This is a genomic window from Arthrobacter sp. NPDC080086 (assembly GCF_040702285.1).
Map to the genome: position 1 here is coordinate 1 of NZ_JBFBKP010000028.1, position 46,688 is coordinate 46,688.

General features: G+C 68.0%; 48 protein-coding genes, 5 tRNA genes and 1 other RNA gene. 26 read left to right on the forward strand and 28 right to left on the reverse strand.

What is annotated here, in order from left to right:
* Positions 1–60 precede the first annotated feature (60 nt).
* The 6 genes from AB0305_RS11330 to AB0305_RS11355 form a co-directional block, all read right to left on the reverse strand.
* Positions 61–681 carry a DsbA family protein gene (locus AB0305_RS11330; protein WP_364135170.1) on the reverse strand — a complete coding sequence of 207 codons (621 nt, stop codon included), beginning with the start codon at positions 679–681 and terminating at the stop codon, positions 61–63.
* A gap of 94 nt (positions 682–775) precedes the next feature.
* Positions 776–2,056, reverse strand: coding sequence for an ATP-dependent Clp protease ATP-binding subunit ClpX (gene clpX / locus AB0305_RS11335; RefSeq protein WP_290257608.1), 1,281 nt, complete (start codon positions 2,054–2,056; stop codon positions 776–778).
* A gap of 208 nt (positions 2,057–2,264) precedes the next feature.
* The gene (locus AB0305_RS11340; RefSeq protein WP_056738346.1) at positions 2,265–2,924 is read right to left on the reverse strand and encodes an ATP-dependent Clp protease proteolytic subunit; all 660 of its coding nucleotides are present in this window, start codon (positions 2,922–2,924) and stop codon (positions 2,265–2,267) included.
* Between the two features lie 38 nt (positions 2,925–2,962).
* Positions 2,963–3,568 (reverse strand): ATP-dependent Clp protease proteolytic subunit, encoded by a 606-nt coding sequence (locus tag AB0305_RS11345; protein ID WP_290257881.1) that lies wholly within the window; start codon positions 3,566–3,568, stop codon positions 2,963–2,965.
* A gap of 245 nt (positions 3,569–3,813) precedes the next feature.
* Complete coding sequence (gene tig, locus AB0305_RS11350) at positions 3,814–5,205, reverse strand: trigger factor (protein WP_290257607.1); 1,392 nt, start codon at positions 5,203–5,205, stop codon at positions 3,814–3,816.
* Between the two features lie 68 nt (positions 5,206–5,273).
* Positions 5,274–5,348: transfer RNA gene (locus tag AB0305_RS11355), tRNA-Pro, on the reverse strand.
* 131 nt (positions 5,349–5,479) lie between these two features.
* Between AB0305_RS11355 and AB0305_RS11360 the strand changes: the two genes are divergently transcribed.
* Positions 5,480–5,550, forward strand: a tRNA-Gly gene (locus AB0305_RS11360).
* A 69-nt stretch (positions 5,551–5,619) separates the two neighbouring features.
* Here the strand turns inward: AB0305_RS11360 and AB0305_RS11365 are convergent.
* From AB0305_RS11365 to AB0305_RS11375, 3 genes are all read right to left on the reverse strand, one after another.
* Positions 5,620–6,549 (reverse strand): DNA-formamidopyrimidine glycosylase family protein, encoded by a 930-nt coding sequence (locus AB0305_RS11365; RefSeq protein ID WP_364135165.1) that lies wholly within the window; start codon positions 6,547–6,549, stop codon positions 5,620–5,622.
* Complete coding sequence (locus AB0305_RS11370; protein ID WP_366172981.1) at positions 6,549–7,043, reverse strand: ribose-5-phosphate isomerase; 495 nt, start codon at positions 7,041–7,043, stop codon at positions 6,549–6,551. The genes AB0305_RS11365 and AB0305_RS11370 overlap by 1 nt, the downstream gene beginning before the upstream one ends.
* Before the next feature lie 64 nt (positions 7,044–7,107).
* Complete coding sequence (locus tag AB0305_RS11375; RefSeq protein WP_364135158.1) at positions 7,108–8,109, reverse strand: hypothetical protein; 1,002 nt, start codon at positions 8,107–8,109, stop codon at positions 7,108–7,110.
* A gap of 142 nt (positions 8,110–8,251) precedes the next feature.
* On the opposite strand from AB0305_RS11375, the gene pepN reads away from it, so the two are divergent.
* Both pepN and AB0305_RS11385 read left to right on the forward strand, forming a co-directional pair.
* Positions 8,252–10,807: an aminopeptidase N gene (pepN, locus tag AB0305_RS11380; protein ID WP_364135155.1), complete on the forward strand. Its 2,556-nt coding sequence runs from the start codon at positions 8,252–8,254 to the stop codon at positions 10,805–10,807.
* 110 nt (positions 10,808–10,917) lie between these two features.
* Positions 10,918–11,385 (forward strand): OsmC family protein, encoded by a 468-nt coding sequence (locus AB0305_RS11385; RefSeq protein WP_364135152.1) that lies wholly within the window; start codon positions 10,918–10,920, stop codon positions 11,383–11,385.
* Positions 11,386–11,416: 31 nt separating this feature from the next.
* Here the strand turns inward: AB0305_RS11385 and AB0305_RS11390 are convergent, their stop codons facing one another.
* A complete protein-coding gene (locus AB0305_RS11390; protein WP_364135149.1) occupies positions 11,417–12,436 on the reverse strand; it encodes an NAD-dependent epimerase/dehydratase family protein in 1,020 nt (339 codons plus the stop codon).
* Positions 12,437–12,524: 88 nt separating this feature from the next.
* On the opposite strand from AB0305_RS11390, the gene AB0305_RS11395 reads away from it, so the two are divergent.
* From AB0305_RS11395 to AB0305_RS11410, 4 genes are all read left to right on the forward strand, one after another.
* Complete coding sequence (locus tag AB0305_RS11395) at positions 12,525–13,190, forward strand: mechanosensitive ion channel domain-containing protein (RefSeq protein ID WP_290257880.1); 666 nt, start codon at positions 12,525–12,527, stop codon at positions 13,188–13,190.
* The gene (locus AB0305_RS11400) at positions 13,190–13,648 is read left to right on the forward strand and encodes a globin (RefSeq protein ID WP_364135146.1); all 459 of its coding nucleotides are present in this window, start codon (positions 13,190–13,192) and stop codon (positions 13,646–13,648) included. The genes AB0305_RS11395 and AB0305_RS11400 overlap by 1 nt, the downstream gene beginning before the upstream one ends.
* Before the next feature lie 141 nt (positions 13,649–13,789).
* Positions 13,790–14,245, forward strand: coding sequence for a GNAT family N-acetyltransferase (locus AB0305_RS11405; protein ID WP_364135143.1), 456 nt, complete (start codon positions 13,790–13,792; stop codon positions 14,243–14,245).
* 70 nt (positions 14,246–14,315) lie between these two features.
* Positions 14,316–14,942 (forward strand): hypothetical protein, encoded by a 627-nt coding sequence (locus AB0305_RS11410; protein ID WP_364135140.1) that lies wholly within the window; start codon positions 14,316–14,318, stop codon positions 14,940–14,942.
* A 19-nt stretch (positions 14,943–14,961) separates the two neighbouring features.
* Here the strand turns inward: AB0305_RS11410 and AB0305_RS11415 are convergent, their stop codons facing one another.
* Positions 14,962–15,621, reverse strand: coding sequence for a hypothetical protein (locus AB0305_RS11415; protein ID WP_364135137.1), 660 nt, complete (start codon positions 15,619–15,621; stop codon positions 14,962–14,964).
* Positions 15,622–15,684: 63 nt separating this feature from the next.
* Between AB0305_RS11415 and tesB the strand changes: the two genes are divergently transcribed.
* On the forward strand, positions 15,685–16,605 hold the full coding sequence (tesB, locus tag AB0305_RS11420) for an acyl-CoA thioesterase II (RefSeq protein ID WP_290257596.1): 921 nt from the start codon (positions 15,685–15,687) through the stop codon (positions 16,603–16,605).
* A gap of 84 nt (positions 16,606–16,689) precedes the next feature.
* On the opposite strand, the gene ettA is transcribed toward tesB, so the two are convergent.
* The 3 genes from ettA to AB0305_RS11435 form a co-directional block, all read right to left on the reverse strand.
* On the reverse strand, positions 16,690–18,372 hold the full coding sequence (ettA, locus tag AB0305_RS11425; RefSeq protein ID WP_290257595.1) for an energy-dependent translational throttle protein EttA: 1,683 nt from the start codon (positions 18,370–18,372) through the stop codon (positions 16,690–16,692).
* 80 nt (positions 18,373–18,452) lie between these two features.
* Positions 18,453–18,968: a hypothetical protein gene (locus tag AB0305_RS11430; protein ID WP_364135132.1), complete on the reverse strand. Its 516-nt coding sequence runs from the start codon at positions 18,966–18,968 to the stop codon at positions 18,453–18,455.
* A gap of 121 nt (positions 18,969–19,089) precedes the next feature.
* Positions 19,090–19,596, reverse strand: coding sequence for a single-stranded DNA-binding protein (locus tag AB0305_RS11435; protein ID WP_364135129.1), 507 nt, complete (start codon positions 19,594–19,596; stop codon positions 19,090–19,092).
* Between the two features lie 158 nt (positions 19,597–19,754).
* On the opposite strand from AB0305_RS11435, the gene AB0305_RS11440 reads away from it, so the two are divergent.
* From AB0305_RS11440 to AB0305_RS11450, 3 genes are all read left to right on the forward strand, one after another.
* Positions 19,755–19,827, forward strand: a tRNA-Arg gene (locus tag AB0305_RS11440).
* Positions 19,828–20,009: 182 nt separating this feature from the next.
* The gene (locus AB0305_RS11445) at positions 20,010–20,483 is read left to right on the forward strand and encodes a lipopolysaccharide assembly protein LapA domain-containing protein (protein ID WP_364135126.1); all 474 of its coding nucleotides are present in this window, start codon (positions 20,010–20,012) and stop codon (positions 20,481–20,483) included.
* 69 nt (positions 20,484–20,552) lie between these two features.
* A complete protein-coding gene (locus AB0305_RS11450; protein ID WP_364135123.1) occupies positions 20,553–21,275 on the forward strand; it encodes a DNA alkylation repair protein in 723 nt (240 codons plus the stop codon).
* On the opposite strand, the gene mptB is transcribed toward AB0305_RS11450, so the two are convergent.
* A complete protein-coding gene (gene mptB, locus AB0305_RS11455) occupies positions 21,268–22,845 on the reverse strand; it encodes a polyprenol phosphomannose-dependent alpha 1,6 mannosyltransferase MptB (protein ID WP_364135120.1) in 1,578 nt (525 codons plus the stop codon). The genes AB0305_RS11450 and mptB overlap by 8 nt on opposite strands.
* A gap of 155 nt (positions 22,846–23,000) precedes the next feature.
* On the opposite strand from mptB, the gene orn reads away from it, so the two are divergent.
* The 5 genes from orn to AB0305_RS11480 all read left to right on the forward strand — a co-directional run bounded on the left by orn (position 23,001) and on the right by AB0305_RS11480 (position 26,812).
* Positions 23,001–23,705, forward strand: coding sequence for an oligoribonuclease (gene orn, locus AB0305_RS11460; RefSeq protein ID WP_364135117.1), 705 nt, complete (start codon positions 23,001–23,003; stop codon positions 23,703–23,705).
* A gap of 130 nt (positions 23,706–23,835) precedes the next feature.
* A tRNA-His gene (locus AB0305_RS11465) sits at positions 23,836–23,908 on the forward strand.
* Positions 23,909–24,009: 101 nt separating this feature from the next.
* Positions 24,010–25,164 carry an acyl-CoA dehydrogenase family protein gene (locus tag AB0305_RS11470; protein WP_364135114.1) on the forward strand — a complete coding sequence of 385 codons (1,155 nt, stop codon included), beginning with the start codon at positions 24,010–24,012 and terminating at the stop codon, positions 25,162–25,164.
* Positions 25,165–25,218: 54 nt separating this feature from the next.
* Positions 25,219–25,791, forward strand: coding sequence for a peptide deformylase (gene def, locus AB0305_RS11475; RefSeq protein WP_364135111.1), 573 nt, complete (start codon positions 25,219–25,221; stop codon positions 25,789–25,791).
* Between the two features lie 49 nt (positions 25,792–25,840).
* Positions 25,841–26,812 (forward strand): 1-phosphofructokinase family hexose kinase, encoded by a 972-nt coding sequence (locus AB0305_RS11480; RefSeq protein ID WP_364135108.1) that lies wholly within the window; start codon positions 25,841–25,843, stop codon positions 26,810–26,812.
* Here AB0305_RS11480 and AB0305_RS11485 read toward each other — a convergent pair.
* From AB0305_RS11485 to AB0305_RS11495, 3 genes are all read right to left on the reverse strand, one after another.
* Positions 26,799–27,593: an HNH endonuclease family protein gene (locus AB0305_RS11485; protein ID WP_364135105.1), complete on the reverse strand. Its 795-nt coding sequence runs from the start codon at positions 27,591–27,593 to the stop codon at positions 26,799–26,801. The two genes, AB0305_RS11480 and AB0305_RS11485, sit on opposite strands and share 14 nt — an antisense overlap.
* Positions 27,594–27,730: 137 nt before the next feature.
* Complete coding sequence (locus AB0305_RS11490) at positions 27,731–27,940, reverse strand: hypothetical protein (protein ID WP_290257583.1); 210 nt, start codon at positions 27,938–27,940, stop codon at positions 27,731–27,733.
* A 71-nt stretch (positions 27,941–28,011) separates the two neighbouring features.
* Complete coding sequence (locus AB0305_RS11495) at positions 28,012–29,505, reverse strand: glyceraldehyde-3-phosphate dehydrogenase (RefSeq protein ID WP_364135102.1); 1,494 nt, start codon at positions 29,503–29,505, stop codon at positions 28,012–28,014.
* 279 nt (positions 29,506–29,784) lie between these two features.
* On the opposite strand from AB0305_RS11495, the gene AB0305_RS11500 reads away from it, so the two are divergent.
* The 3 genes from AB0305_RS11500 (at position 29,785) to AB0305_RS11510 (ending at position 31,390) form a co-directional block, all read left to right on the forward strand.
* Positions 29,785–29,931 (forward strand): hypothetical protein, encoded by a 147-nt coding sequence (locus tag AB0305_RS11500; RefSeq protein WP_290257580.1) that lies wholly within the window; start codon positions 29,785–29,787, stop codon positions 29,929–29,931.
* Positions 29,932–30,188: 257 nt separating this feature from the next.
* On the forward strand, positions 30,189–30,515 hold the full coding sequence (locus AB0305_RS11505; protein WP_364135099.1) for a helix-turn-helix domain-containing protein: 327 nt from the start codon (positions 30,189–30,191) through the stop codon (positions 30,513–30,515).
* An 11-nt stretch (positions 30,516–30,526) separates the two neighbouring features.
* Entirely contained in the window at positions 30,527–31,390 is an 864-nt protein-coding gene (locus AB0305_RS11510) for an IS3 family transposase (protein WP_364135097.1), read from the forward strand.
* 62 nt (positions 31,391–31,452) lie between these two features.
* Here AB0305_RS11510 and AB0305_RS11515 read toward each other — a convergent pair whose 3' ends face one another.
* Positions 31,453–31,695: a hypothetical protein gene (locus tag AB0305_RS11515; protein ID WP_364135094.1), complete on the reverse strand. Its 243-nt coding sequence runs from the start codon at positions 31,693–31,695 to the stop codon at positions 31,453–31,455.
* A gap of 360 nt (positions 31,696–32,055) precedes the next feature.
* Positions 32,056–32,449, reverse strand: an RNA gene (gene rnpB, locus AB0305_RS11520) — RNase P RNA component class A.
* 110 nt (positions 32,450–32,559) lie between these two features.
* Here rnpB and AB0305_RS11525 point away from each other — a divergent pair.
* Both AB0305_RS11525 and AB0305_RS11530 read left to right on the forward strand, forming a co-directional pair.
* Positions 32,560–33,390, forward strand: a complete 831-nt coding sequence (locus AB0305_RS11525; RefSeq protein WP_290257879.1) for a slipin family protein — start codon at positions 32,560–32,562, stop codon at positions 33,388–33,390.
* Positions 33,391–33,472: 82 nt separating this feature from the next.
* The gene (locus tag AB0305_RS11530) at positions 33,473–34,237 is read left to right on the forward strand and encodes a peroxide stress protein YaaA (RefSeq protein WP_364135091.1); all 765 of its coding nucleotides are present in this window, start codon (positions 33,473–33,475) and stop codon (positions 34,235–34,237) included.
* Positions 34,238–34,244: 7 nt separating this feature from the next.
* Here the strand turns inward: AB0305_RS11530 and AB0305_RS11535 are convergent, their stop codons facing one another.
* Positions 34,245–34,982, reverse strand: a complete 738-nt coding sequence (locus AB0305_RS11535) for a C4-type zinc ribbon domain-containing protein (RefSeq protein ID WP_364135088.1) — start codon at positions 34,980–34,982, stop codon at positions 34,245–34,247.
* Positions 34,983–35,114: 132 nt separating this feature from the next.
* Positions 35,115–36,113: a Nif3-like dinuclear metal center hexameric protein gene (locus tag AB0305_RS11540; RefSeq protein WP_364135085.1), complete on the reverse strand. Its 999-nt coding sequence runs from the start codon at positions 36,111–36,113 to the stop codon at positions 35,115–35,117.
* Positions 36,114–36,232: 119 nt separating this feature from the next.
* Here AB0305_RS11540 and msrA point away from each other — a divergent pair, with 119 nt between their 5' ends.
* From msrA to epsC, 3 genes are all read left to right on the forward strand, one after another.
* The gene (gene msrA, locus AB0305_RS11545) at positions 36,233–36,814 is read left to right on the forward strand and encodes a peptide-methionine (S)-S-oxide reductase MsrA (protein WP_290257574.1); all 582 of its coding nucleotides are present in this window, start codon (positions 36,233–36,235) and stop codon (positions 36,812–36,814) included.
* A 67-nt stretch (positions 36,815–36,881) separates the two neighbouring features.
* Positions 36,882–37,817 (forward strand): cysteine synthase A, encoded by a 936-nt coding sequence (gene cysK, locus AB0305_RS11550; RefSeq protein WP_364135082.1) that lies wholly within the window; start codon positions 36,882–36,884, stop codon positions 37,815–37,817.
* 33 nt (positions 37,818–37,850) lie between these two features.
* Positions 37,851–38,435: a serine O-acetyltransferase EpsC gene (gene epsC / locus AB0305_RS11555; RefSeq protein ID WP_290257571.1), complete on the forward strand. Its 585-nt coding sequence runs from the start codon at positions 37,851–37,853 to the stop codon at positions 38,433–38,435.
* Between the two features lie 61 nt (positions 38,436–38,496).
* Here epsC and gndA read toward each other — a convergent pair whose 3' ends face one another.
* Positions 38,497–39,933 carry an NADP-dependent phosphogluconate dehydrogenase gene (gene gndA, locus AB0305_RS11560; RefSeq protein WP_364135078.1) on the reverse strand — a complete coding sequence of 479 codons (1,437 nt, stop codon included), beginning with the start codon at positions 39,931–39,933 and terminating at the stop codon, positions 38,497–38,499.
* A 136-nt stretch (positions 39,934–40,069) separates the two neighbouring features.
* Between gndA and AB0305_RS11565 the strand changes: the two genes are divergently transcribed.
* Entirely contained in the window at positions 40,070–40,798 is a 729-nt protein-coding gene (locus AB0305_RS11565) for an FCD domain-containing protein (protein ID WP_364135075.1), read from the forward strand.
* 178 nt (positions 40,799–40,976) lie between these two features.
* On the opposite strand, the gene AB0305_RS11570 is transcribed toward AB0305_RS11565, so the two are convergent.
* The 5 genes from AB0305_RS11570 to AB0305_RS11590 all read right to left on the reverse strand — a co-directional run bounded on the left by AB0305_RS11570 (position 40,977) and on the right by AB0305_RS11590 (position 43,486).
* On the reverse strand, positions 40,977–41,267 hold the full coding sequence (locus AB0305_RS11570) for a hypothetical protein (protein ID WP_364135072.1): 291 nt from the start codon (positions 41,265–41,267) through the stop codon (positions 40,977–40,979).
* A 149-nt stretch (positions 41,268–41,416) separates the two neighbouring features.
* Positions 41,417–41,492, reverse strand: a tRNA-Val gene (locus AB0305_RS11575).
* A gap of 100 nt (positions 41,493–41,592) precedes the next feature.
* Positions 41,593–42,513 carry an NAD-dependent protein deacetylase gene (locus AB0305_RS11580; RefSeq protein WP_364135069.1) on the reverse strand — a complete coding sequence of 307 codons (921 nt, stop codon included), beginning with the start codon at positions 42,511–42,513 and terminating at the stop codon, positions 41,593–41,595.
* On the reverse strand, positions 42,510–43,070 hold the full coding sequence (locus tag AB0305_RS11585) for a peroxiredoxin (RefSeq protein WP_364135066.1): 561 nt from the start codon (positions 43,068–43,070) through the stop codon (positions 42,510–42,512). The genes AB0305_RS11580 and AB0305_RS11585 overlap by 4 nt, the downstream gene beginning before the upstream one ends.
* A complete protein-coding gene (locus tag AB0305_RS11590; protein ID WP_290257565.1) occupies positions 43,067–43,486 on the reverse strand; it encodes a DUF3052 domain-containing protein in 420 nt (139 codons plus the stop codon). Before AB0305_RS11590 ends, AB0305_RS11585 begins: the two co-directional genes overlap by 4 nt.
* A gap of 407 nt (positions 43,487–43,893) precedes the next feature.
* On the opposite strand from AB0305_RS11590, the gene aceE reads away from it, so the two are divergent.
* Complete coding sequence (aceE, locus tag AB0305_RS11595; protein ID WP_364135063.1) at positions 43,894–46,647, forward strand: pyruvate dehydrogenase (acetyl-transferring), homodimeric type; 2,754 nt, start codon at positions 43,894–43,896, stop codon at positions 46,645–46,647.
* Positions 46,648–46,688: the final 41 nt, after the last annotated feature.

The following is a 46,688-nucleotide window of genomic DNA, read 5'->3' on the forward strand; positions in this document are numbered from 1 at the left end:
GAACTACCACGCTGTAGTTCCCGCGGCGCCCTGTGGTCCCGCTGTGGCGGGGTCCGGTGCTTAGTCGAAGACGGGGCTTTCGGTGCGGCTGCGCTTGAGCTCGAAGAAGTACGGGTAGGAGGCCAGGCCCACGGAGGCGTCCCAGAGCTTGCCGGCGTCCTCGCCGCGGGGAATGCGGGTCAGGACCGGGCCGAAGAATGCGGTGCCGTTGATGGCCACCACCGGGGTGCCGACGTCCTGGCCCACCAGGGAGATGCCGGACTCGTGGCTGGCGCGGAGTTCGGCGTCGAACTCGTCGCTGTCGCCGGCCGCGGCGAGCTCCGCCGGGAGGCCGACCTCGGACAGGGACTTCGCGATGACCTCGGCGATGTCCTTGTTGCCCTCGTTGTGGATCTTGGTGCCCATGGCGTCGTAGAGCGGCTTGATGTACTGCTCGCCGTGCTTCTGCGCCGCGGCCACGATCACCCGGACCGGGGCCCATGCCTTGGTCAGGAATTCCTTGTACTCGGCGGGCAGTTCGTCCCGGCCCTCGTTCAGGACGGCGAGGCTCATGACGTGCCACTCGGTCTGGATGCTCCGGACGGTTTCCACCTCGGAAATCCAGCGGGAGGTGACCCAGGCGAAGGGGCACATCGGGTCGAACCAGAAGTCGGCCTTGTTCGTGGCGGTGTTCTCAGGCACGTGAATTCTCCTTGTTGGGAAGCTGACAGGCGTCTCAGGGCACAGCGGAGAGCGGCGCGGATTTATTCCGGATTCCTGCCGTTTCGGGAAGGAATCAGGCGGACTTACGGCGCTTCACGTCGTGCGGAATCATCGTGGGTTCGGCCTTCTTAGCCACGACGTCCTCGGTGATCACCACGGTGGCGACGTCGTCGCGGCTGGGCAGGTCGAACATCACCGGCAGGAGGACTTCCTCCATGATGGCACGCAGGCCGCGGGCGCCGGTGCCGCGTTCCAGGGCCTGGTCCGCAATCATGTCCAGCGCCTCGTCCTCGAAGACCAGTTCCACGCCGTCGAGCTGGAACATCTTCTGGTACTGCTTGACCAAGGCGTTCTTGGGCGTGGACAGGATCTGGATCAGGGCCGGGCGGTCCAGGTTGGAGACCGTGGTGATGACCGGGAGGCGGCCGATAAATTCGGGGATCAGGCCGAACTTCAGGAGGTCCTCCGGCATGACCTCACCGTAGGAGTCGGCGTTGTCCTTGACCTCGTTCAGCGGGGCGCCGAAGCCGATGCCCTTCCGGCCGGACCGGGACCCGATGATCTCCTCGAGGCCGGCGAAGGCGCCGGCGACGATGAAGAGCACGTTGGTGGTATCGATCTGGATAAATTCCTGGTGCGGGTGCTTGCGGCCGCCCTGCGGGGGGACGGACGCGACCGTGCCCTCGAGGATCTTCAGCAACGCCTGCTGGACGCCCTCGCCGGAGACGTCCCGGGTGATGGAGGGGTTCTCGCTCTTGCGCGAGATCTTGTCGATCTCGTCGATGTAGATGATGCCCTGTTCGGCCTTCTTGACGTCGTAGTCCGCGGCCTGGATCAGCTTGAGCAGGATGTTCTCGACGTCTTCACCGACGTAGCCAGCCTCGGTCAGAGCCGTGGCGTCGGCGACGGCGAACGGGACGTTCAGGCGCCGGGCCAGAGTCTGGGCCAGGTAGGTCTTGCCGCAGCCGGTGGGGCCGATCAGCAGGATGTTGGACTTGGCGATCTCTACGTCGTCGTGGTGGCCGCCTTCGGCCAGCGCTCCGCTCTTGGGCGCGTGGCCGGCCTGGATGCGCTTGTAGTGGTTGTAGACCGCGACGGCGAGGGAACGCTTGGCGGGTTCCTGGCCGATGACGTATTCCTGCAGGAAGTCGAAGATTTCCCGGGGCTTGGGCAGTTCAAAGCTGCCCAGGTCGGCGACTTCGGCGAGTTCTTCTTCGATGATCTCGTTGCAGAGTTCGATGCACTCGTCGCAGATGTAGACGCCGGGCCCGGCAATGAGCTTGCGGACCTGCTTCTGGCTCTTTCCGCAGAACGAGCACTTCAGCAGATCGGTGCTCTCGCCAATCCGAGCCATATGTGAACCCCTTTGTATCTTGCTGCCGGCCGGGTCATGCCTCCGTGCAGCGTGGCACCCATTTTGAAACACCGCCAGCCCCGAACGGGACGGCCGTGACATAGTCCACTCTAGGTCACTTTGGGCCTGTTGGGTGGAAAGAAGACGCCGGTTCACCCCGTTTCCACGGGCCGAACCGGCGTCGTCTACTGCTGTGAAGCTGCCAAGGCTACTTGGTCAGCGCCTGTGGCTTGATCTTGCGCGAGTCGAGGACCTGGTCGATCAGGCCGTAGCTCATGGCCTCGGCGGCCGTGAGGATCTTGTCGCGCTCGATGTCGTTGTTGACCTGCTCGGAGGTCCGGCCCGAGTGCTTGGCCAGGGTGTCCTCCAGCCAGGAGCGCATCCGCATGACCTCGGCGGCCTGGATCTCCAGGTCGGAGGCCTGCCCGCCCTGGCCGCCGGAGAGTGCCGGCTGGTGGATCAGGACGCGGGCGTTCGGCAGTGCCAGGCGCTTGCCCGGCGTACCGGCGGCCAGCAGCACGGCGGCGGCGCTGGCGGCCTGGCCGAGGCAGACCGTCTGGATCTCCGGGCGGATGTACTGCATGGTGTCGTAGATCGCCGTCATGGCGGTGAAGGAGCCGCCCGGGGAGTTGATGTAGAGGGTGATGTCGCGGTCCGGGTCCGTCGACTCGAGGACCAGCAGCTGGGCCATGATGTCGTCGGCCGAGGCATCGTCCACCTGGACGCCGAGGAAGATGATGCGGTCCTCGAACAGCTTGGTGTACGGGTCCTGGCGCTTGAAACCGTAGGGGGTGCGCTCCTCAAACTGCGGCAGCACGTAGCGGCTGCTGGGCAGGTTTCCGGCAGTCGATCCGAAGTTGTAGTTCATGTTCATTGCTCCTGGAGTCGGTTCTGTCTGCGTGCCGGTTACTTGCCGCTGTCGGCGTTGGTTCCGCCGCCGCCGGCCACGGACCCGGCGTGGGCCGCGATCTTGTCGAAGAAGCCGTATTCGAGGGCCTCGGTCGCCGTGAACCACTTGTCACGGTCGTTGTCCTTGAGGATGGTCTCCACGGTCTGGCCGGTCTGTTCGGCCGTCAGTTCGGCCATGACCTTCTTCATGTGCAGGATCAGCTCGGCCTGGATCTTGATGTCCGAGGCGGTGCCGCCGATGCCGCCGGAGGGCTGGTGCATCAGGATGCGGGCGTTCGGGGTGGCGTAGCGCTTGCCCTTGGTGCCGGAGCTGAGCAGGAACTGGCCCATCGAGGCGGCGAGGCCCGTGGCCACGGTGACGACGTCGTTCGGGATGAACTGCATGGTGTCGTAGATGGCCATGCCGGCAGTGACGGAGCCGCCGGGAGAGTTGATGTAAAGGTAGATGTCCTTTTCGGGGTTCTCCGCCGAGAGGAGGAGCAGCTGGGAGCAGATCGCGTTGGCGTTCTCGTCGCGGACCTCGGAGCCGAGCCAGATGATGCGCTCTTTCAGCAGGCGGTTGTAAATGTAGTTATCCTGGGCCGCGGGATCGACGGTAGCCATCCGGGGTGCCCCTGCTTGCTGTGACATGTGTACTTACCTCTCGCTGGCGACGGTGGTGCCGTGGGGTGGCTCCACTGAACTTTCCTACATGGACACTAACCGTTTTCCCTGCCGCATTGTGCCGGCGTGGCGGGCTGTTCGCTGACGGCGCACGATTGGGCCGCCGGGTTCGTCTGCGACTTAAAAAGCCGCACCCCCGGATCGGTGATCCGGGGGTGCGGGCACTGCTCAGGGTGCCGGGCGGGCTAGAACTTCACTGCCGCCGGGTCGTCGTTCTTGGGAGCCTCGGCGGCTTCCTCGGAGGACGCTTCCTCGGCCGGAGCTTCCTCGAAGGAGGACTCTTCGCCGCCGGGGCGGACGAACTCGCTCAGGTCAACCTTGTTGCCCTCGGAGTCGGTGACCTCGGCCTGGCCCAGCACGACGGCCAGGGCCTTGCGGCGGCGGACCTCGGAGACCATCATCGGGACCTGGCCGCTCTGATCGATGATCTGGGCGAACTGGTTCGGGTCCATGCCGTACTGGCTGGCGGTGGTGACGATGTAGTCGATCAGCTCGTTTTGAGTGACGTTGACTTCTTCCTTTTCGGCGATGGCGTCAAGGATGATCTCGTTCTGGAAGGCGCGCTCGGTGTTGGCCTTGACCTCGGCGCGGTGCTCCTCGGTGTCGTGCTCGCCTTCACCGTGGTTGTTCTCGGCGCTGAAGTGCTGCTCGAGCTGCTCTTCGACGACGGACTCGGGAACCGGGACCTCGATCATTTCGACGAGCTTGTCCAGGACCTTGTCGCGGGCTTCGACGCCCTGCTCGACGGTCTTGGAGTCGGCGGCCTGCTTGGCGAGGTCCTCGCGGAGCTCGGCAAGGGTGTCGAACTCGGAGGCCAGCTGGGCGAAATCGTCGTTGGCCTCGGGGAGCTCGCGCTCCTTGACGGCCTTCACGACAACCTTGACCTGGGCGGCTTCGCCGGCGTGGTCGCCGCCCACCAGGGTGGTGTCGAAGATGGCATCCTCGTCGGCGCTGAGGCCGGTGACGGCCTCGTCCAGGCCCTCGAGCATGGTGCCGGCGCCAACCTGGTAGGACAGGCCTGAGGCGGAATCAACCTCGGAGCCCTCGATGCTGGCGGTGATGTCGATGGTCAGGAAGTCGCCGTCGGCGGCCGGGCGGTCAACGCTCTTCAGCGTGCCGAAGCGGCCGCGCAGCTCGTCAAGGGCCTTGTCGACGTCGGCCTCGGAGGACTCGGCGGCGGCAACCTCGACCTTGATGCCGGCGTAGTCCGGCAGCTCGATCTCGGGACGGATGTCAACCTCGGCGTGGAACTTCAGCTCGCCGTCGGTGGCGGACGGGTCCGGCACCTCGGTGATCTCGACCTCGGGACGGCTCAGCGGGCGGATGCCGGTCTCCTGGACGGCGGCCTGGTACCAGCCGTTGAGGCCCTCGTTGATGGCGGTTTCCAGGACGTAGCCGCGGCCGACGCGCTGGTCGATCAGCTTGGAAGGGACCTTGCCCTTGCGGAAGCCGGGTACCTGAATCTGGGAAGCAACGCTCTTGTACGCCTCGGCGATGCTGGGCTGCAGTTCCTCAAACGGGACCTCAACATTGAGCTTGACCCGCGTAGGGGTGAGGTTCTCGACGGCGCTCTTCACAGTCTAAGTACTCCTGGTTTTGGGGGATTGTGGGTCTGCAACGCCGATGACCGGCAGTTGCTGCAGAGTCGGGGTGACAGGATTTGAACCTGCGACTTCCTGCTCCCAAAGCAGGCGCTCTAGCCAAGCTGAGCTACACCCCGTAAGTGCACAGAACAGTCTAAGGTCATCGTGTGGCCATTTGCACATTTGACACTGCGGGGCTGCATTGGGTTTAGTTGTATCCGGCTTGAACAGCCGACCGGAAGTTATGCTGGATTTCCAGCATAGTCCCGGGGACGTAGCTTAATGGTAAAGCCTCAGTCTTCCAAACTGATTACGCGGGTTCGATTCCCGTCGTCCCCTCTCCAAAAACACACGAGGGCCCCTCCAGCGGAGGGGCCCCTGGTGTGTGTGCGGGCCTTGCAATCGGTCTTAGCCTTGCTGGCAAACCGTGCACCAGTACAGCTTGCGGGCCGCGTGTTCCACCAGGGAGACGGGGGTGCCGCAGACCCGGCAGTCCTGGCCCTGCCGCCGATAGACGAAGTGCGCCTCCTCCGGGGCGGGAAGGGCCGCTGCCTCTCCGTCGGAGGACTCTCCCCCGGCGCTCCAGTACCGGGGTCCGGTGGTGATGATCCGGCCGTCGCGCACGCCGTCGGCCATGATGGCGGCCGTGTCGTCCCAGAGCAGCCCGGCGTCCCCGGCCGGGAGGCCGGTTCCGGGCAGCCAGGGGTCCAGGCGCTGCCGGAACAGCAGCTCGGCGCGGTAGACGTTCCCGACGCCGGCAATCACCTTCTGGTCCATGAGCAGGGTGGCCAGCGGGGTCTTCCGCCGGCCCAGCGTGGCGACAAAGGCCTCCCTGTCCCCCGGCAGGTTCCGCAGCGGATCCGGGCCCAGCCGGGCCATCACGGCCTCGGTTTCCGCCTCGGTGAGGGTCTCGCAGGTGGTCGCCCCGCGCAGGTCCGCCCAACCGTGGCTGCCGGCGAGCCGGACGCGGACGGCGCCCACCGGAGCGGGCGGCCCGGCGTAGGCGGAGTCGTCATTCACCGCATCGGTGCCGGCGTCGCGGTCCTCCCGCTCCCCGACCCTGCGCGGCGCGCCGATGCTGGAGGCGCCCCGGAAGGTGCTGTCGCCGCCGAAGTTCCAGGCGCCATAGAGGCCCAGGTGGACGTGCAGGGACAGCCCGTGCTCGAAGCGGAGGAACAGGTGCTTGCCGTGCGCCGTCGAGCCGGTGAGGACGTGCCCGTCCAGCAGGGCGGCGCCGCCGGCGAAGCGTCCCTGCGGGCTGGAGACGGCCAGCCGCTCGCCCGCGAAGACGTCCGTGAACTGCCGGGCGAGCCGGTGAATGGAGTGGCCCTCGGGCACTACTCGACGACCTCGCCGGTGGCCTCGTAGGTAGCGATCTTGCCGATGCGGCGGACGTGGCGCTCGTCGTGGCTGAACGGCTCGGCCAGGAACGCCTCGATGATCCCGGTGGCCTCCTCGACGCTGTGCTGCCGGCCGCCGACGGCGACGACGTTGGCGTCGTTGTGCTCGCGGGCCAGCTTCGCGGTGGGCAGGCTCCACGCCAGGGCCGCGCGGACACCCTTGACCTTGTTGGCGGCGATCTGCTCGCCGTTGCCGGACCCGCCCAGGACAATCCCCAGGGCGTGGACGCCGGCCTCCTGGTCCGCCACGACGGCCAGGGCGGCGTTGATGCAGAAGGACGGGTAGTCATCGAGCGCGTCGTAGACCTTCGGTCCGTGATCCACCACCTCGTAGCCCTTGGCGCTGAGGTGCTCCACCAGGTGGGCGCTGAGCTCCATGCCGGCGTGGTCGGTGGCGATGTGGACGCGCGGGAGGTCCTGGGCGGTGGTCACGGTCGGATCCATTCTGTGGTCGCCGGAGGGCATCCGGCGTGGTGATCGGGGTGGCTCCAGCCTACTAGGGACGGGGCGGCGCGCCGTCGCCGCGGGCCCGGGAAGCCACGCGGGTCAGGGTCTGCGCGACGTTGTCCGCCGAGGCGGGGCCGCCGGCACTGACCGTCACGGTGCCGCCGTCCAGGCGCCGCACCACGACGGCGGGCCCGTTGGCCACCAGCATGCTGGAGTCCCGGCCGTGGCGGCGGAAGCCCCAGCCGCCACGCTCCGCCGCGCGCACCAGCTCCGGGGCGGCCGACCCGATCTCGGCGGCGGGGATCGTCAGCACGGGCAGCAGTCCGGCGGCGAGGACCCTGAGCCCGGCCCGGTCCACCCTGACCCGGGCGAAGAGGAAGAGGGTCGCCACGAGCGCCGCGGCCGCCAGGACGGCCGCGAGCCAGGGCAGGGCCAGGCTGAGCAGCGCCGCCGGGAACAGCGTGGAGATCCCGAGCATCACGAAGATCGAGCTGCGGGCGTGGACCCAGAGGCGGACGTCGTCCCTGGCCAGGTCCGGGTCGCGAAGGTGTTCGAGCGCCGCGCGGGCGGCGCGTTCGTCGTCGACGGACCAGCGCTCGTCGGCCTTGAACACGAAGCCCATCACCACGCCCAGGCCCAGGGCGGCGCCGCTGCCCATCGCCAGGATGGTGACGTCAACGTGCGAGGCGCGGGCGTCGGACAGACCGATCTGCCCGACCAGGACCGCGGCCAGCACGGCGGTGACGAACAGGCTAAGGCCCAGCCCGGCGCCCATCATGATCCGGCGCATCACGGCCGGCCGGGTCAACGGGGCGGCCTGGAGCAGCACCGCCCAGCCCGTCAGGACTATCAGGGCGGCGCCCACGCCCACCACGGCGGCGAAGGGGGCGAAGTTTTCGGCACCGTCCGCGGACCACCGGACGGCCAGCGGCTCGGGCAGCCGGGACCGGATCAGGAGCGCGCACACCGTGAAGGCGGAGGCCAGCACCAGGGGAAAGCCGATAGCGAAGCGCACGGCCCTGGTGTCGACGGAGTCCCGGAAGGTTCCCATGCCGTCAACGCTACCCCCGTCCGCGCCGCCGGCGGCCGGGCTGTGACGGGGGCAACTTGCCAAGGCCGCAAGGCGTGAAAGAATAACTTCACGCCTATCCCCATCTCCCGTTCCCGCATTCCTGGAGGCCCCCTTGCCCGGTATGAACCTCACACGCGCCGAAGCCCGCGAGCGCGCCGCCCTGATCGCCGTCGACTCCTACGACGTGACCCTGGACCTGACCCGGGGCGACACCGTCTTCGGCTCCACCACCCGCGTGCGCTTCACCGCGGCGCCGGGATCCGCCACGTTCATCGACGCGGTCACCCGGACCGTGCACAGCGTGACCCTCAACGGCCGCGAACTGGACCCGGCCGAGGTCTCGGACGGCATCCGCATCCAGCTCCCTGACCTGGCCGCGGAGAACGAACTAGTGGTGGTCGCGGACGCCCCCTACATGAACACCGGCGAGGGCCTGCACCGCTTCGTGGACCCGGTCGACGGGGAGGTCTACCTCTACACGCAGTTCGAGGTCCCCGACTCCCGCCGCATGTTCGCCGTCTTCGAACAGCCGGACCTCAAGGCCACGTTCACCTTCACAGTCACCGCGCCGTCGCACTGGGACGTGGTGTCCAACTCCCCCACCCCGGCACCGTCCGAGACCAGCCCTGGCGAGGACGGCGGCGCGCGCTCGGTCTGGGCCTTCGCGCCGACCCCGCGCCTGTCCTCCTATGTCACCGCGCTGATTGCCGGCCCGTACCAGAGCGTCCGCAGCGAGGTGGTCTCCGCCACCGGCAAGATCACCCCGCTGGGCGTCTTCGCCCGCAAGTCCCTCATGCAGTACCTGGACGCGGACAACATCTTCGAACTGACCCGCCAGGGCTTCGAGTTCTTCGAGGCGCAGTTCGGCTGCCCCTACCCGTTCGAGAAGTACGACCAGCTCTTCGTGCCGGAGTTCAACGCCGGCGCTATGGAGAACGCCGGGGCGGTGACCATCCTGGAGGGCTACGTCTTCCGCAGCAAGGTCACCGGGGCCCAGGTGGAGCGGCGCGCTATCACCGTCCTGCACGAACTGGCCCACATGTGGTTCGGCGATCTGGTGACGATGCGCTGGTGGAATGACCTCTGGCTGAATGAGTCCTTCGCCGAATACATGTCCCACCTCGCCGCCGTCGAAAACACCAAGTTCGACGCCGCGTGGACCACCTTCGCCTCGGTGGAGAAATCCTGGGCCTACCGCCAGGACCAGCTGCCCACCACTCACCCGATCTTCGCGGAGATCAACGACCTGCAGGACGTCGAGGTCAACTTCGACGGCATCACATACGCCAAGGGCGCCTCGGTGTTGCGGCAGCTGGTGGCCTGGGTGGGTCCGGAGGAGTTCATGGCCGGCGTCCGCGAGTACTTCCGCAAGCACTCGTGGAAGAACACCGAGCTGGCGGACCTGATGGTGGAGCTGGAGCAGGCCAGCGGCCGCGACCTGGACCAGTGGGGCAAGCTCTGGCTGGAGACCGCCGGCGTGAACACCCTGAAGCCGGAGCTGTCCGTCGGCGAGGATGGGACCATCACCTCCTTCGCGATCCTGCAGTCCGCCACCGAGGCGCAGCCGACCATCCGCCCGCACCGGCTGGCCGTGGGCTTCTACAACCTCGACGGCGCCGGCAAGCTGGAGCGCGTGCACCGCGAGGAGCTCGACGTCGACGGCGCACGCACCGAGGTCCCGGCCCTGGCCGGCCTGGCGCGGCCGGACCTGATCCTGCTCAACGACGACGACCTGGCCTACGCGAAGGTCCGACTTGATCCGCAGTCGTGGGCCACGGCCACGGCGCACCTGAAGGACTTCGGCCGCAGCCTGCCGCGGACCCTGGTCTGGGGCTCGGCCTGGGACGCGGCGCGCGACGGCGAGACCCCGGCCCGCGGCTACGTGGAGCTGATCCTGGCCAACATCGCGGAGGAGACGGACTCGTCGGTGATCCTGGTGCAGCTGCGCCAGCTGGCCACCACGCTGAACTTCTACGTCGCCGCCGAGCACAAGGACGCCACGGCGGCCACCGCCGCGGACCGGCTCTGGGACCTCGCCTCCCGCGTGGACGCCGGTTCCGACGCCCAGCTGCAGTTCGTGAAGTCCTACGCTCTGCTGGCCCGCACGGGCGCGCAGTTCGACACGGTCGCCGGGCTCCTGGACGGCTCCCGCGAGCTGCCGGGCCTCACCGTGGACCAGGACCTGCGCTGGGAACTGATCACCTCCCTCGTGGTGGGCGGCCGGGCCGGCAAGGCGGAGATCGACGCCGAGCTCGAGCACGACAACACCGCCACCGGCCAGAACGCGGCCGCGCAGGCCACGGCCGCAATCCCCACCCCGGAGGCCAAGGCCGCCGCGTGGGAGTCGATCGTGGTCACGGGCGAGCTGTCCAACGCGCTGCAGGGGTCCGCCGTTGCCGGCTTCACCCGGGTGCTGGACACCGCCCTGCTCGAGCCCTACGCGGAGAAGTACTTCGAGGCCGTTCCCGGGATCGTCCGGGAACGCACCCACGCCCTGGCCCAGCAGATCGTCGTCGGGCTCTACCCGGCGCAGCTGACCACCCAGGCCACCGTGGACCGCACGGACGAGTTCCTCGCCGCCCTGCCGGCGGACAGCGCCGCGCTGCGCCGGATGATGCTGGAGAACCGCGACGGCGTGGCCCGCGCCCTGCGCGCCCGCGCCGCGGACGTCGGCTAGGCAGGAAGCCCCCACCCCGCCCAACTAGCTCGCAGCTAAGGCCGTTTTGGACGCTCAAAACGGCCCCTGCTGCCAGTCAGTTGGGCGGGGACGTGTCCTAGACTGGCGGCATGAGCCTGGACGAGCACAACTACGCCCTGACGGTCACCTGGACGGGCAACCTCGGCGAGGGGACGTCCGGCTACCGGGCCTACAGCCGGGACCACGACATCGAGATTCCCGGCCTGCCGGTCCTCAAGGGCTCGGCGGACCCGACGTTCCGCGGCGACCCCGGCCGGTACAACCCCGAGCAACTGCTCCTGGCCGCGCTAAGCCAGTGCCACATGCTCTCTTTCCTGCACGTGGCGGTGAAGCATGGCGTGGTGGTCACCGGCTACCGGGACCGGGCCGAGGGGCTGATGCGGACCAACCGGGACGGCAGCGGCCAGTTCGAGTCGGTCACGCTGCGTCCGGTGGTGGCCACGAAGGAACCGGTGGCCCCGGAAACCTTGGCGGAGATGCACCACGAGGCCAACTCACTCTGCTTCATCGCCCGCAGCGTCAACTTCCCGGTCCGGCACGAGGCGTCCTCCGGCTGACGGTTCGGCGCCTCCCAGCCTCGGGCGGCGATTAGCCTGCGGCGCCAACCGGGTCCGTCGCGTCCCGCCATTCCCCCAGCAGCCGGCGCTCGGTGTCCGGATTGAGTCCGGCCTTGCGTTCCCGGTCCAGCCCCCGGCGCCGCTCGTCGTCGAGACTGTCCGCCAGCGTCCGGGTCCACGGCCGCAACCGGAGTCCGGCCGCAACCGCCGCGGCGTTGCTGCGGGTGGTGAATCCCTCGTGGCCCGGCGGCAGCCACAGCGGCAGTGAGTCCGGACCCGCCCAATAGTTCACCCCGCGCGCGGCGAGCCAGTCGGGCGGCGCGGCCACGATCTCCGCGGCTCCCCCGTCGAGACGCCGTGATTCATCGAGGTATTCGGCGAACGGCACGGGATCGCCGACCGCGTTCAGCGGCCCGGTAACGCCCCGCTCCGCCGCGGTCAGCACCCAGGCGGCCAGGTCCCGGACGTCGATGATCTGGGTCAATGCTGCCGGGGTGTCCGGGACGAGGACGGGTCCCGGGTGTCGGGCGAAGCGGGCCGGCCAGTACCCGTAACGGTCCGATTCGTCCCCGGGCCCGCCGATCAGGCCCGGCCGGCACAGGTGCGCCTTGTCCCCGGCCAGTTCCAGGGTCAGGTGTTCAATCGCGGACTTCGCGGCACCGTAGTTCTCCATGGTCGCCGGCGTCCCGGCGGGCAGCGGCGGCAGCACGACGGCGTCCTCCGCCGTGCCGGGGACCGAGGGGTCCGCGTAGACCGAACAGCTGGAGACGAAGGTCCAGTGCCGTGCGCGGCCGGCGAGCGCCACGAGGGCATCCTCCGCCTGCCCGCGGTCGCGGGCCACGTCGACGACGGCGTCCCACTCCCCCGCCTGGACGGCCCCGGCGTAGGCAGCCGGACCCTGCGAGCGGTCCGCCTTGAGCCAGCTGGCACCCTCCGGCGGCGCGGTCCGGGATCCACGGGCCAGGCACATGACGTCGTGGCCGGCGGCTACTGCCTGCCGGGCGATTTCGGCAGAGAGGAAGGCGGTGCCACCGAGGACGAGGATGCGCATGGGGCCACGCTACGGCGCTAGTCTGGACAGTGAACAGAGTCTTATGCGGCCGGCGAACGCGGGCGTGCCGAAGGAGCAGTACCACTTGATCTTGAGCTTGACCACCCCCGAACCCCTGACACCGCTCGATGTCTCCGCAATCAACGTGCCCGGAGCCCTGATCAGCATCGGGGTGGGCGTCCTCGTCTGGCTGGTGGCGTCCTTCGTGATTTCCGGGATCACCAAGCGCGTCGCCGCGGGCAGCACCTTCTTCAAGAAGCCGCGGTTCCGCTGGGTTGCCCCCGCCCTGCGCGCGCTGGACCACCAGCGCCGGGAGCAGCGGGCCCGCACCATCGGCGCGCTGCTGACCAGTGTGGTGAGCGTCCTCGTCGTCGTGATCACCGCGATGTACGTGCTGCAGTATCTTGACGTCAATATCGCGCCGCTGCTGACCAGCGTCGGCATCCTGGGTGTCGCGATCGGCTTCGGCGCCCAGCAGCTCATCCGCGACTTCCTGGCCGGGATCTTCATCACCATCGAGGACCAGTACGGCATCGGCGACGTCATCGAAACCTCCGAGGTGGTGGGCACGGTGGAGTCGATGGGCCTGCGCATCACCCGGGTCCGCGCCGACGACGGCACCATCTGGTACCTGCGCAACGGCGAGATCCTCCGTGTGGGCAACCGCTCCCAGGGCACCTACACCCCGCCCGCCGACGAGGCCGACCAGGCCGGTGCCGCCGAGGCAGCACCCCAGCAGAAAGCCGGAGAGTAATGACCATCCCCCTCGGCGGAGATCCCCGCCAGCCCCGGCAGCTGATGCAGAACGACCCCTTCAGCAAGCCCGGCTACACCGACAACTTCTACGACGCTGTCGGCGGGCACGAGACGTTCGTCAAGCTCATCGACGTGTTCTACGACGGCGTCGCCACCGACCCGCTGCTGCGGCCCATGTACCCGGAGGAGGACCTCGCGCCGGCGAAGCGCCGCTTCCTCATGTTCCTGGAGCAGTACTGGGGAGGTCCCACCACCTACGGCGAGGAACGCGGCCACCCCCGGCTCCGGATGCGGCACCAGCCGTTCCGCGTGACCCCGGAGGCCAAGGACGCCTGGCTCCGGCACATGCGCACCGCCGTCGATGCCCTGGAGCTCCCGCCGCTCTACGAGGGAACCCTGTGGGACTACATGGAGCGGGCCGCCCTCTCCATGGTCAACAGCCCGTCCGGAGCCTAGGCGGGTTGCGCCGCTTGCCGGCCGGCACACAGAGAAAGACCCCGGAGGCACTTGGGGGGATGCCTCCGGGGTCTTTCTGAAATTTATAATACCCACCCGGGTATGACCGCGCAAGGGGTCCCCTCCGCCTAGGCTGGAGCCATGATCACCATTCGCGAAACGGTCGACGGCGACCTGCCCGCCCTCGCCGCGCTGCGGGCCACCTGGACGGCCGAACAGGCACCCGCCGCCGACGGCACGACCGTAGACCCGGAAGAGTTCGTCGCCGTGCTCAAGCGGTGGCTGGAGGCCAATCCGCGGACCTTCTTCCTCGCCGAGCACAACGGCGTTCCCGTGGGCATGCTGAACCTCATGGTGTTCGAACGCATGCCCAAGCCAGGCAAGGACATCTCACGCTGGGTGTACCTGGGGAACGTCTATGTGCTTCCGGACCGCAGGAACGCCGGCATCGGGGCGCAGCTGGTGGAGGCCGCCCTGACCTATTCGCGGGAGATCAACGCGGTCCGGATGCTCCTCTCTCCGTCGTCGGAGTCTCGAAGCTTTTACGCGCGGCTCGGTTTCGTGCCGGCGTCGGAACTGAACGTGCTGACCTTCTGAGCTGCGTCCCCACCCGTACCGGGCCCGCTTACGAGCACTTCCCGGCGCCCCCGGGTCTAGGCTGGCGGTCATGGCGATCATTCATCAGGCAACGTTGACCCCCTCCAAGATGGAACTCCTCGAGCGCTGGCTCCCCGGCCGGTCCTGGTTCCCGGACACCGGGTCCGCCCCGGAGAAGGCCGGGCACTTCCGCTTCGACGACCCGGAGGGGGAGGTGGGTCTCGAGACCATCCTGGTGCATTCCGGCGGCGCCGTGTTCCAGGTGCCGCTCAGCTACCGGGGCGCTCCCCTGCCCGGCGCCGACGATCACCTTGTCGGCACCATGGAACACTCCGTCCTGGGCAGCCGCTGGGTCTACGACGCGTGCGCGGACCCGACCTACGTCCGTGCCCTGGCCGCTGCCATCCTGGCCGGCACGCCGCAGGCACAGCATGTCCTGCAGGTCGACGGCGGGCAAAAGGTTCTCCCCGAATCGGTCACCGTGCACGGCACGGGAACCGCGGGTACATCGGTTCCGGAGGTCGGCGACATCACGGCCAGCGACGCCGCGGAGGGGACCGTGATCCGCGCCGGTGCGCTGGAAATTTTGGTCTACCGGCGGCTCGACCCCGCTGTCCCGCCGGCAGCCCGCGCCCTGGTCGGCACCTGGGAGGGTCAGGACACTCCGGTAGCCCTCGCCGCCGTCACGGAAGGATAGGGCTTCGTCGCGGGGGCCGCTAGAGGCCGGACCCTGCGCGGACCAGCACGTGGCCGCGGGGGCTGCTGAGCCGGAACCACGTGTCGGCGCGGAAGACGGACTGCTCCCCCTCGGCCAGGAACCCCAGGGTCAGCGCCGCGAAGGCCGCCCCCGCGGGCAACCAGTGCGCCGCCGGCAGCGGCCGGCCCCAGACGGTGGCGCGGGCGTTGTTGACGATCAGGGCACCGGGTTTGTCCGGGATGATGCCGGCGATCTCCCTGATCCCCTCCTCAGCCGCCCGCCGCAGTTCTGCGTCGGGGACGGTGCCTGCCGGTTCCCAGCCGCCGCGGGGTGCTCCGACGCCGGCCCAGGATTCCCGCAGGGTCATCGGCGGGACGGGAAGGTCGACGTCGTCGGGCCCCGAGCGGGCCAGGCGGTCCAGCACCGCCGCGAGGGGCACGGTCACGTCCAGCCGGGCGGGCGCGGCCAGAGCCATCGTGCGCAGGCCCAGGATAGTCGGCGTTCCCTCGCCCAAGAGCCGCGGCCGTAGGAGGCAGACGTAGGCGGCCAGGACGGTGCCGTCGGCGCTGAGGCGGATGCCGCCGTCGTCCACCGCCTTGGCCCTGGTGGCGAAGGTGCGCAGGTCGGCAAGGTCGCGGGGATCGGAGAACTGCAGGGACTCGGTGAGGACATCAGACACATTCCCGACTTTACCGGCTGAGCCTCTTTGGAGCCCGGCCAAGCCGCCGTCTAAAGTCAAACCATGACTGAAGCCGAAGCCGCAGTGCAGGCCGCACCCCCGGAGGACCCGACCACCTCGCTCATCCAGCTCCTGGACCTGGGCGAACTTCAGGGCGCCCGGACGGACGAGGACATTTTCCTGGGCCCGTCGCAAAAGCAGCCCCGGCAGCGGGTGTTCGGCGGCCAGGTGCTGGCGCAGTCGCTGGTGGCTGGCAGCCGGACGGTTCCCGAGGGCCGGGGCGTGCACTCGATGCACGGGTATTTCCTGCGGCCGGGCGACGCGAACCAGCCGATCACTTTCGGCGTCCAGCGGCTCCGCGACGGGCGCTCCTTCTCGGCCCGCCGGGTCCACGCATACCAGGACGGCAAGCCGATCCTGTCGATGATCGCCTCTTTCCAGGACGAGGATGAGGGCATCGAGCACCAGACGCAGATGCCGGAGGGAATCCCGGACCCGGAGTCGCTGCCGAGCACGGCCGACCTGCTGGGCAAGTTCGACCACCCGGTGGCCCGGCACTGGGCCTATGAGCGGCCCTTCGACATCCGCCACGTGGACCCTGCCCTGTATGTCTCGGCCGAGGGGCCCAAGGAGGCCCGCAACGCCGTGTGGATGCGGACCTTTGGACCGATGCCGGACGATCCCGGCCTGCACCGCGCCGCGCTGGCCTACGCCAGCGACTACACCCTCCTGGAGTCGGTCCTGCGGCGGCACGGCTTGAGCTGGATTACGCCGGGGATGTCCGTGGCGAGCCTGGACCACGCCATGTGGTGGCACCGGCCCGTGCGGGTGGACGAATGGCTGCTGTACGTGCAGGAATCCCCCAGCGCCCAGGGCGCCCGGGGCCTGGCGACCGGGAAGATCTTCAGCCGCGACGGCCGGCACGTCGCCACCGTGGCGCAGGAGGGCATGATCCGGGTGCCCACGGAACCGGCGCCCCGGTAACGGCGAACGCCTTTAACGCATAAGCCCGGCGCACCCCCTCTCGGGGGCGCGCCGGGCTTTTGCGTTGGCGGGCCGGCCGCGGAACTAGTCGCGGGTCAGGCGGCGGTGGGTGACCCGGTGCGGCTTGGCCGCGTCGGGGCCGAGGCGCTCCACCTTGTTCTCCTCGTAGGATTCGAAGTTGCCCTCGAACCAGTACCACTTGGAGGGGTTCTCCTCGTCACCTTCGTAGGCGAGGATGTGGGTGGCCACCCGGTCGAGGAACCAGCGGTCGTGCGAGACGACGACGGCGCAGCCGGGGAATTCCAGCAGGGCGTTCTCGAGGCTGCTGAGGGTTTCGACGTCGAGGTCGTTGGTCGGTTCGTCGAGGAGCAGCAGGTTTCCGCCCTGCTTGAGGGTCAGCGCGAGGTTCAGTCGGTTGCGCTCACCGCCGGAGAGGACGCCGGCCTTCTTCTGCTGATCCGGGCCCTTGAAGCCGAAGGCGGCGACGTAGGCGCGGGACGGCATTTCGACCTGGCCGACCTGGATGAAGTCGAGTCCGTCGGAGACAACCTCCCACAGGGTCTTGTTCGGGTCGATACCGCCGCGGCTCTGGTCCGCGTAGGAGATCTTCACCGAGTCGCCGACCTTCAGTTCGCCGCCGTCGAGCGGCTCCAGGCCGACGATGGTCTTGAACAGGGTGGTCTTGCCGACGCCGTTGGGGCCGATGACGCCCACGATGCCGTTGCGCGGCAGCGAGAACGACAGGCCGTCGATCAGCATCCGGTCCTCGAAGCCCTTCTGCAGGTTCTTCGCCTCCAGGACCAGTCCGCCCAGTCGCGGTCCCGGCGGGATCTGGATCTCTTCGAAGTCGAGCTTGCGGGTCCGGTCTGCCTCGGCAGCCATTTCCTCATAGCGGGCCAGACGGGCCTTGGACTTGGTCTGGCGGCCCTTGGCGTTGGAGCGCACCCACTCGAGTTCCTCGGCGAGGCGCTTGGCCTGCTTGGCGTCCTTCTTGCCCTGGATTTCCAGGCGGGCACGCTTCTTCTCGAGGTAGGTCGAGTAGTTGCCCTCGTAGGGGTAGAGGTGGCCGCGGTCCACTTCGGCGATCCATTCGGCCACGTGGTCCAGGAAGTACCGGTCGTGGGTGACGGCCAGGACGGCGCCGGGGTACGAGGAGAGGTGCTGTTCGAGCCAGAGCACGCTCTCGGCGTCGAGGTGGTTGGTGGGCTCGTCGAGGAGCAGCAGGTCGGGCTTCTGCAGCAGGAGCTTGCAGAGGGCGACGCGGCGACGCTCACCACCTGAGAGCACGGTGACGTCGGCGTCGGCCGGCGGGCAGCGCAGCGCGTCCATGGCCTGCTCCAGCTGGGAGTCGAGGTCCCAGGCGTCGGCGGCGTCGATCGCTTCCTGAAGCTGGCCCATCTCTTCAAGCAGGGCGTCGTAGTCGGCGTCCGGATTGGCCATCTCTTCGGAGATCTCGTTGAAGCGCTGGATCTTGCCGTAGATCTCGCCCACGCCCTCCTGGACGTTGCCGAGGACGGTCTTTTCCTCGTTCAGCGGCGGCTCCTGCAGCAGGATGCCGACGGTGTAGCCGGGGCTCAGCCGGGCCTCGCCGTTCGAGGGAGTGTCCAGGCCGGCCATGATCTTGAGGATGGTGGACTTACCGGCGCCGTTCGGGCCGACAACACCGATCTTGGCACCGGGGAAGAAGGACATACTCACGTCGTCGAGGATGAGTTTTTCGCCAACGGCCTTACGGGCCTTGGTCATTGTGTAGATAAATTCCGCCATACTCTCAAATCTAGTGGTTCGGCGCTGATAACTCACATTCCGAGGCGACAGGTTCCGTGCTGCCCATACCGGGAGACCGGTCAGGCGGCCGGGCCCGCGAGGCAGCGGCCGTCGGCGAGGGCCGGCAGGACGGTGGCGGTGACGGACCGCCCCCGGATCTGGGCGACGACGCAGTCCCCGCCCTGCCGGACGGACGCTTCCACAGCGTCGGCGTCCAGGCCCGTGGGGGTCCGGCTGGCGGTGACCTCGATGGCCCCGGGAGCGTAACCGGCCCGGACCAGGGCCGCCCGCACGCTGTCCGTCCCCGGCACCGACTCAGCGGCGAGGCCGGCGAGCGCGTCGCGCACTTTGGCCGCATCCTCGGGTTGCGTGGCCGCCGAGCCGCCCGCCACCGAAGGAGCCGTGGGCGTGGGCGCGGAGGGGGCGGCGGGCGTGGCCGTCGCGGTCGCGGTCCCGACGGCGGTGGATGCTTCCGGCGCGGGGGCGACCGTATCGCCCGACCCGGAGCATCCGGCGAGGGCCATTGCCACTACGATGCCGGCCAGGGTGGCGGACGTCGGGAACAGGGCGCGGGGAAGGAGTCTGGGCCGGGTCACCCGGCCATTCTGCCACCGGCACCGGTCCGGACATCGCCGTCACCGCCTCCACCGCTCTTGTCCGAGCCCCTCTGGTCGGCGGTGCCGGCAGCCTGCTGGCACTGGCCGGGAAACGAGGCCCTCAGGCGGCGTCCTCCTTCACCTCTCCGGTTTCCTCGTCGAAGTCGGGCAACTCCTCCGCGGCGTCGGCTCCGCCGTCGCCGGCGCTCCCCTGCCCGGCGGCTCCCGGAGTCCCGCCCTGGTCCGCCCCGTCCGACTGCTGCTGCTGCCCGCCGGTATTGCGGGTGAAGTTGGCGGCGCCCCACGACAGGTCGTGACCGATGGCGTCGGCATCGATGTCCACGGCGTGGTGGATGCGGCCCTCCGACTCCCAGGTGCGGATCTTGAGCCTGCCGGCAACGATGACGGGCTGCCCTTTCCGGATACTGCAGGCCATGTTGCCGGCCAGCTGGCGGTAGCCCTGCACGGTGAACCAGTTGGTGGTCCCGTCCACCCAGGCGTTGGCCGCCCGGTCGAAGCGCCGTCCGGTGGAACCTAGCCGGAAGGACGCGGTGGCGACGCCGCCGGGCGTCGTCGAACTCTTGATCTCCGTGGCGACGAAGCCCCGAATGGTGATGCTGTCATTCATTGGTATGTCCTGTCTCATGGGAAGGCTGGCTGGTCCTTCCCACTCTGCAACCGGGGTCCGGCGCACGGCAGTCCGTACCGGGGCTATGTGGAAAACGGGCCGCGGTGGCACGGTAAACTTCTTGAGGCGTGCCGGCTCCGGCCGATGGGCACGCGAGTGCCCCAGTAGCTCAGGGGATAGAGCAGCGGCCTTCTAATCCGCCGGTCGGGGGTTCGATTCCCTCCTGGGGCGCCTGCATGGCCCCGGTCACGGACTATCCGTGACCGGGGCCCTTCCGTTTAAGCTCCCGCCGCTTCCCGGGCCCCCTGCCTCAGCTTCCGGAGCGCCGTCTCCCGCCTAAGCCATAAGCAGGCTTAGTATTGAGTCCAGAGATGGAGGCAGGGCCCCGGCCCATAACCGAAAGTAAGGCAGCCATGACGCAGACACCCCGCGGATTCGACTCCTACGACCAGGCCGACACCCCGGCGGCACCGGAGCACGCAACCACCGGACTCCCCCGGGAGGACGCCCCGGCGGCCACGTCCTCCCCCGCCCGGACGCCCGCGGAGGTTCCCACGCCGGAACCTGCCCCCGCCACCACGGCAGCACCCGCGCCCACGCACGAGCCCCGCCAGGTGACCCGCGCCGGGATGGTGTGGACCGTCGTCGCCGTCGCCCTTGTGGTGCTGATCCTGCTGATCGTCTTCATCCTGCAGAACCAGGACTACGTCCAGGTCAAGTACTTCGGACTGGCGGGAGCCGTCCCGCTGGGGGTGGCGCTGTTCATCGCCGCCGTCGGCGGCGGGGTGCTGGTAGCCATCGCCGGGGCCGCCCGCATCATCCAGCTCCGGCTGACCGCGCACCGCCAGCGCACCCGTCTGGCCGGCAAGGGCACCCGCGACCGCTAGGCCGGAGGAAACGCCAAGCCGGAGGAACGGCAGGAGCGCAGACCGGCCGGACTGCCCTACAGTTGCCGCATGTCCGAAGGCCTCGTCACCACCATCCGCACTGCCCTGCACGTCGCGGCGGATCCGGTTCGCGGGGCGGCGGCCCAGCGGTATCTGAAGTCGGAGATGCCATCCCTGGGCGTCCGGGTCCCGGAGGTCCGGGCCATCGTCAGGAATGCCGCCCGGCGGTTGCCGCCGCAGTCGCTGTCTGAACTCACCGCCGCCGTCACCGGGCTGTGGCGCGAGGCACGCTGGCGGGAGGAACGGCTCGCGGCCATCGAACTCACCGGCTTGCGGCTGGCCCGGGACGAGCTCGCCATGCTTCCCCTGTACGAGGAGATCATCCGCGACGGTGCCTGGTGGGACTTGGTCGATTCCCTGGCGCACCGCCTGGGCGGTCTGCTGCTGGCCCACCCCGGAACGATGGCGTCGGTGCTGCGCCGGTGGAGCCAGGACCCGGACCTCTGGATCCGCCGTGCTTCCATCACCGCCCAGCTGGGAGCCAAGGGCGCCACGGACCGGGCGTTGCTGGCGGACGTGATCACGGCCAACCTCGGCGACCGTGAATTCTTCATCCGTAAGGCCATCGGCTGGGCCTTGCGGGACTTCTCCACGACGGATCCGGACTGGGTCCGGGGCTTCGTCGACCGCGCCGGGGACGGGTTGAGCCCGCTCTCCCGCCGCGAGGCGTTAAGGAAGCTGGGACCAGCCGCACCCTTGGAGGAGGGGCCGCAGGTGACCCGCCTCAGATGACGGGCCGGCTGGTGACCGGTTCGTCCGGCTTGCTGAACAGCTGCTTGGTCTTGGGGTCCAGGAAGATCAGGTACAGCGCAAACAGCAGGGCGATGATCGCGGCGGCGTTGCGGGCCAGGGCCAGCGCCAGGCCCAGGTCCTGGCTCTGCAGGTACGGGAAGACCTCCAGCTGGTCGGAGATCGCGTAGACCATGAAGAACGAGACCATGAAGTACAGGGCCTTGACCTGCCAGTCGTCGCGGATACCGGTGACGGCGAAGAGCGGGATCAGCCACACCACGTACCAGGACTGGATCATCGGGGCGAGGAACACGACGGCGGCGAAGGCCAGGGTCAGGCGGCGCATCAGCCGGTCGTAGTCGCCGCGGAAAATCTGCCAGGCCACGATCCCCAGCGCCAGGACCTTACCGGCGTCGTACACGTACTTGGCCAGGCCCCAGCCGTCGAGGCCGAAGGCGTTGGAAATGGAGGCGACGATCAGCCCGACCAGGCCCACCGGGGCGTACCAGATCCAGATGCTGCCGGGGGCGGACAGGCCGTTGATCCAGCCGAAGCCGAAGCCGTTGACGGCGCTCATGGCGTAGAGCAGGCCCACGCTGATCCCGGCGGTCAGGGCCCAGAACACGAACTTCCGCGGCCACCCGGCGTTCTTGCCGGCCCACAGCAGCCCGATGAAGGGCAGGAAGACGATCGTGATCGGCTTGACCGCAATCGAGAGCGTCACCAGGACCAGACCCACCAGCACCCGCTTGGTGGCGCAGTAGTAGAGGCCGGCGAGGGCCAGGCCGATCATCAGCGCGTCGTTGTGGACGCTGGCGATGAAGTTGGTCAGGAACAGCGGGTTGGCGGCGGTCAGCCACAGGGCGCGGTGCGGGTTGACCCCGTGCAGTTCCGCGAGCTTCGGGACATAGATGATGCAGAGCACGATCCCCACGAGTGCGGCCAGCCGGAACAGCATGATGCTGGCCTCCGGCTGGACGTTGGTGGACCACACGACGAACTGCTCAATCCAGAGGAATAGCTGGCCGTAGGGCACCGGCGCCTCGGTCCACATCTTGTCCGCGCCGAGCTGGAAGTAGTTGGAGAGCGCGGAGATGCCGTTCTCGTAGGGGTTGAAGCCCTCGACCATCAGCCGGCCCTGGCCGATGTAGGCATAGACGTCGCGGCTGAAGAGCGGCACGGAGAACATCATCGGCAGGCCCCACGCGACGACGGCGGTCATGGTCGCCTTCCGCGCACCGGCGCCCCAGTGCCGGACCCGCTGGCCCAGCCGCAGCCACGCCCGCACCAGCAGCATCCCGCCGACCGCCAGCAGCACGATGCACATGCCGACGCCCACGGCCTCGGTGCGCATCCAGATGAAGAGCGGCAGCCGGCGCAGTTCGGAGACCGGCGCCAGCCAGCCGACGCCGAGGGAACCGACGAACATGAACAGCGAGCCCAGGAATCCGGAGAGGATGGGTGAGCGTGCGTTGTCCACGTCGGCCGGGGCCGCCGCTGACGGTGCCCCGGAGGATGTCCGGGACGTACCGGCAGCCGTCTTCCCCGCCGCAGGTACAGGCGCCGTCATCTCAGGGGTGTCCAATCTGTCGAGTGCTGGTGGAGCCCACTCGTGGCCTGAAAGCCGGTCAGGGGCACGCCGCACGGAGGAAAAATTCCGACGGCCGCGTTGCCAAAATCGTAGCACCGGGCCCCTCCGGGGCGGCGGAACGGTAGGCTGGGCGCGTGCCTATATCTAATGAACGCATCGTGTGGATCGACTGCGAAATGACCGGCCTGGACACCAAGAATGACGCCCTGATCGAGGTGGCGGCCCTGGTGACCGACTCGGAACTGAATATCCTCGGCGACGGCGTCGACGTCGTCATCAAACCGGACGACGCCGCCCTGGCCCAGATGAACGACTTCGTGCGCGACATGCACACCCGCTCCGGACTGCTGGAGGAACTCCCGCACGGCAAGACCATGGCCGAGGCGCAGGAAATGGTGCTGGCCTACATCAAGAAGTGGGTGCCGGACCCGAAGAAAGCACCGCTCGGCGGCAACTCGGTGGGCACCGACCGCGTCTTCCTGGTCCGGGACATGCCGGACCTGGTTGAGCACCTGCACTACCGGGTGATCGACGTCAGCACCATCAAGGAACTCTCCCGCCGCTGGTACGCCCGCGCTTACTTCCAGTCCCCCGCCAAGCTCGGCGGCCACCGCGCCCTCGGCGACATCAAGGACTCCATCGACGAGCTCCGCTACTACCGGCAGGCCGTCTTCGTGCCGGCGCCCGGCCCGGACAGCTCCACCGCCCAGCGCATCGCCAAGGACGTCATGGCCACCTCGGGCGCCGCCCCCGGCAGCGCGCCGACGGACGCCGCGGACGACGCCGGGAACCCCGGAGGCGCCCCGGCCGAGTCCCCCGCGGGTGCCCGGGCAGAGTAATCTGCCTCACGTTTTGGCCTTTTTTCGATGAAATCGCCGAAACTGGCAAAAGCACCCCCGCGAAGCAGGTAAGCTATTTGTCGTTGCCTTTCCGGAAGGCCGGTTCGCCGGTTCGACTGACAGGCACATGGTGGGCGTAGCTCAGTTGGCAGAGCGCCTGGTTGTGGTCCAGGAGGTCGCGGGTTCAACCCCCGTCGCTCACCCTCACCGAGGACGGCACGATTGTCCGACCTTGCCAAAGGCCGCACCGGATATCCGGTGCGGCCTTTGCTGTTTGTCCCGAAAACGCATGGAAGGAACCGCGATGAGGCGCCAGCTCTTCGAAGAAGACCATGAGATGTTCCGCGAAATGGCGGCCGAGTTCAACGTCCGTTCCGTGGCCCCGCATTACGCGCAGTGGGACCGGGACCACATGATGCCGCGGGAGCTGTGGACCGCCGCCGGGGAACAGGGCCTGCTGGGGCTCGCCGTCCCCGAGGAGTTCGGCGGCCTCGGCATGACCGACTACCGGTTCCGCGCCGTGCTGGATGAGGAATTCGCCAAGAGCAACCACCTCGCCGTGGGCCTGGCCTTCCACCTGCACGACGACATGGTCCTGCCGCATCTGCTGGCCTACGGCTCGGAGGATTTGAAGCAGCGCTGGCTGCCCGGCATGGTTTCCGGCGAGACCGTCACCTCCGTGGCCTGGACCGAGCCGGGCGCGGGCTCCGACCTCCGCGGCGTCCGCACGAAGGCCGTCCGCGACGGCGATGACTGGCTGATCACCGGCCAGAAGACGTTCATCGGAAACGGCATCTCCGGCGACGCCGCCCTGGTCCTCGCCCGCACCGACGGCGGGAGCGGCCGCGGCGGCGCCGAGTCCTTCTCGCTCTTCATGGTCCGCAAGGGCGAGGGTTACACCACCGGAAACCAGCTCGACAAGATGGGCCTGAAGGCCTCCGACACCGCCGAGCTCTTCTTCGACAATGTCCGGGTCCCGCACGCCGACCTCGTCGGCGAGGAGGGCCAGGGGCTGCGGTACTGCGCCGGGCAGCTGCCGCAGGGCCGGCTGGGCATCGCCGTCGCCGGTTCCGCCGTCGCCCGCGCCGTGTACGAGGCGACCGTGCGGTACACGAAGGACCGCAACGCCTTCGGCGAGCGGATCATCGATTTCCAGAACAGCCGCTTCGAGCTCGCCGACATCCTCACCGAGGTCGAGGTCACCGAGTCCTACGTGGACCGGGCCATCACCGTGTTCAACGCCGGGGAACTCGACGCGTCCTCCGCCGCCCGGGTGAAGCTGTGGGCCTCCGAGCGGGCGAAGTCCGTCACGGACCGCTGCCTGCAGCTGCACGGCGGCTACGGCTACATCATGGAATACCCGGTGGCGCAGGCCTTCCTCGCCGCCCGCCTGCTGACCATCTTCGGCGGCACCAACGAGATCATGCGGGACGTCGTCGGCCGCGGCATCGCCGGCTGACCCGTCCCCTCCCCCGCACCTCTCCCTCCCCCGCACCAAAGGAAGCTCCGCGCCATGACTGTCCTGCCCATCACCATCTGGGGCGAACCCGTGCTGCACCGCCGGGCCGCCGAGGTCGAGGTCTTCGACGACGAGCTGCGGACCCTGATCGCGGACATGTTCGAAACCAACGACGCCGCCAACGGCGTCGGACTGGCCGCCCCGCAGGTGGGGGTCGGCAAGCGCCTCTTCGTCTACAAGTACGAGAACGACGACGGCGCGCCGCCCTCCGGCGTCGTGGTCAACCCCGTCCTCACGCTCTCCAAAGTCTCCGGGGCGCTGCCGGACCCGGACGAGGAAGAGGAAGGCTGCCTGTCCTTCCCGGGCGGCCACTACCCGCTCAAGCGTGCCGAATGGGCCCGGGTGCAGGGCTTCGACGGCGAGGGCAACCCGATCGAGTTCGAGGCGACGGGCTGGTTCGCCCGGGTGATGCAGCACGAATACGACCACCTCGACGGCAAGCTGTACGTCAACCGCCTGATCGACCGGTACTCCCGCAAGGCGATGAAGCAGGCCAAGAAGAGCGGCTGGGGCGTCCCGGGCCTGACCTGGATGCCCGGCGTGGACCCGGACCCCTTCGGGCACTAACCGGCGACGACCCGGGACACCGGCGGCCGCCGCTCCTATGCTTGGCAGCATGGAAGCCACTCTGCCCGCCCCGGCGAAGCCCATCCTGACCCTCACCATCAACCCGGCCCTGGACGTCAGCACCACCACGGAGCACGTCACCAGCGGCCATAAGCTGCGCTGCGGCCCGAGCCGCCTGGATCCCGGCGGCGGCGGCATCAACGTGGCCCGCGTGGTCCAGCGCCTCGGCGGCCGGCCCCTCGCCATCTACACCGCCGGTGGGCCAACCGGCGAGGCCTACCGCCGACTGGTCGAGGCCGAGCGGCTGCCCGCCCTGGTGGTCCCGCTCCAGGGCAGCACCCGGCAGGATTTCACCGTGGACGAGACCGGCACCGGCGAGCAATTCCGCTTCGTCCTCCAGGGCCCCGAGCTCAGCGAACCCGAATGGCGCCTCTGCCTGGGGCTGGTGGCCGATTCCATCCAGCCCGGCGGCTACGTGGTGGCCAGCGGCAGCCTGCCACCCGGCGTGCCCGAGGACTTCTACGCCCGGATCGCCCGCCTGGCCCGGGAGCAGGGCGCCCGCTGCGTGGTGGACGCCTCCGGTCCGGCTCTGGCCGCCGCCCTGGCCGAGGGCGTCTTCCTGGTCAAGCCCAGCCGGCGGGAGCTGGGCCTGCACTTCGGGACCACTTTGAAGGACGAGCAGGCAGAACTCGACGCCGCCGCCACGCTGGTGGCGGACGGCTCCGCCGAGAACGTGGCCCTGACCCTCGGCGCGGCCGGCGCGGTGCTCGCCTCCACGGCGGGCACGCTGCGCCTGGCCGTCCCGAAAGTGGAGGTCCGCAGCACGGTCGGTGCCGGAGACAGCTTCCTCGCGGCATTCGTCCTGCGGCTGGCGCAAGGGCTGGACAGCGCCGCCGCGTTCCGCTCCGCCGTCGCGGCGGGCAGCGCAACGGTCACCACCCCGGCCACCGAGCTCTGCCACCGGGACGACGTCGAGCGGCTGGAAGCCGAACTGGCCCGGCAGGAGTTCAGCCTGGCCTGATGGTCGATTGATCCGGGCAGCTTCCGAGCACCCGCCGCATCGCCTCCTTTTCCGCCGCCGTCACCCACAGGGCGTAGGCCGCCTTCACCGAGACCTGGCGGGCGACGTAGTGGCAGCGGAAGGCCTTGTTGGGCGGGAGCCAGCCGGCGGCGTCCGAGGAGCTTTTGTCCTGGTTGGCAGGGCCGTCCGCAGCAACCAGGTTCAGCGGGTCGTTGGCGAGGTGTGTGCGCTGCAGGGCCGTGAGCTGCTGCGCGCCGGTCTGCCACGCGTCGCCGAGCGCCACGACGTGGTCGATCTGGATGGCCTTGCTGGACTCGGCCCCACGCCGGAAGGCTGTCTGCCGGCCGGTATAGGGCTCCCGGAAACTGCCGGAACCGACCCGGCAGCGGGACCCGTCCGTAAAACGGGCGTCGGCGAGGTCCCGCCGGAGGATGTCGTTACGGGTATCGCAGCCGTTCCGGTCGACGTCGAGCCACGCCTGTCCGAACGCCGCCCGGTCGTAGTTGGCGGCGGGATCCCGGGCCCTGACCGGCAGCGACTCCAGCAGGTCCGCGACCCGGCCCGCCGGCACCGCCCGCACCGCAGCGACGGGACTCATCCACGCCGCCAGCACCGGGGCGTCCGTAGGCCCGTCGGAGAACCCGCCGCCGAGGCGGAACTGGCCGTCGGCAAAGAACCAGACCAGCGTCAGGAGAAAGGCCAGCGCGGCGGCCGCCAGGACAATCCACGCTTGGCGGGACCGCCGTCGTGCCCTCCGGTACTGCGCCCACGTGACGCTCACGCGGTCTCCGCGGGATCCGCTGCCGGGTGCTGGTTCTCCATCACGGGAAAAGCCTAGGCCGCTGCCCGCCCCGGACCGCGGTTATGCACAGTGTGGAGGGAGGGTCAGGGTCTTACCAGAAGGGCGGGGCCGCGGGGCTACTGTTCGCGGGTGACGCGGCGGAGGTCCTCCTCCGCGAGGTTCGACAGGGCCTCCAGCTGGGCGACCCGGGCGTCGTCGATCTCTCCGGCTTCACGTTTGGCGCGGGCGTCGTCGAGGAGCCGCTTGGCTTCCTTGGCATTGCGCCGGGCCACATCGAGGGCGTGTTCAAGGGTGGTTTCGTGCTCCGTAGCCTGGTTCTGTTCCATGGCTCCCATTGTGGTTCGCTTTCCCGGCCGTTTCCAGAGAACCGGCCGGGAAAGCGCTCCGTGTCGGTGACTTAGCCGACCTCGACGGGCAGGCCCGCGGCCTCAAGGGTGGCGACGGCGTCCTTGGCGGGGAACGACGGCGGGTTGACCCCGGCCATTTCCTCCATGACCCGGACCACCTGGCAGCTGTAGCCGAACTCGTTGTCGTACCAGACGTAGAGGACGAGGTTCTTGTCGTTGGAGATCGTGGCGAGGCCGTCCACGATGCCGGCGCGGCGGGAGCCGACGAAGTCGGTGGAGACCACCTCGGGCGAGTCGATGTAGTCGATCTGCTTGCGCAGCTCGGAGTGCAGCGACATCTCGCGCAGGTAGTCGTTGACCTCGTCCTTGGTGGTGCCGTTCTCGAGGTTCAGGTTCAGGATGGCCATCGAGACGTCCGGGGTGGGGACGCGGATGGCGTTGCCGGTGAGCTTGCCCTGGAGTTCGGGGAGGGCCTTGGCGACGGCCTTGGCGGCACCGGTCTCGGTGATGACCATGTTCAGCGCAGCGGAGCGTCCGCGCCGGTCGCCCTTGTGGAAGTTGTCGATCAGGTTCTGGTCGTTGGTGAAGGAGTGGACGGTCTCCACGTGGCCGTGGATGACGCCGTAGCGGTCATTGATGGCCTTCAGCACCGGGGTGATGGCGTTAGTGGTGCAGGACGCGGCGGTGACGATCTTGTCCTCGTCGGTGATCGCGGCGTGGTTGATGCCGTGCACGATGTTCTTCAGGTCGCCCTTGCCCGGTGCGGTGAGCAGGACCCGGGACACGCCCCTGCTCTGCAGGTGCTGGGAGAGGCCCTCGGCGTCGCGCCAGCGGCCGGTGTTGTCGACCACCAGCGCGTCGTGGATGCCGTAGGCGGTGTAGTCGACGGTGGCGGGGTTGTCCGAGTAGATGACCTGGATCTGCACACCGTTGGCGGTGATGGTGTCGTTCTCGAGGTCAACCTTGATGGTGCCTTCGAAGGAGCCGTGGACGGAGTCACGCCGCAGCAGGCTGGCGCGCTTGGCGAGGTCGTTGTCCGAGCCCCGGCGCACCACGATCGCGCGCAGGCGCAGGCCGTGGCCGCCGCCGGCCTTCTCGATCAGGAGGCGGGCCAGGAGGCGTCCGATGCGGCCAAAGCCGTAGAGCACGACGTCGGTGCTGGTGCGGTCATCGCCGCCGCGCTTGCCGACAACCTCAGCGAGTTCTTCGCGGAGGAACTCATCCAGGCTGACGCCGTCGCCCTCGGCGCGGTACTTCTCGGTCAGGCGGGCGATGTCGATGGCCGCGGCGCCGAGGTCCAGCTTGGTGAGCGCGTCCAGCAGCGGGGCGGTCTCCTCGAGGCGGAGTTCCTCTTTGCTCATCCGGCGGGCGAAGCGGTGCGCCTTCAGGATGTTCATGGTGGACTTGTTGATCAGGCTCCGGCCGTGAATGGAGGTCACCACATTGTTTTCGCGGTACAGCCGGCCGATCACCGGAATCATGGCCTCGGCGAGCGCCTCCCGGCCCATCCACGTATCAAGACAAGAATCTGACGTCTGGCTCACAGAACTACCTTCCTAAAATCCACCGCATACGTCCTCGTGTGCGGAAGTCGGCCGCCGGCGGGTCTCCGGAACCTTCTCGCTGCGGGGATTCGGTCCACCCCGGCGAGCGCGTGACCGCAAAGAAAAAGCCACCGGCTGCGAACGCAGACCCGATGGCTGAACCTCTACGTTCACGCTCCATTCTAGGGCGGACCCCCTCCCCCTACCGGCCGGTACAGGGTGAAATCACTCACATCGGATTGCCAGGGTTTCCCGGCACCACTGGCCTAGGATGGCGGCATGGGACTCATCGTTGCACTTCTTGTCATCTGGCTCATCCTCTCGATCCTTGGCTTCGTGGTGAAGGGCCTGCTGTGGTTGGCCATCATCGGCCTGGTCCTCCTGGTCGCCACCGCAGTGTGGGGCTGGATCAAACGCAAGGCCTGACCTGCACCTCCACCAACGGCTGAGGGCCGGCACCGCATGAACTGCTCCCCGAAAGTTGGACTGAGAAATCGGTCCTTCTATCGGGGAGCAGTTCTATGCAGGAGAGTAGTTCTTTATCTGAGGAACAGCGTGAGGCCGCTGTAGCGTTGTTCGAGGCGGGGTGGGGCGCGAAGGCAGCGGCGACGAGGGTCGGGGTCGATTCGAAGGCTGTCATCCGCATTCATACCCGTTGGAGACTTCGCGGAGGTGCGGCGCTAGTGACCAAATCAACCCATCGGAAGTTCACGTCTGAGTTCAAACTCGATGCGGTCCGTCGTTTCCTGGCCGGGGAGAGCCAGATATCCCTGGCCCAGGAGCTCGAACTCGCTTCACCGGATCTGATCAAGAAGTGGGTACGGAAATACCGCAATGACGGCGAAGACGGTTTACGCCCTAAACCACCCGGACGACCATTCGCGTCTCCGCAGGATCCGGACGAGCCGGAGTCGGAGCTGCAGCGGCTGCGCCGCGAGAACGAGCGGTTGCGGGCCGAGGTGGCCTTCCTGGGAAAAGTAAACGCCTTGAGGGACGAGGAACAGCGCTAAAAGTCAGCGCTGTGATCGCTCTCAAGGCCGAACACCGGTTGGAAGTTCTTCTGGACGTTGCCGGGCTGCCTCGGTCCACGTTCTTCTACCACCAAGCTCGACTCCTCGCCCCTGACCCGCAAGCAGACCTCAAAGCCGCGGTCACGAGCATCTTTGAGAAGAGCCACGCCCGATACGGGCACCGCCGTGTCCATATCGAGCTGATCAAACGAGGATGGACGGTCGCGAAGAAGACGGTGCTGAAGCTGATGCGTGCGCTGCGGCTGGTCTGCAAGGTTCGACGAAAGAAGCGCTACAACTCCTATCAGGGCGAGCAAGGCGCAATTGCCCCGAACCTGTTGAAACGCCAGTTCCAAGCAGATGCACCGAACCAGAAGTGGGTGACGGTTGTGACCGAGTTCAGCGTGGGCGACAGGAAACTCTACCTATCCGCGGTGATGGACCTCTTCGACCGGTCGATTATCTCCTACGCCATCGGAATCTCGCCGAATCTGGAACTTACAAACTCCTCGCTACGGCGCGCCCTGGCTGCCCTTGAGGACGATCAGAAACCACTCGTGCACTCCGATCAGGGGTTCCAATACCAACCCCCCTCCTGGCGCGAACTTCTGCAAAACGCCGGCGCGATTCAATCCATGTCCCGCAGAGCCAACTGCTACGACAACGCTGTCATGGAGAACTTCTTCGGACACCTCAAAGAAGAGCTCTTCCACCGCGTCCAATTCTTCAACACCGACGCACTGGCATCAGCGCTAAGCGAATACATCCACTGGTACAACACCGAAAGAATCTCAACGACGCTCGAGGGCCTAAGCCCTGTGGCATACCGTGCTTCCAACATGGCAACGGCCCTCCTAGCTAGGAGGACGGCATAGTCCAGACCGGCGGGTATTGCGGGCAGAGACGGTAGTAGGTTCGTCAAATCCCGGCTGCTTGGCTAACGATTCCCAAGGCTCCAACCTATAAGCCCCGCGATAACAAAAACGCCACCAAGAACCATGAAGCTCTTTGCGACCAGTCGTATCTTGCGGAGCTTCATGCTTCTATAAGCCTCAAGAACGTCTGCATCTTGACGAATGAAGATGTTCCAGTTCGTCGCCAGTTTGGCCAAGGGGCCGGAGATGGCTAAGCAAAATAGACCCATTGCCAGCCCGACTAAACCAAACAGTAGAGCCTCCATGCTCATCCTCCTGGTTCGCCGCTGACCGGTGCCCGAATTCTAGGTTCAAAGAGGCCCGAAGACCAGCGCTCCGGCTTCTCCGTGGGACCTCACCGGATTACCGTTCAACCGCCGCTCCTTCCACATTCGTAGACTTCCTCATGAGGGACGTCGGCATGGGTTTTTACCATTCCCGCCGAGCTGCTCTTGACTTCCTAGGGCGCTGATTGCGAAGGAAGGCTCCGTCCCGTCTGGAACGAAGGCTTCCTCGAGAACCCTTCAAGAGGCCGCTACGTATAAGCTCACCTTATTGTGAGTCCAACTTTCGGGGACCACTTCAGCATGGTGCCGGCCCTCAGCCGTTGTCCTGCTCTAAGTCGTGGGATGGGTTGACCGATACGCCGGGTTCTGTGGTCCCGGGCCGTTGCCGGCACGGGAATAGCGGCCATCCATCTACGAACGCCGTTGCCGACGCCCTCCAGCAGCCTACCCGGACACTCGGGCGGGCAGCCCTCAAACGTGTCCTGTCTGGCCTTGCTCCGGGTGGGGTTTACCTAGCCTTCCCGGTCACCCGGGAAGCTGGTGGTCTCTTACACCACCGTTTCACCCTTACCCGGCCACGGTACCGTGCAAACACGGCGCCGCCCCGGGCGGTCTGTTCTCTGTGGCACTGGCCTGCGGGTTACCCCGAGTGGGCGTTACCCACCACCCTGCCCTGCGGAGCCCGGACGTTCCTCGAGCCACTTGCGTGACGCGCGGCCGCCTGGTCAACCCATCCGTTGACCATTCTACGGTCTGGCCGGCGGGCCATTTGCCCCGGATCCTTCCGCCCCGGCCGGTGGGAGAATGGAAACAGGCACCCCACCGTCCAAGGAAGCGATCCGGATGGACTTCACCGCCGTCGTCATATGGCTGATCGTCGCCGTCCTCGTGCTGATCGCCGCCCGTTCCTCGATCAGGATCGTCCGTCAGTACGAACACGGCGTTCTCTTCCGCCTGGGCCGGGTAATCGGCGTGCGGATGCCGGGGCTGCGCTTCATCATCCCGGTCGTCGACCGGCTGCAGCTGGTCAGCCTCCGGATCGTGACCATGCCCATCCAGTCCCAGGGGATCATCACCCAGGACAACGTCAGCGTGGATATCTCCGCCGTCGCCTATTACCGCGTCATCGACGCCGTGAAGTCCGTCGTCGCGATCGAGAACGTCGCCGCCGCCATCAACCAGATCGCCCAGACCACGCTCCGTAAGGTGGTGGGACGGCACAGCCTGGACCAAACGCTCTCCGAGACCGAGCGCATCAACGGGGATATCCGGGAGATCCTGGACGCCCTGACCCTGGAATGGGGCGTCGAGGTGACCCTGGTGGAGCTCAAGGACATCCAGCTGCCCGAAAGCATGAAGCGGGCCATGGCCCGGCAGGCCGAGGCGGAGCGGGAGAAGCGGGCCAAGATCATCGCCGCCGAGGGCGAATCGATCGCGGCCGCGGCCCTCGGCGAGGCCTCGGACATGATGATGGAGCACCCGCTCGCCCTGCAGCTGCGGAACCTGCAGTCTCTGGTGGAGATCGCGGTGGACAAGAACTCCACGGTCGTCTTCCCGGCACCTCTCATGAGCACCATCGGAGAGCTCTCGGCCTTCCTCGCCCGGGAGAACCAGGCCGCGGCGGCCGCCGCCCGGACGGCAGCTACGCCGCCGGCCCCTCCCCCGCCCAGCTAGGCGCGCCACCACCTTCACGAGGCCCGGCAGCCGTCATGGGGACGGGCGCCGGATGCCGGAGCTGCGCCGGTAGGATCGTACGGTGCTGATTCTGCTCCCGCCCTCCGAGGGTAAGACCCCCGCAAGCCGCGGCGACGCCGTCGACCCCTCGTCGCTGAGTTTTCCCGACCTGAACGACGGGCGGGCGCAGGTGCTGGAGGCCCTCGGCACGGTCAGTGCGCACGAGGACGCCTTGTCACTGCTGGGTGTAGGAGCCTCGCTGAGCGCCGACGTCGAACGCAACACCAGGCTGCACGCCGAGCCCGCCGCGCCAGCCCACCAGGTCTACTCCGGGGTGCTGTACGACGCCCTGGGCTACTCATCGCTGACCCCGGCGCAGCGGAAGAAGGCGGACGCGTCCGTCCTGGTGGTCTCCGCGCTCTGGGGTGCCATCCGGTTCGGCGACAGGGTGCCGGCCTACCGGCTCTCGATGGGCACGGCTCTCCCAGGGATCGGGCGCCTGGCCTCCTACTGGAAACCGCAGATCACCGCAGCTTTGGCCGGGGAGACCGACGGCGAGCTCCTGGTGGATTGCCGCTCCAGCACCTACGCGGCCGCCTGGGCCCCGCCGCCGGAGCGTACCGTTGCCGTGAATGTGTTCACCGAGGTCAACGGGGTGCGCAAGGTGGTCAGCCACTTCGCCAAGCACACCCGCGGCGAGCTGGCCCGGCACCTACTGACCCGGCGCGGCAGGGCCCCGCAGACCCCCGCGCAGCTGCAGAAGGCGGCGGCCGAGAAGTGGCCGGCGGAACTGGTCCCCGGTACGGCCCGGAAGCCGCACACGCTGAACCTGATCCTGCCGGGCTAGGCTCCGGTCAGGCCCATTCGGCGGAGCGCACCAGGATGCAGCCGGAGTCCGGGCAGAAGACGATATCGTCCTCCGCGGCGGCCTTGATTTCGGCGAGGTCGCCGGGGCTCAACTGCATGCCGGAACCCTCCGAGGTGCCGTGGAACAGCCGGGCGGCACCGACGCCGCGCTTGGCCAGGGTCTTTTCGTAGACCGCCAGCATGCCCTCGTCCAGTCCGGCCGCGAACTCTGCGCGCTGCCCGCGGACCGCGGTGTGTTCCGCCGCGACCTCGGCGAGTTTCTCGTCGATCTCGGCGCGGATGCCGGCGAACGAGCCCTGGATGTCGTCGACGATCTGCTGCTGCTCGGCCTGGCGCAGGCGCAGCGCATCCAGCCGCTCCAGGACCTCGAGCTCCACGTCTTCCAGGTCCGAGCGGCGCTTATTCAGGGACGCGATGTCCTTCTGCAGCGCCACCAGGTCCTTGGAGAGGCCCGTTCCGCTGTTCAGCCGGGCCTCGTCGCGGGCGATCCGGGAGGCCACCTGCTCGACGTCGGCCTCGGCGCGCTTAAGCTCCAGTTCCGCGTCGGCGACGGCCACCTTCGCCGCGCCGAGCTCACCGTTGGCCACGCCCAGGGCGGACTCCAGGTCGGTGATGCGGGAGTCGCCTTCGAGGCTGCGGCGGCGGTTGGAGAGTGACTTCAGTTTCGCGTCGAGCGCCTGCAGCTCGAGTAACTTCATCTGTTCCGCCGGGGCTGCCTTGGCCACTGTTTCCTCCGAGTGTCTATCGTCCGGCCGTGCCGGGCACCTGAACGGCGCTCCCTCGACTCTAGCGCGTGGCATGCCCTGCGCTCACCCGGGGCTCCCCGCAAACGGGGGGCAGGCCGGGGCCAGCCGGGTTCAGCCGGGTGTGAGGATGAAGTCCCACGGATCGCTGTTGGTGGTGCTGACCCGGATCTCGACGTCGTGGCCCTGGTCCGCCAGAACGTTGCCCAACGCCTCGGCCGCCGCCGGCAGCCAGAGCCATTCGCTGGCGAAGTGCGAGACATCGATCAGGTAGGGGCGGTCGTTGAGTGCGGCCTCGCGGGCCTCGGAGGCAGGGTGGTGGCGCAGGTCGGCGGTGACATAGACGTCGGCGTTGCTGGCCCGCACCTGATCGAAGAGCGAGTCGCCGGCCCCGCCGCAGACCGCCACCCGGCGCACCAGGCCGTCGCGGTCGCCGGAGACGCGGACACCGCCGGCGACCGCGGGGAGGATGCCGAAGACACGGGCGGCGAAGTCACCCAGGGTCTCGACGTCGGCGAGGTCGCCGACCCGTCCGATGCCTTCCTCGGGGAGCCCGTTCGCCGCCTGGGTCAGGGGCTGGACGTCCTGCAGGCCGAGCGCGTCAGCCAGCACGTCGGAGACACCTCCCACGGCGGAGTCGCCGTTGGTGTGCACGGTCAGCAGCGCGGTACCGGTTTCGATCAGGCGGTGCACCGCCCGGCCCTTGGGCGTGTTGGCCGCCACCGAGGTCACGCCCTTGAGCAGCAGCGGGTGGTGGGTGATGAGCAGTTCCGCTCCCCACTCCACGGCCTCCTCGATCACTTCGAGGGTGGGGTCGACGGCGAAGAGCACGCGGGTAACCGGCGCGGACGGGTGTCCGGCCACCAGGCCCACCTCGTCCCAGCCTTCGGCCAGGGATTCGGGCCAGAGTTCCTCGACGGCCACCTGGACGGCGCCGAGGGTGGCGCCGTTGTCCCCGGCATCGGCGGTCTCATCGCTGCCCTCGCGGCGGGCTGTCCCGGCGTCGGCGGTTCCTGCTATGTCAGGGGTGTTCCCGGTGCTTCCCATGGGAGCGGCATCGTCCGGGGCGTGGCCGGCGGGCGGGGCTGAAGCGTCCGTGTCCTCTGGTTCCATACCCACATTCTTACCCTATTGACCGTCCGGGACGCCCCGGCGGGAATGATCCGGACGGTTCATCCATTGAACAAGGAGGATCCCGTACGGACGATCCCGCACGGGCCGAAAGGAACAGCATGCAGGAAACCAAGACAGGAGAACGCGTGGACACCGACGTCGTGAACGGCAGCAGCGAACGGACCTTTGTGCTGGGTGGCGGCTGCTTCTGGTGCCTGGACGCCGTGTACCAGAAGACCCGGGGCGTGACCTCGGTGGTCTCGGGCTACACCGGCGGTCACGACCGAAACCCCGACTACTACTCGGTCTGCTCCGGGACCACCGGCCACGCGGAAGTGGTAGCGGTCAGCTTCGACGAATCCGTCATCCCGGCGGAGGTCATCCTGGACATGTTCTTCGCCCTGCACGATCCCACCACGCTGAACCGGCAGGGGTACGACGTCGGCACGCAGTACCGCTCGTCCATGTTCTACGAGACCACGGAGGAGAAGATCCTGTTCGAGGAGGCGATCGAGCGGAACCAGGAGCTGTGGGCCAACCCGATCGTCACCGAGGTCAGCCGGCTGCCGGTCTTCCACGTGGCGGAGGATTTCCACCAGGACTACTTCGCGAAGAACCCGGACCAGGGCTACTGCCAGGTGATTATCAACCCGAAGCTGGCGAAGGCAAGGAAATATTACTCCGCATGGCTTAATGCTTAGCCGGGCTTCTCGCGCCCTCAATAAGCTGACCCTAGAATTCCCTCCTCACAGATAGGCACATTTCCCCATGGCACGAATCTATGACGACGTAACCCAGCTTGTCGGCGGCACCCCGCTGGTCCGCCTGAACCGGCTGTCCGAGGGCCTGGACGCAACCGTGGCCGTGAAGCTGGAGTTCTACAACCCGGCCAACAGCGTCAAGGACCGGATCGGCGTCGCCATCATCGACGCCGCGGAGAAGTCCGGCGCCCTCAAGCCCGGCGGCACGATCGTCGAGGGCACCTCCGGCAACACCGGCATCGCCCTGGCCATGGTCGGCGCGGCCCGCGGCTACAAGGTCATCCTCACCATGCCGGAGACCATGTCCACCGAGCGCCGCGTCATGCTGCGCGCCTACGGTGCCGAGATCGTCCTGACGCCAGGTTCCGAGGGCATGCGCGGCGCCGTCGAAAAGGCGCAGGAGATCGTCGCCAACACCGAGAACTCCATCTGGGCCCAGCAGTTCGCCAACGAGGCCAACCCCGCCGTCCACCGCCGCACCACGGCCGAGGAGGTCTGGGAGGACACCGACGGCAAGGTGGACATCTTCGTCGCCGGCGTCGGCACCGGCGGAACCGTCACCGGCGTCGGCCAGGTCCTCAAGGAGCGCAAGCCCGGCGTACAGATCGTCGCCGTCGAACCCAAGGACTCCCCCATCCTCAACGGCGGCGCCCCCGGCCCGCACAAGATCCAGGGCCTGGGCGCGAACTTCGTCCCCGAGATCCTCGACACCACCATCTACGACGAGGTCATCGACGCCTCCCTCGAGGACTCCGTCCGGGTGGCCCGGGACCTCGGCGTCAAGGAAGGCATCCTCGGCGGCATCTCCTCCGGTGCGATCGTCTGGGCCGCGCTGGAACTGGCCAAGCGGCCGGAGAACGCCGGTAAGCTGATCGTTGCCGTGGTCTGCGATTTCGGGGAGCGCTACATCTCCACCGTGCTGTACGACGACATCCGCGGCTGACCCTAACGCGGCCGCATTCTCAGAAAGAATTTTGTGGGCTTTTTCGCACGACTCAAGGAAGACCTCGACACCGCCCGGTCCCACGACCCGGCGGCGCGAGGCTCTTTCGAAAACTTCTTCGCCTACTCGGGGCTGCACGCAATCTGGGCCCACCGGCTCACCCACCGCTTGTGGCAGAACCCGTCGCTGCGGTTCCCGGCGCGGCTGATCTCCCAACTGGCCCGGTTCATGACCGGCATCGAGATCCATCCGGGCGCCACGATCGGCCGGCGGTTCTTCATTGACCACGGCATGGGCGTGGTGATTGGCGAGACGGCGGAAATCGGCGAAGACGTGATGATCTACCACGGCGTCACCCTCGGTGGTCGCTCGCTGGCGAAGATCAAGCGGCACCCCACCATCGAGGACCGTGTCGTGATCGGCGCCGGCGCCAAGGTCCTGGGCCCTATCACCATCGGCCGGGACAGCGCCATTGGCGCGAACGCCGTCGTGGTCAAGGACGCCCCGGCCGAATCGATCCTGACCGGTGTGCCCGCCACCTGGCGGCACCGCGACGCCCAGCGCGAGACCAAGAAGGCCGTCGACCCGGCCGAGTACCTGATCGAATACCGCATCTAGGGTTAAACCACTGCGGCCGCCGCCCCGGACTCCCGGGACGGCGGCCGCAGCCGTTTAAGCGCTAGTGGGTGTCCACGGCCTCAACCTCGGACTTGTCCTCGCCCCACAGGGTGTGGAACGTGCCCTCGGCGTCGACGCGCCCGTAGGTGTGGGCGCCGAACAGGTCGCGCTGGCCCTGGATCACGGCGGCCGGCAGGCGCTTGCGGCGCAGGCCGTCGTAGTAGGCCAGCGAGGAGGAGAACACCGGCACCGGGATGCCCAGCTGCACCGCGGTGGCCACCACGCGGCGCCACGCCGGCAGGGCGTCGGCGATCGCGGCGGTGAACGCGGGGGCGAAGAGCAGGTTGGCCGGCTTCTCATCGGCGGAGTACGCCTTGGTGATGTCCTTGAGCAGTTCGGCGCGGATGATGCAGCCGCCCCGCCACAGGGAGGCGATCTCGTCCAGCTTCAGCTCCCAGCCGTATTCCTTCGCGGCGGAGGTGAGCATGTCCAGGCCCTGCGCGTAGGAGACCAGCTTGGAGGCGTAGAGCGCCTGGCGCACGTCCTCCACAAAGGTCTCGGGGACGTCGACGTCGGCCTCTCCCCCGGCGAGCAGCTCCTGGGCCAGCTTCCGCTGGCCGGCCTGGGAAGACAGCGCCCGGGCGAAGACGGACTCGGCGATCCCGGAGACCGGGGATCCCAGCTCCAGGGCGGAGATGACCGTCCAGCGGCCGGTGCCCTTCTGGCCGGCGGCGTCCACTACGACGTCGACGAACGGCTTGCCGGTTTTGGCGTCGACGTGGCCCAAGACCTCGGCGGAGATTTCAATCAGGAAGGAGGCAAGGTCGCCCTTGTTCCATTCGGCGAAGATCTTGGACTGCTCGGCCGGTTCGATGCCCGCGCCGGAGCGGAGCAGGTCGAAGGCCTCGCCGATGACCTGCATGTCGGCGTACTCGATGCCGTTGTGGACCATCTTGACGAAGTGGCCGGCGCCGTCGGTGCCGATCCAGGCGCAGCAGGGCTGGCCGTCCACGTGGGCGGAGATCTTCTCCAGGAGCGGGCCAAGGGCCTCGTAGGACTCCTTGGAGCCGCCGGGCATGATCGAGGGTCCGTTGAGGGCACCCTCCTCGCCGCCGGAGACGCCGATGCCGACGAAGTGCAGGTCCTTCTTGGCGAGCGCGGCCTCGCGGCGGCGGGTGTCCTCATAGTGCGAGTTGCCGGCATCGATGATGATGTCGCCGGGTTCGAGCAGCGGCTCGAGCTGTTCGATGACGGAGTCGACCGGCTTGCCGGCCTTGACCATGATCAGGACGCGGCGGGGCTTCTCCAGCGAGTCGACGAGTTCCTGCAGCGTTTCAGTCCGGACGAAGTCGCCCTCGGAGCCGTGCTTTTCGAGGAGCGCGTCGGTCTTTTCCACCGAGCGGTTGTGGAGGGCGACCGTGAAGCCGTTACGGGCGAGGTTGCGGGCGAGGTTTGCCCCCATCACCGCAAGGCCGGTGACACCGATGTGTGCTGACATCAAATCTCCAATTCTTTGGGTGCAACGAGTGCAGTTGGCTGGCCGAAGACGGCGCCTCCTAGACAGTCTATGATTTTCGGCCGGGACCGCGCCCGTTCGCGGCTCCTGTGACGGGCACGCCACTATGCTTACGACTATGTCGACCAGCCTCCACCATCAAGCCATCGAGCATCTGGGAACCCGGATTGTCAGGGGCGAGCTCCCGACCGGCCATGTGATGCTCGCCGAGCACCTGGAGGACGAACTCAAGGTCTCCCGCTCCGTGGTCCGCGAGGCGGTCCGGGTGCTGCAGTCCCTCGGCCTGGTCGAGACCATCAAGCGGGTGGGAATCCGGGTGCTGCCGGCCAACCGCTGGAACCCCTTCGACCCGTCCGTGATCCGGTGGCGCCTGGCCGGTGAGGGCCGGGGCGCCCAGCTCCGCTCGCTCGCGGAGCTGCGCACGGCGGTGGAACCCGTCGCAGCCGAGCTGGCCGCGGCCAACGCACCCGATGACATCCGCAGCGAGCTGGTGGAAATCTCCCACGCCATGCGGGAAGCGGGCGTGGCCGGGGACGTCCCGAGGTTCCTGGACCTCGACATCAGGTTCCATTCGCTGCTGCTCACGGGGTCCGGGAACGAGATGTTCGCCAACCTTGTGGGGCAGGTGGCGGAAACGCTGACCGGGCGGACCATGCACGGGCTCATGCCCGACCATCCGCAGACCTACGCGCTGCAGTGGCACGTGGATGTCGCGGAGGCCATCGCCACCGGCAACGGGCCGGCGGCGCGGGAGGCCTCGGACAAGATCATGCGCGAGACCATCGCGGACATGGAGCCGAGCTGGCGGGACCAGCCCCGGGTTTTCGTCCCCGTCCGGCCGGCCTGATCCGGGGCCGGTGACTGGCCCCGCGAATTAGTCCCGACACTGGGCTAATTCAACCGCTTTCAGTTTCACATTTCGTCTCATTTCCGGTATCTTTTTCTCAAGCCCTCCACCGCGGCATCCCCCAATAGCCGCGGTGGAGGGCTTTTCCAATGCCCGGAATTCGGCCCGGAACAGGGCCTCACGCCGCGTCGGCCACCAGGTCCCTGAGCCGCCACCCGCCGCCGAGGCCGTCGCGGATCACTTCCATGGTGGTCAGCGCCGATCCGGCATTGCGGCCCAGCCGCGCCTGGACCTGCCAGACTTCCACGTCCACCCGGCCGAGGCCCCGCGGCATCCGCCGCTCGGCCTCCCACCAGCTCACCCGCTCGAACCAGCGGACCGGGTCCGCGCCGATGATCCATTCCCGGCCGCCGCGGATCACGGTGTGGGGGCGCCCGTCCGGGCCGGCTGTGACGAGTACGTGTTCCATGCCGCTGACGCTATGGCCAGGCACCGACATTTATCCGGGACCGGCCGCCGTGGTTTACGGCCTGACCTCCACCGGTCCCCCGGGCCGGGCCGCAGGCAAAGAAAAACCCCGCCGCGGCTGCCTTTCGGCTCCCGCGACGGGGTTCATGATGGTGGGTCCTACCGGGATCGAACCGATGACATCCACGGTGTAAACGTGGCGCTCTACCAGCTGAGCTAAAGACCCATCACGCCGGTTTCCGCGCCTCGGCACGTCAACCAACGAACATTGACCTTACCCGAAACGCGGGCTCCTGCGCCAATCGGTGCGGTCGCGGAGCGCCGGGTCAGAGGGCGGGGAGCTCGGCCTCGAGCCAGGTCAGGGACTCGCTGACGCCGGCCTCCAGCTTGATGGTCGCCAGGTCGTCGCCGCGGGTCTGGCCGCGGTTGATGATCACGACCTCCTTGCCCTGCTTGACGGCGTGGCGGACGAAGCGCAGCCCGCTCATCACGGTCAGCGAGGAACCAGCCACCAGCAGCGCGCCGGCGGAGTCCACCATGGCGTAGGAACGCTCCACCCGGTCCTTGGGCACGTTCTCGCCGAAGTAGACGAAGTCGGGTTTCAGGGTGCCGCCGCAGGCCGGGCAGTTCGCGACGACGAACTCGCTGATCAGCGCCTCGTCCTCCACGGTGGCGTCCGCGTCCGGAGCGGCTTCCACCACGCCGCCGGCGAGGGCGGCGTCGAGGAATCCGGGGTTGAGTTCCTCCAGCACCCCGGCCAGCAGGGTCCGGCTGTAGCTGCGGCCGCAGGCCAGGCACACCACCCGGTCGAAGCGGCCGTGCAGGTCCACGACGTTCCGGCTGCCGGCATCCTCGTGCAGCCGGTCAACGTTCTGGGTGATCAGGCCCGTGAGCAGCCCGCGCCGCTCCATCCGGGCCACGGCCGTGTGGCCGTCGTTGGGGTCGGCCCGGCGGAGATGGGACCAGCCGATGTGGTTCCGGGCCCAGTAGCGCTGCCGGTTATCCGGCGAGCCGATGAACTCCTGGTACGTCATGGGCGCGCGCGGCGCCGCACCGGGGCCGCGGTAGTCGGGGATGCCCGAGTCGGTACTGAGACCGGCGCCGGTGAGCAACGCGAAGCGTTTCCCCGCGAGGACCCCGTGGATCTCCTGCAGGACCTCAAGTTCGTTGCGGGCCGGCTCCACGGGCGTGACGGGGGGCAGGCTCGCAAATCCCGTCATCCCCACCCCGGGCCGCCGCTGCCTCATGCCGTTTCCGGTCCCCGGCTGTAGGACGGGTCCGTGGAGGGGGCGGGGGAACCGCCGGACAGTTCCGCGAGGGCCGCCCGGTAACCGGCGAAGTCACGCGCCTGGCCCCGGGGATTGACCACGACGTACCGGACAGTGCCGGCTGCGTCGATGATGAACGTCCCGCGCAGGGCCATGCCGCTCTCCGGGTCGAACACCCCGTACCGCTCCGCCACCGCTCCGTGCGGCCAGAAGTCCGCCAGCAGGTCGAAGCTGTAGCCCTCCTTCTCGGCGTAGGCGCGCTGGGCGAACTTGCTGTCCACCGAGATGCCCAACACCACGGCGTCGGCGTCCTCGAAGACAGCCAGGTTGTCCCGCAGTTCGCACAGTTCGCCCGTGCAAATGCCGGAGAAGGCGAACGGGAAGAACACCAGCACCACGGTGCGGCCCCGCAGTTCGGAGAGCCGGACCGGCTCGCCGAACTGGTTGACCAACTCGAAGTCCGGGGCCGGCTGCCCGACGGAGGGCACGGTGCCGGACTGCGGGGCGGGAGCCTGCACCGGCGCGGAACCGGTCACTTGTTCTTCCGGGTCACCAGCCGGGTGGCGCTCCAGTCCTGGGAGACCCCGGCGGAGGTGGTGCAGTGCAGGCCGGCGGTGGGCGCCGCTTCCTGCAGTTCCGAGGGCGAGACATAGCCGGTGCGGCCCTTCTTCGGGGTCAGCACCCAGACCACACCGCCGTCCGTCAGGGAGGTCAGGGAGTCCACCAGCGTGTCCACCAGGTCACCGTCACCGTCGCGCCACCAGAGGATGGCCGCGTCGACCACCTCGTGGTCGTCCTCGTCGAAGATCTCGGACCCGGTGAGGTCCTCGATGTCATCACGCAAGTCGAAGTCGACGTCGTCGTCGTAACCGAACTCCTGAATCAGATCCCCGTTCTTGAAACCCAATCTTTCCGCCACATTTACCGAAGTGGCGGCGTCGGCCTCGCTCACGTGCTGCTCCTATGCTGTTGGTGCGTCTGTTGGTGCCTGCCGGCAGAAAGCCCGCTGTGTCCGATAGTGACACATTCCTTGGTGCTAGTGATTTCCATTACTCCAAGCCAACACCCTTTGTGCGTCCGCTTCAAGCTGCGGGCCCCGCGATCCGCCATATTCTGCGTCACACCGGGGCGGCGGCGGCTACGCATCCGCGGACGCGCAAGGCTAGAGTGGCTGATGACGACCATGCCTGCGCGGACAACCGACCGCTCCCACTGTCAGGCCTGGTTGTGATTGGACCAAGCCCGGCGTACAGGACCGGGCTGCTGTTACCGATATGTCGCACACGTCGCGTTCACGCCAGGCAGTCACCCTGCCCGGAGCTGAGGGTGCCGGTGAATGCGCTCAAAGAGAGGTTGGACGTGGCTGCAGGAGAAGATACCTCCCATATCCTCAGCGGGTTGACTAACCAGCTGCCTGATCGTGATCCGGAAGAGACCGCCGAATGGCTGGAGTCCCTGGACACCCTGATTCAGGAACAGGGCACGGAGCGTGCCCAGTACATCATGCGCAGCCTGCTTCAGCGGGCCGGCGCCCAAAGCGTGGGCGTGCCGATGGTGACCACCACGGACTACGTCAACACCATCCCGGTGGACCAGGAAGCCCCGTTCCCCGGCGATGAGGAAATCGAACGCAAGTACCGCGCCTGGTTGCGCTGGAACGCCGCGATCATGGTGCACCGCTCGCAGCGGCCCGAAATCGGCGTCGGCGGCCACATTTCCACCTACGCCGGTGCCGCGACCCTCTACGAGGTCGGCTTCAACCACTTCTTCCGCGGCAAGGACCACCCGGGCGGCGGCGACCAGGTCTTCTTCCAGGGCCACGCCTCCCCCGGCATGTACGCCCGCGCCTTCCTTGAGGGCCGGCTGAGCGAGGAAGACCTCGACGGCTTCCGCCAGGAGAAGTCCAAGGAGGGCCACGCGCTCTCCAGCTACCCGCACCCGCGCCTGATGCCGGAGTTCTGGGAGTTCCCCACCGTCTCCATGGGCATCGGCCCGATGAACGCCATCTACCAGGCACAGTCGAACCGCTACCTGCACAACCGCGGCATCAAGGACACCTCCGACCAGCAGGTATGGGCGTTCCTGGGCGACGGCGAAATGGATGAGCCGGAATCCCGCGGCCTGCTCCAGCTCGCCGCGAACGACAAGCTGGACAACCTCAACTTCGTCATCAACTGCAACCTGCAGCGCCTCGACGGCCCGGTCCGCGGCAACGGCAAGATCATGCAGGAACTCGAGGCCTTCTTCCGCGGCGCCGGCTGGAACGTCATCAAGGTCGTCTGGGGCCGCGAGTGGGACAACCTGCTCGCCAAAGACGACGACGGCTCGCTCGTGAAGATCATGAACGAGACGGTCGACGGCGACTACCAGACCTACAAGGCCGAGTCCGGCGGCTTCGTCCGCGAGCACTTCTTCGGCAAGACCCCGCGGACCAAGGACATGGTCGCGGACATGACGGACCAGGAAATCTGGAACCTCAAGCGCGGCGGCCACGACTACAACAAGGTCTACGCCGCGTACAAGGCCGCCACCGAGTTCAAGGGCAAGCCGACGGTCATCCTGGCCCACACGGTCAAGGGCTACGGCCTGGGCACCCACTTCGAGGGCCGCAACGCGACCCACCAGATGAAGAAGCTCACCCTGGCGGACCTGAAGGCCTTCCGCGACCACCTGCGCATCCCGATCACGGACGAGCAGCTCGAGGCCGACCCGTACCAGCCGCCGTACTACCACCCGGGTGCCGACTCTCCGGAGATCAAGTACCTGATGGAGCGCCGCCAGGCCCTGGGCGGTTTCGTGCCCGAGCGCCGGTCCAAGCACACCGACGTCACCCTGCCGGGCGACAAGGCGTACGAGGTCGCCAACCGCGGCTCCGGCAAGCAGCTGGCCGCCACCACCATGGCGTTCGTCCGTCTGCTGAAGGACCTGATGCGGGACAAGGAATTCGGTTCCCGGATCGTGCCGATCATCCCGGACGAGGCCCGCACCTTCGGCATCGACGCGTTCTTCCCGACCGCGAAGATCTACAACCCGAACGGCCAGAACTACTTGTCCGTGGACCGCGACCTGGTCCTCGCGTACAAGGAGTCGATCGCCGGCCAGATCGTGCACGCCGGCATCAACGAGGCAGGTTCGGTCGCGGCCTTCACCGCCGCCGGCACCTCCTACGCCACCCACGGCGAGCCGCTGATCCCGATCTACGTCTTCTACTCGATGTTCGGCTTCCAGCGCACCGGCGACTCCTTCTGGGCCGCCGCCGACCAGATGACCCGCGGGTTCATCATCGGCGCCACCGCCGGCCGCACCACGCTGACCGGCGAAGGCCTGCAGCACGCCGACGGCCACTCCCCGATCCTCGCCGCCACCAACCCGGCTGTCGTCACGTACGACCCCGCCTACGGCTACGAGATCGGCGTCATCATGCGTGACGGCCTGAACCGGATGTACGGCCCCGGCCCTGCGGATAACGACCCGTCCCGGAACGTCATGTACTACCTGACGGTTTACAACGAGCCGATCTCGCAGCCGGCGGCCCCCGCCGAGCTTGATGTCGAGGGCATCGTCAAGGGCATCTACCTGCTGGCGCCGGCCAAGATCGACGGCCCCCGCACGCAGATCCTCGCCTCCGGCGTGTCCGTGCCGTGGGCCCTTGAGGCCCAGCGTGTGCTGGCCGAGGACTGGGGCGTTTCCGCCGACGTCTGGTCCGTCACGTCCTGGACCGAGCTGCGCCGCGACGCCATGGCCGCCGAGGAAGAGGCCTTCCTCAACCCCGGCCAGCCGGCCCGCGTGCCGTTCGTCACCGAACAGCTCGCCGGCGCCACCGGCCCGATCGTCGCCGTCTCGGACTACATGAAGGCCGTCCCGGACCAGATCCGGCAGTTCGTCCCGAACGAGTTCGCCTCGCTCGGCGCCGACGGCTTCGGTTTCTCCGACACCCGCGCCGCGGCACGCCGCTTCTTCAAGAACGACGTGCACTCGATCGTGGTCCGCTCGCTGCAGATGCTCGCCCGCCGCGGCGAGGTCGACGCGCAGGCCCCGGCCCAGGCGATCGAGAAGTACCGGCTGCTCAACGTCAACGCCGGCACCACCGGCAACGCGGGCGGCGACTCCTAGGAGTCACCCGGCCGGACCGGAAAACACGAAGACGGCGGTCC

Coding starts and splice junctions, on each gene's coding strand:
- clpX (WP_290257608.1), bottom strand. CDS start 2,056: ATGGCTCGGATTGGCGAGAGCACCGATCTGCTGAAGTGCTCGTTCTGC.
- AB0305_RS11340 (WP_056738346.1), bottom strand. CDS start 2,924: ATGAACTACAACTTCGGATCGACTGCCGGAAACCTGCCCAGCAGCCGC.
- AB0305_RS11345 (WP_290257881.1), bottom strand. CDS start 3,568: ATGGCTACCGTCGATCCCGCGGCCCAGGATAACTACATTTACAACCGC.
- AB0305_RS11375 (WP_364135158.1), bottom strand. CDS start 8,109: ATGGGAACCTTCCGGGACTCCGTCGACACCAGGGCCGTGCGCTTCGCT.
- pepN (WP_364135155.1), top strand. CDS start 8,252: ATGAACCTCACACGCGCCGAAGCCCGCGAGCGCGCCGCCCTGATCGCC.
- AB0305_RS11385 (WP_364135152.1), top strand. CDS start 10,918: ATGAGCCTGGACGAGCACAACTACGCCCTGACGGTCACCTGGACGGGC.
- AB0305_RS11390 (WP_364135149.1), bottom strand. CDS start 12,436: ATGCGCATCCTCGTCCTCGGTGGCACCGCCTTCCTCTCTGCCGAAATC.
- AB0305_RS11400 (WP_364135146.1), top strand. CDS start 13,190: ATGACCATCCCCCTCGGCGGAGATCCCCGCCAGCCCCGGCAGCTGATG.
- AB0305_RS11405 (WP_364135143.1), top strand. CDS start 13,790: ATGATCACCATTCGCGAAACGGTCGACGGCGACCTGCCCGCCCTCGCC.
- AB0305_RS11410 (WP_364135140.1), top strand. CDS start 14,316: ATGGCGATCATTCATCAGGCAACGTTGACCCCCTCCAAGATGGAACTC.
- tesB (WP_290257596.1), top strand. CDS start 15,685: ATGACTGAAGCCGAAGCCGCAGTGCAGGCCGCACCCCCGGAGGACCCG.
- ettA (WP_290257595.1), bottom strand. CDS start 18,372: ATGGCGGAATTTATCTACACAATGACCAAGGCCCGTAAGGCCGTTGGC.
- AB0305_RS11435 (WP_364135129.1), bottom strand. CDS start 19,596: ATGAATGACAGCATCACCATTCGGGGCTTCGTCGCCACGGAGATCAAG.
- AB0305_RS11445 (WP_364135126.1), top strand. CDS start 20,010: ATGACGCAGACACCCCGCGGATTCGACTCCTACGACCAGGCCGACACC.
- AB0305_RS11450 (WP_364135123.1), top strand. CDS start 20,553: ATGTCCGAAGGCCTCGTCACCACCATCCGCACTGCCCTGCACGTCGCG.
- mptB (WP_364135120.1), bottom strand. CDS start 22,845: ATGACGGCGCCTGTACCTGCGGCGGGGAAGACGGCTGCCGGTACGTCC.
- AB0305_RS11470 (WP_364135114.1), top strand. CDS start 24,010: ATGAGGCGCCAGCTCTTCGAAGAAGACCATGAGATGTTCCGCGAAATG.
- def (WP_364135111.1), top strand. CDS start 25,219: ATGACTGTCCTGCCCATCACCATCTGGGGCGAACCCGTGCTGCACCGC.
- AB0305_RS11480 (WP_364135108.1), top strand. CDS start 25,841: ATGGAAGCCACTCTGCCCGCCCCGGCGAAGCCCATCCTGACCCTCACC.
- AB0305_RS11490 (WP_290257583.1), bottom strand. CDS start 27,940: ATGGAACAGAACCAGGCTACGGAGCACGAAACCACCCTTGAACACGCC.
- AB0305_RS11500 (WP_290257580.1), top strand. CDS start 29,785: ATGGGACTCATCGTTGCACTTCTTGTCATCTGGCTCATCCTCTCGATC.
- AB0305_RS11515 (WP_364135094.1), bottom strand. CDS start 31,695: ATGGAGGCTCTACTGTTTGGTTTAGTCGGGCTGGCAATGGGTCTATTT.
- AB0305_RS11525 (WP_290257879.1), top strand. CDS start 32,560: ATGGACTTCACCGCCGTCGTCATATGGCTGATCGTCGCCGTCCTCGTG.
- AB0305_RS11540 (WP_364135085.1), bottom strand. CDS start 36,113: ATGGAACCAGAGGACACGGACGCTTCAGCCCCGCCCGCCGGCCACGCC.
- msrA (WP_290257574.1), top strand. CDS start 36,233: ATGCAGGAAACCAAGACAGGAGAACGCGTGGACACCGACGTCGTGAAC.
- cysK (WP_364135082.1), top strand. CDS start 36,882: ATGGCACGAATCTATGACGACGTAACCCAGCTTGTCGGCGGCACCCCG.
- gndA (WP_364135078.1), bottom strand. CDS start 39,933: ATGTCAGCACACATCGGTGTCACCGGCCTTGCGGTGATGGGGGCAAAC.
- AB0305_RS11565 (WP_364135075.1), top strand. CDS start 40,070: ATGTCGACCAGCCTCCACCATCAAGCCATCGAGCATCTGGGAACCCGG.
- AB0305_RS11570 (WP_364135072.1), bottom strand. CDS start 41,267: ATGGAACACGTACTCGTCACAGCCGGCCCGGACGGGCGCCCCCACACC.
- AB0305_RS11580 (WP_364135069.1), bottom strand. CDS start 42,513: ATGAGGCAGCGGCGGCCCGGGGTGGGGATGACGGGATTTGCGAGCCTG.